This window comes from Enterobacter cloacae complex sp. SYL001, from assembly GCF_049237025.1.
In the GTDB taxonomy this organism is placed as follows: domain Bacteria; phylum Pseudomonadota; class Gammaproteobacteria; order Enterobacterales; family Enterobacteriaceae; genus Enterobacter; species Enterobacter intestinihominis.
This window is the reverse complement of record NZ_JBMKJI010000014.1, coordinates 1-57,671: the sequence shown is the minus strand read 5'-3', so window position 1 is coordinate 57,671 and position 57,671 is coordinate 1. Positions and strand designations below refer to the sequence as shown.

46 protein-coding genes (1 of these 46 running past the window's edge) are annotated in these 57,671 nt (G+C 55.0%); 29 read left to right on the top strand and 17 right to left on the bottom strand.

Annotated features, from left to right (window positions below; translation table 11 throughout):
• The 10 genes from cmk to ACOTZP_RS14095 form a co-directional block, all read left to right on the top strand.
• Window positions 1-464 carry the 3' portion of a (d)CMP kinase gene (cmk, locus tag ACOTZP_RS14140; RefSeq protein WP_015570968.1) on the top strand. It extends 220 nt beyond the left edge of the window, so the window shows 464 of its 684 coding nt (coding positions 221-684); its start codon lies off the left edge, out of view; it ends in the stop codon at window positions 462-464.
• A gap of 111 nt (window positions 465-575) precedes the next feature.
• Window positions 576-2,249, top strand: coding sequence for a 30S ribosomal protein S1 (gene rpsA, locus ACOTZP_RS14135; RefSeq protein ID WP_003858235.1), 1,674 nt, complete (start codon window positions 576-578; stop codon window positions 2,247-2,249).
• A 170-nt stretch (window positions 2,250-2,419) separates the two neighbouring features.
• Entirely contained in the window at window positions 2,420-2,707 is a 288-nt protein-coding gene (gene ihfB, locus ACOTZP_RS14130; RefSeq protein ID WP_003858233.1) for an integration host factor subunit beta, read from the top strand.
• A 211-nt stretch (window positions 2,708-2,918) separates the two neighbouring features.
• Window positions 2,919-5,183, top strand: coding sequence for a ComEC family protein (locus tag ACOTZP_RS14125; RefSeq protein ID WP_271075164.1), 2,265 nt, complete (start codon window positions 2,919-2,921; stop codon window positions 5,181-5,183).
• 36 nt (window positions 5,184-5,219) lie between these two features.
• Entirely contained in the window at window positions 5,220-6,968 is a 1,749-nt protein-coding gene (gene msbA, locus ACOTZP_RS14120) for a lipid A ABC transporter ATP-binding protein/permease MsbA (protein ID WP_003858227.1), read from the top strand.
• Window positions 6,965-7,942, top strand: coding sequence for a tetraacyldisaccharide 4'-kinase (gene lpxK, locus ACOTZP_RS14115; protein ID WP_063841441.1), 978 nt, complete (start codon window positions 6,965-6,967; stop codon window positions 7,940-7,942). The genes msbA and lpxK overlap by 4 nt, the downstream gene beginning before the upstream one ends.
• 43 nt (window positions 7,943-7,985) lie before the next feature.
• Window positions 7,986-9,215 (top strand): winged helix-turn-helix domain-containing protein, encoded by a 1,230-nt coding sequence (locus ACOTZP_RS14110; protein ID WP_032676339.1) that lies wholly within the window; start codon window positions 7,986-7,988, stop codon window positions 9,213-9,215.
• Between the two features lie 45 nt (window positions 9,216-9,260).
• Window positions 9,261-9,443 carry a protein YcaR gene (gene ycaR / locus ACOTZP_RS14105; RefSeq protein WP_003858220.1) on the top strand — a complete coding sequence of 61 codons (183 nt, stop codon included), beginning with the start codon at window positions 9,261-9,263 and terminating at the stop codon, window positions 9,441-9,443.
• Entirely contained in the window at window positions 9,440-10,186 is a 747-nt protein-coding gene (kdsB, locus tag ACOTZP_RS14100) for a 3-deoxy-manno-octulosonate cytidylyltransferase (RefSeq protein WP_023299728.1), read from the top strand. The genes ycaR and kdsB overlap by 4 nt, the downstream gene beginning before the upstream one ends.
• A gap of 130 nt (window positions 10,187-10,316) precedes the next feature.
• On the top strand, window positions 10,317-11,210 hold the full coding sequence (locus ACOTZP_RS14095; RefSeq protein ID WP_023299729.1) for a YcbJ family phosphotransferase: 894 nt from the start codon (window positions 10,317-10,319) through the stop codon (window positions 11,208-11,210).
• On the opposite strand, the gene elyC is transcribed toward ACOTZP_RS14095, so the two are convergent.
• Window positions 11,187-11,966 carry an envelope biogenesis factor ElyC gene (elyC, locus tag ACOTZP_RS14090; protein ID WP_271075165.1) on the bottom strand — a complete coding sequence of 260 codons (780 nt, stop codon included), beginning with the start codon at window positions 11,964-11,966 and terminating at the stop codon, window positions 11,187-11,189. The two genes, ACOTZP_RS14095 and elyC, sit on opposite strands and share 24 nt — an antisense overlap.
• Before the next feature lie 120 nt (window positions 11,967-12,086).
• Between elyC and cmoM the strand changes: the two genes are divergently transcribed.
• The 7 genes from cmoM to ACOTZP_RS14055 all read left to right on the top strand — a co-directional run bounded on the left by cmoM (window position 12,087) and on the right by ACOTZP_RS14055 (window position 22,723).
• A complete protein-coding gene (cmoM, locus tag ACOTZP_RS14085) occupies window positions 12,087-12,866 on the top strand; it encodes a tRNA uridine 5-oxyacetic acid(34) methyltransferase CmoM (RefSeq protein ID WP_006809373.1) in 780 nt (259 codons plus the stop codon).
• A gap of 3 nt (window positions 12,867-12,869) precedes the next feature.
• Window positions 12,870-14,192 (top strand): chromosome partition protein MukF, encoded by a 1,323-nt coding sequence (mukF, locus tag ACOTZP_RS14080; RefSeq protein WP_022647635.1) that lies wholly within the window; start codon window positions 12,870-12,872, stop codon window positions 14,190-14,192.
• Window positions 14,173-14,877 (top strand): chromosome partition protein MukE, encoded by a 705-nt coding sequence (gene mukE / locus ACOTZP_RS14075; protein WP_003858208.1) that lies wholly within the window; start codon window positions 14,173-14,175, stop codon window positions 14,875-14,877. Before mukF ends, mukE begins: the two co-directional genes overlap by 20 nt.
• The gene (gene mukB, locus ACOTZP_RS14070) at window positions 14,877-19,325 is read left to right on the top strand and encodes a chromosome partition protein MukB (protein ID WP_421633741.1); all 4,449 of its coding nucleotides are present in this window, start codon (window positions 14,877-14,879) and stop codon (window positions 19,323-19,325) included. The genes mukE and mukB overlap by 1 nt, the downstream gene beginning before the upstream one ends.
• Before the next feature lie 179 nt (window positions 19,326-19,504).
• Entirely contained in the window at window positions 19,505-21,328 is a 1,824-nt protein-coding gene (gene ldtD, locus ACOTZP_RS14065; protein WP_032624528.1) for a L,D-transpeptidase, read from the top strand.
• Window positions 21,329-21,503: 175 nt separating this feature from the next.
• Entirely contained in the window at window positions 21,504-22,055 is a 552-nt protein-coding gene (locus tag ACOTZP_RS14060; protein WP_003858202.1) for a YcbK family protein, read from the top strand.
• A gap of 20 nt (window positions 22,056-22,075) precedes the next feature.
• Window positions 22,076-22,723 carry an MBL fold metallo-hydrolase gene (locus ACOTZP_RS14055; RefSeq protein WP_421633739.1) on the top strand — a complete coding sequence of 216 codons (648 nt, stop codon included), beginning with the start codon at window positions 22,076-22,078 and terminating at the stop codon, window positions 22,721-22,723.
• A 52-nt stretch (window positions 22,724-22,775) separates the two neighbouring features.
• Here the strand turns inward: ACOTZP_RS14055 and ACOTZP_RS14050 are convergent, their stop codons facing one another.
• From ACOTZP_RS14050 to pncB, 4 genes are all read right to left on the bottom strand, one after another.
• On the bottom strand, window positions 22,776-23,966 hold the full coding sequence (locus ACOTZP_RS14050) for an amino acid aminotransferase (protein ID WP_023299734.1): 1,191 nt from the start codon (window positions 23,964-23,966) through the stop codon (window positions 22,776-22,778).
• A gap of 184 nt (window positions 23,967-24,150) precedes the next feature.
• A complete protein-coding gene (gene ompF / locus ACOTZP_RS14045; protein ID WP_022647640.1) occupies window positions 24,151-25,209 on the bottom strand; it encodes a porin OmpF in 1,059 nt (352 codons plus the stop codon).
• A gap of 607 nt (window positions 25,210-25,816) precedes the next feature.
• Window positions 25,817-27,217: an asparagine--tRNA ligase gene (asnS, locus tag ACOTZP_RS14040; protein WP_271075167.1), complete on the bottom strand. Its 1,401-nt coding sequence runs from the start codon at window positions 27,215-27,217 to the stop codon at window positions 25,817-25,819.
• A 168-nt stretch (window positions 27,218-27,385) separates the two neighbouring features.
• Window positions 27,386-28,588 carry a nicotinate phosphoribosyltransferase gene (gene pncB, locus ACOTZP_RS14035; protein WP_421633738.1) on the bottom strand — a complete coding sequence of 401 codons (1,203 nt, stop codon included), beginning with the start codon at window positions 28,586-28,588 and terminating at the stop codon, window positions 27,386-27,388.
• A 253-nt stretch (window positions 28,589-28,841) separates the two neighbouring features.
• Here pncB and pepN point away from each other — a divergent pair, with 253 nt between their 5' ends.
• Window positions 28,842-31,454 (top strand): aminopeptidase N, encoded by a 2,613-nt coding sequence (pepN, locus tag ACOTZP_RS14030; protein ID WP_271075168.1) that lies wholly within the window; start codon window positions 28,842-28,844, stop codon window positions 31,452-31,454.
• Between the two features lie 89 nt (window positions 31,455-31,543).
• Here the strand turns inward: pepN and ssuB are convergent, their stop codons facing one another.
• The 5 genes from ssuB to ssuE are packed head-to-tail and all read right to left on the bottom strand — an operon-like array spanning window position 31,544 to window position 35,784.
• Complete coding sequence (gene ssuB, locus ACOTZP_RS14025; protein ID WP_022647644.1) at window positions 31,544-32,314, bottom strand: aliphatic sulfonates ABC transporter ATP-binding protein; 771 nt, start codon at window positions 32,312-32,314, stop codon at window positions 31,544-31,546.
• The gene (ssuC, locus tag ACOTZP_RS14020; RefSeq protein ID WP_023299738.1) at window positions 32,311-33,102 is read right to left on the bottom strand and encodes an aliphatic sulfonate ABC transporter permease SsuC; all 792 of its coding nucleotides are present in this window, start codon (window positions 33,100-33,102) and stop codon (window positions 32,311-32,313) included. Before ssuC ends, ssuB begins: the two co-directional genes overlap by 4 nt.
• Window positions 33,103-33,111: 9 nt before the next feature.
• Window positions 33,112-34,257 carry an FMNH2-dependent alkanesulfonate monooxygenase gene (ssuD, locus tag ACOTZP_RS14015; protein ID WP_038415787.1) on the bottom strand — a complete coding sequence of 382 codons (1,146 nt, stop codon included), beginning with the start codon at window positions 34,255-34,257 and terminating at the stop codon, window positions 33,112-33,114.
• Window positions 34,254-35,216, bottom strand: a complete 963-nt coding sequence (locus ACOTZP_RS14010) for a sulfonate ABC transporter substrate-binding protein (protein ID WP_022647646.1) — start codon at window positions 35,214-35,216, stop codon at window positions 34,254-34,256. Before ACOTZP_RS14010 ends, ssuD begins: the two co-directional genes overlap by 4 nt.
• On the bottom strand, window positions 35,209-35,784 hold the full coding sequence (gene ssuE, locus ACOTZP_RS14005; protein WP_022647647.1) for an NADPH-dependent FMN reductase: 576 nt from the start codon (window positions 35,782-35,784) through the stop codon (window positions 35,209-35,211). Before ssuE ends, ACOTZP_RS14010 begins: the two co-directional genes overlap by 8 nt.
• Window positions 35,785-36,032: 248 nt before the next feature.
• Here ssuE and pyrD point away from each other — a divergent pair, with 248 nt between their 5' ends.
• Window positions 36,033-37,043, top strand: coding sequence for a quinone-dependent dihydroorotate dehydrogenase (gene pyrD, locus ACOTZP_RS14000; RefSeq protein ID WP_023299739.1), 1,011 nt, complete (start codon window positions 36,033-36,035; stop codon window positions 37,041-37,043).
• A 166-nt stretch (window positions 37,044-37,209) separates the two neighbouring features.
• Complete coding sequence (gene zapC, locus ACOTZP_RS13995; RefSeq protein WP_271075169.1) at window positions 37,210-37,752, top strand: cell division protein ZapC; 543 nt, start codon at window positions 37,210-37,212, stop codon at window positions 37,750-37,752.
• Here the strand turns inward: zapC and ACOTZP_RS13990 are convergent.
• Window positions 37,749-38,858 carry a YcbX family protein gene (locus tag ACOTZP_RS13990; protein ID WP_032624523.1) on the bottom strand — a complete coding sequence of 370 codons (1,110 nt, stop codon included), beginning with the start codon at window positions 38,856-38,858 and terminating at the stop codon, window positions 37,749-37,751. The two genes, zapC and ACOTZP_RS13990, sit on opposite strands and share 4 nt — an antisense overlap.
• A 98-nt stretch (window positions 38,859-38,956) precedes the next feature.
• Here ACOTZP_RS13990 and rlmKL point away from each other — a divergent pair, with 98 nt between their 5' ends.
• The 6 genes from rlmKL (at window position 38,957) to rmf (ending at window position 46,882) form a co-directional block, all read left to right on the top strand.
• Complete coding sequence (gene rlmKL, locus ACOTZP_RS13985; RefSeq protein ID WP_032622253.1) at window positions 38,957-41,065, top strand: bifunctional 23S rRNA (guanine(2069)-N(7))-methyltransferase RlmK/23S rRNA (guanine(2445)-N(2))-methyltransferase RlmL; 2,109 nt, start codon at window positions 38,957-38,959, stop codon at window positions 41,063-41,065.
• Between the two features lie 12 nt (window positions 41,066-41,077).
• The gene (locus ACOTZP_RS13980) at window positions 41,078-42,985 is read left to right on the top strand and encodes an ABC transporter ATP-binding protein (RefSeq protein ID WP_045308863.1); all 1,908 of its coding nucleotides are present in this window, start codon (window positions 41,078-41,080) and stop codon (window positions 42,983-42,985) included.
• Window positions 42,986-42,998: 13 nt separating this feature from the next.
• Window positions 42,999-44,252: a membrane integrity-associated transporter subunit PqiA gene (pqiA, locus tag ACOTZP_RS13975; RefSeq protein ID WP_022647652.1), complete on the top strand. Its 1,254-nt coding sequence runs from the start codon at window positions 42,999-43,001 to the stop codon at window positions 44,250-44,252.
• Window positions 44,253-44,256: 4 nt separating this feature from the next.
• Window positions 44,257-45,897 carry an intermembrane transport protein PqiB gene (pqiB, locus tag ACOTZP_RS13970; RefSeq protein WP_271086672.1) on the top strand — a complete coding sequence of 547 codons (1,641 nt, stop codon included), beginning with the start codon at window positions 44,257-44,259 and terminating at the stop codon, window positions 45,895-45,897.
• On the top strand, window positions 45,894-46,460 hold the full coding sequence (gene pqiC, locus ACOTZP_RS13965) for a membrane integrity-associated transporter subunit PqiC (protein WP_022647654.1): 567 nt from the start codon (window positions 45,894-45,896) through the stop codon (window positions 46,458-46,460). Before pqiB ends, pqiC begins: the two co-directional genes overlap by 4 nt.
• A 254-nt stretch (window positions 46,461-46,714) precedes the next feature.
• Window positions 46,715-46,882: a ribosome modulation factor gene (rmf, locus tag ACOTZP_RS13960; RefSeq protein ID WP_003858162.1), complete on the top strand. Its 168-nt coding sequence runs from the start codon at window positions 46,715-46,717 to the stop codon at window positions 46,880-46,882.
• A 71-nt stretch (window positions 46,883-46,953) separates the two neighbouring features.
• On the opposite strand, the gene fabA is transcribed toward rmf, so the two are convergent.
• Window positions 46,954-47,472, bottom strand: a complete 519-nt coding sequence (gene fabA / locus ACOTZP_RS13955) for a bifunctional 3-hydroxydecanoyl-ACP dehydratase/trans-2-decenoyl-ACP isomerase (RefSeq protein ID WP_000227926.1) — start codon at window positions 47,470-47,472, stop codon at window positions 46,954-46,956.
• 68 nt (window positions 47,473-47,540) lie between these two features.
• Entirely contained in the window at window positions 47,541-49,301 is a 1,761-nt protein-coding gene (locus tag ACOTZP_RS13950) for a Lon protease family protein (RefSeq protein WP_271075172.1), read from the bottom strand.
• A gap of 186 nt (window positions 49,302-49,487) precedes the next feature.
• Here ACOTZP_RS13950 and matP point away from each other — a divergent pair, with 186 nt between their 5' ends.
• Window positions 49,488-49,940 (top strand): macrodomain Ter protein MatP, encoded by a 453-nt coding sequence (gene matP, locus ACOTZP_RS13945; RefSeq protein WP_006809347.1) that lies wholly within the window; start codon window positions 49,488-49,490, stop codon window positions 49,938-49,940.
• A gap of 65 nt (window positions 49,941-50,005) precedes the next feature.
• Here the strand turns inward: matP and ompA are convergent, their stop codons facing one another.
• Entirely contained in the window at window positions 50,006-51,058 is a 1,053-nt protein-coding gene (ompA, locus tag ACOTZP_RS13940) for a porin OmpA (RefSeq protein WP_017384806.1), read from the bottom strand.
• Between the two features lie 356 nt (window positions 51,059-51,414).
• On the bottom strand, window positions 51,415-51,924 hold the full coding sequence (gene sulA / locus ACOTZP_RS13935) for an SOS-induced cell division inhibitor SulA (RefSeq protein ID WP_032610196.1): 510 nt from the start codon (window positions 51,922-51,924) through the stop codon (window positions 51,415-51,417).
• Window positions 51,925-52,141: 217 nt separating this feature from the next.
• Between sulA and ACOTZP_RS13930 the strand changes: the two genes are divergently transcribed.
• The gene (locus ACOTZP_RS13930) at window positions 52,142-52,768 is read left to right on the top strand and encodes a TfoX/Sxy family DNA transformation protein (protein ID WP_023299743.1); all 627 of its coding nucleotides are present in this window, start codon (window positions 52,142-52,144) and stop codon (window positions 52,766-52,768) included.
• Here ACOTZP_RS13930 and yccS read toward each other — a convergent pair.
• Together yccS and ACOTZP_RS13920 are read right to left on the bottom strand one after the other, a co-directional pair.
• A complete protein-coding gene (yccS, locus tag ACOTZP_RS13925; RefSeq protein ID WP_023299744.1) occupies window positions 52,725-54,887 on the bottom strand; it encodes a YccS family putative transporter in 2,163 nt (720 codons plus the stop codon). The genes ACOTZP_RS13930 and yccS overlap by 44 nt on opposite strands.
• An 18-nt stretch (window positions 54,888-54,905) precedes the next feature.
• Window positions 54,906-55,352 carry a YccF domain-containing protein gene (locus tag ACOTZP_RS13920; RefSeq protein WP_022647660.1) on the bottom strand — a complete coding sequence of 149 codons (447 nt, stop codon included), beginning with the start codon at window positions 55,350-55,352 and terminating at the stop codon, window positions 54,906-54,908.
• Between the two features lie 122 nt (window positions 55,353-55,474).
• On the opposite strand from ACOTZP_RS13920, the gene helD reads away from it, so the two are divergent.
• Entirely contained in the window at window positions 55,475-57,529 is a 2,055-nt protein-coding gene (gene helD / locus ACOTZP_RS13915; protein ID WP_126502944.1) for a DNA helicase IV, read from the top strand.
• Window positions 57,530-57,671 lie beyond the last annotated feature (142 nt).

Below are 57,671 nucleotides of genomic sequence, written 5' to 3'. Positions count from 1 at the left end.
CTGATGGCAACCTTGAAGTGATCCTGGAAGGGGAAGATGTCAGCGGTGAAATCCGTACGCAGGAAGTGGCCAATGCGGCCTCTCAGGTGGCGGCTTTCCCACGCGTTCGTGAAGCGCTGTTACGTCGCCAGCGCGGTTTCCGCGAAGCGCCGGGGCTGATCGCCGACGGCCGCGACATGGGAACCGTGGTATTCCCTGATGCGCCAGTGAAAATTTTCCTTGACGCCTCTTCGGAAGAACGTGCTCAACGCCGCATGCTTCAGTTGCAGGAAAAGGGGTTTAGTGTTAACTTTGATCGCCTTTTATCCGAGATAAAAGAGCGCGATGACCGCGATCGTAACCGCGCCGTCGCACCACTTGTTCCCGCGCAAGACGCATTAGTGCTGGATTCAACCAGTTTAACTATTGAGCAAGTGATTGAAAAAGCGCTACAATATGCGCGCCAAAAACTGGCACTCGCGTAATCGCGACCGATTTAGCAGTACCCCCGCTGCAATGGATTGACGGCGGGTATGTGAAACAACCCCATCCGGCACGGAGCCAGGTGGACGTTAATATTAACCTGAAGATTAAACATGACTGAATCTTTTGCTCAACTGTTTGAAGAATCCTTAAAAGAAATCGAAACCCGTCCGGGTTCCATCGTTCGCGGTGTTGTTGTTGCTATCGACAAAGACGTAGTACTGGTTGACGCCGGTCTGAAATCTGAGTCCGCCATCCCGGCTGAGCAGTTCAAAAACGCCCAGGGCGAGCTGGAAATCCAGGTAGGTGACGAAGTTGACGTTGCTCTGGACGCAGTAGAAGACGGCTTCGGCGAAACCCTGCTGTCTCGTGAGAAAGCTAAACGTCACGAAGCATGGATCACGCTGGAAAAAGCTTACGAAGAAGCTGAAACTGTGGTCGGTGTTATCAACGGCAAAGTTAAAGGTGGCTTCACTGTTGAGCTGAATGGTATTCGTGCGTTCCTGCCAGGTTCTCTGGTAGACGTTCGTCCAGTCCGTGACACCCTGCACCTCGAAGGCAAAGAGCTTGAGTTCAAAGTAATCAAGCTGGACCAGAAGCGTAACAACGTTGTTGTTTCCCGTCGTGCCGTTATCGAATCCGAAAACAGCGCAGAACGCGATCAGCTGCTGGAAAACCTGCAGGAAGGCATGGAAGTCAAAGGTATCGTTAAGAACCTCACTGACTACGGCGCATTCGTTGACCTGGGCGGCGTTGATGGCCTGCTGCACATCACCGACATGGCGTGGAAACGCGTTAAGCACCCAAGCGAAATCGTGAACGTGGGCGACGAAATCACTGTTAAAGTGCTGAAGTTCGACCGCGAGCGTACTCGTGTATCCCTCGGCCTGAAACAGCTGGGCGAAGATCCATGGGTAGCTATCGCTAAGCGTTACCCAGAAGGTACTAAACTGACTGGTCGCGTTACCAACCTGACCGACTACGGCTGCTTCGTTGAAATCGAAGAAGGCGTTGAAGGCCTGGTGCACGTTTCCGAAATGGACTGGACCAACAAAAACATCCACCCATCCAAAGTTGTTAACGTTGGTGATGTAGTGGAAGTGATGGTTCTGGATATCGACGAAGAACGTCGTCGTATCTCCCTGGGCCTGAAGCAGTGCAAAAACAACCCATGGCAGCAGTTCGCGGAAACCCACAACAAGGGCGACCGTGTTGAAGGTAAAATCAAGTCTATCACTGACTTCGGTATCTTCATCGGCCTGGACGGCGGCATCGATGGCCTGGTTCACCTGTCTGACATCTCCTGGAACGTTGCAGGCGAAGAAGCAGTTCGTGAATACAAAAAAGGCGACGAAATCGCAGCAGTTGTTCTGCAGGTTGACGCAGAGCGTGAACGTATCTCCCTGGGCGTTAAACAGCTCGCAGAAGATCCGTTCAACAACTGGGTTGCACTGAACAAGAAAGGCGCAATCGTAAACGGTAAAGTGACTGCTGTTGACGCTAAAGGCGCAACCGTAGAACTGGCTGACGGCGTTGAAGGTTACCTGCGCGCTTCCGAAGCTTCACGTGACCGCGTTGAAGATGCAACTCTGGTTCTGAGCGTTGGTGACGACGTTGAAGCTAAGTTCACCGGTGTTGACCGTAAGAACCGTGCAATCAGCCTGTCTGTTCGTGCTAAAGACGAAGCTGATGAGAAAGATGCAATCGCAACTGTGAACAAACAGGAAGATGCAAACTTCTCTAACAACGCAATGGCTGAAGCTTTCAAAGCAGCTAAAGGCGAGTAAGTTCAGGTTCGCACCATCATTTGAGCTGTAACGCATTTACAGCGCGAAGGATGGAGAGCAGACTTGACAGATTGCAGGATTCGTCCTGTAATCAATAACAAAGGGCGGCTACGGCCGCCCTTGTTTAATAAGCTGTTCAGCTAATGGGTTTGAAAGGAACCGGAGGAATCATGACCAAGTCAGAATTGATTGAAAGACTTGCCAGTCAGCAACCGCATATCCCTGCCAAGGCTGTGGAAGATGCCGTTAAAGAGATGCTGGAGCATATGGCTACCACTCTTGCCCAGGGCGAGCGCATTGAAATCCGCGGTTTCGGTAGTTTTTCCCTGCACTATCGTGCACCACGTACCGGGCGTAACCCGAAGACTGGCGATAAAGTGGAGCTGGAAGGAAAGTATGTTCCGCACTTTAAGCCGGGTAAAGAACTGCGCGATCGCGCCAATATTTACGGTAACTGAGTTTAATCATCAGGGTTAAACTGAGTTTAAAGAAAGCACCTTAGGGTGCTTTTTTTGTATCCCGCCCTGCATTTCTGAATACGCGCCGCATTTAAATTTTCTCTTTGCTGTAAACGCTTAAAAACGTTGCAGCGCCCGCTGTAAATCACGCCTTTTCTGTCTGACGACGCATCAGTCCCGCCGCATAATCGCCTGAAACATGGAGGTGAAGATGGGGATCCACGTTATCAGTATGTGCGCCATTCTGGCCATAATCCCGCTCTATTGGTTACCCGTTTTGCCAGATTTGCATATTGTCTGGTTGCTGATTGCCGCAGGAGTTGCGTTATCCGTACAGAAGAGAAAATGGCTCAGGTTTTCAGGCCTCGCATTGCTTTTTATGTGCTGGGGGATCCTGGCCGCTCAGGAAAGCGTGTGGCCGATGAACCATTTAACGAAAGCACCGCAGCAGGCCGAGGTGGTCATTACCGCAACTGACGGCGCAACGATGCATCAGGGAAGGATTATCAGCCTCAATGGAGAACGCGTGTGGGCTGCCATGGGCGTGTCACTCTACGGCAACTACCTGCCTCAAAATGTCTGCGTGGGTCAACGCTGGGCGATGACCCTGCGGCTCAGGGCGGTACACGGAGAACTCAACGATGGCGGCTATGATTCGCAGAAAAACGCCTTTGCCCGACACCAGACGCTGAGCGGACGGTTTACCCATGCGGAGATTGTCGACGCACGCTGTAGCCTGCGTTCGCAATACCTGACATCACTACAGAATACGCTTTCAGCATATCAGTGGGGGCCCGTGATCCTGGGGCTGGGGATGGGGGAGCGGTTGTCGGTCTCGCGGGAGATAAAAAACCTGATGCGTGAGACCGGAACGATGCATCTGATGGCAATCTCGGGATTGCATATTGCGCTGGCCGCTTCTGTCATCTGGTTTCTGGCGCGGGGGATCCAATTTTTCCTGCCGGGCCGCTGGATTATCTGGCAAATCCCATTGCTGACAGGGCTGATTTTTGCCGCGTTTTACGCATGGCTAACGGGCTTGCAGCCGCCTGCGCTACGTACGGTTATGGCGCTTGTGGTGCTGGCCGCATTAAAAATGGGCGGTCGTCAGTGGTCGCCCTGGCAGGTATGGCTTACCTGCGTGGCGGCGATCCTGTTTTTCGATCCGCTGGCGGTACTGTCACAAAGCCTGGCGTTATCCGCGTTTGCGGTCGCCGCGCTTATTTTTTGGTATCAGTGGTTGCCTCTCCCGCACTGGCAACGTGGCCGGTGCCTGCGGCCGCTGGTTACGCTGTTGTATTTGCAGGTTGGAATGCTGCTGCTTCTGTTGCCGCTTCAGGTACTGATTTTCCATGGTTTCAGTCTCTCCTCGCTGGTGGCGAATCTGTTTGCTGTTCCTCTGGTAACGTTTATCTCAGTTCCACTGATCCTGCTCGGCATGTTTCTGCATCTGTTTCCGGTGGCGACGCTGGAAAGTATCGTCTGGCTGGCTGCCGATAAGTCTCTGGCAGGACTTTTCTGGCTATTGATGCGTTTACCGAATGGCTGGCAGGACGTGGATGAACGCTGGCAATACCTGACGTTACTGCCGTGGCTGCTGATCATTGGCTGGCGATTCAGGGCCTTCAGCGCAGTACCCGCAGTCTGTCTGGCAGGCAGCGTGGTGATGGCATTTCCCCTCTGGCACAGGATTAAAACTGACAGCTGGTCCCTGCATATGCTGGATGTAGGGCAAGGGCTGGCGATGGTCATTGAGCGTCACGGGAAGGCCATTCTGTATGACACCGGGCTGGCATGGCCCGGTGGGGACAGCGCGCAGCAGCTGATTATCCCCTGGCTACGCTGGCATCATCTGAGGCCGGAAGGGGTGATCCTGAGCCATGAACATCTCGACCACGCGGGGGGACTGGCATCGCTAAAAGCTGCCTGGCCTGCAATGTGGATCAGAAGCCCCTTAGCCTGGGCCGGACATCTTCCATGCTTTCGTGGACAGCGATGGCAGTGGCATGGGTTAACGTTCTCCGTGCATTGGCCACCCGAAAACACCCCGGCGAAAGGTAACAACCGCTCCTGCGTGGTAAAAATCGATGACGGCGAACAGAGCGTTTTACTGACCGGAGATATTGAAGCGCAGGCAGAACTGGCAATGTTGAGCCACCGCTGGCGTCAACTTGCGGCTACACTGATTCAGGTGCCGCATCATGGGAGTAACACGTCATCTTCAACACCGCTGCTACAGCGCGTGGAGGGGCAGGTTTCGCTGGCCTCGATGGCCCGCTATAACGCGTGGCGTTTCCCTTCCATCAAAGTAGTCAGGCGCTATCGAACTGAGGGATATCTCTGGCTTGATACCCCGCAGTCCGGACAGATAACTGTGACGTTTTCGCACCAAAGTCGGCAAATTCGCCGCTTACGTGAACACTATTTACCGCGTTGGTATCATCAGTGGTTTGGCGCGCCCGTAGATAACGGGTAGAATATGCGGCTATTTCAACAAATGCTGGTTTTTTGAATGCATAACGACAAAGATCTCTCCACGTGGCAAACGTTCCGCCGGCTCTGGCCGATGATTGCACCTTTCAAAGCAGGCTTGATCGTGGCGGGCGTAGCGTTAATCCTCAACGCAGCCAGCGATACGTTTATGTTATCGCTTCTCAAACCGTTACTGGATGACGGTTTTGGTAAAACGGATCGTTCAGTGCTGCTATGGATGCCGCTGGTGGTTATTGGGCTGATGATCTTACGCGGAATCTCCAGCTATGTATCCAGCTACTGCATCTCCTGGGTATCCGGTAAAGTGGTGATGACCATGCGCCGTCGGTTATTCAGCCATATGATGGGGATGCCAGTCTCATTCTTTGACAAACAGTCAACCGGTACCCTGCTGTCGCGTATTACCTACGATTCAGAGCAGGTGGCGTCGTCCTCTTCCAGCGCACTGATTACCGTTGTGCGTGAAGGCGCATCCATCATCGGTCTTTTTGCGATGATGTTCTATTACAGCTGGCAACTGTCGCTGATCCTTATTGTGCTGGCGCCGATTGTCTCCATCGCGATCCGCGTGGTATCAAAGCGTTTTCGCAACATCAGTAAAAATATGCAGAATACGATGGGGCAGGTGACTACCAGCGCCGAGCAGATGCTGAAAGGCCATAAGGAAGTGTTGATCTTCGGCGGTCAGGAAGTCGAAACCAAACGCTTTGACAAGGTCAGCAACAGAATGCGCCTACAAGGGATGAAAATGGTATCGGCCTCGTCGATTTCCGATCCGATCATTCAGCTGATTGCCTCTTTGGCCCTGGCCTTCGTCCTGTATGCAGCAAGCTTCCCGAGCGTCATGGAAACCCTGACTGCGGGTACCATTACCGTGGTGTTCTCATCCATGATTGCGCTGATGCGTCCGCTGAAATCGCTCACAAACGTCAACGCCCAGTTCCAGCGCGGGATGGCAGCCTGTCAGACGCTGTTCAGCATCCTCGATTCCGAACAGGAAAAAGATGAAGGTACACGCGTGATCGAGCGCGCTAAAGGTGACCTGGAATTCCGCAACGTGACCTTTACCTATCCAGGCCGTGAAGTGCCGGCGCTGCGTGATATCAGCCTGTCCATTCCGGCGGGTAAAACCGTTGCACTGGTCGGTCGTTCCGGTTCGGGCAAGTCGACTATTGCCAGCCTGATTACCCGTTTCTACGATATCGACCAGGGCGAAATCCTGCTTGATGGTCACGACCTGCGGGAATATACCCTACAGTCGTTGCGTAACCAGGTCGCGCTGGTTTCGCAGAACGTGCATCTGTTCAACGATACGGTGGCAAACAACATTGCGTATGCCCGTACCGAAGAGTACAGCCGTGAAGAGATCGAGAATGCGGCGCGTATGGCCTATGCGATGGACTTCATTAACAAAATGGATAACGGTCTGGATACGATCATTGGCGAAAACGGGGTGCTGCTCTCCGGTGGTCAGCGTCAACGTATCGCGATTGCCCGAGCGCTGCTGCGCAACAGCCCGATTCTGATCCTCGATGAAGCAACGTCCGCACTGGATACGGAATCTGAACGCGCTATCCAGTCGGCTCTGGATGAATTACAGAAAAACCGTACCTCGCTGGTTATCGCGCACCGTCTGTCGACCATCGAACAGGCTGACGAAATCGTGGTGGTGGAAGACGGCGTTATCGTTGAACGCGGCAGCCATGCGGACCTGCTGGAACAACGTGGTGTTTACGCGCAGCTTCATAAAATGCAGTTCGGTCAATGATTGCACGCATCTGGTCGGGTGAATCCCCTCTGTGGGTGCTGCTTCTCCCGCTCTCCTGGCTGTATGGCCTGGTGAGCGGTGCTATTCGTCTGCTTTATCGCATCGGGATCAAGCGCGCCTGGCGCGCACCGGTACCGGTCGTGGTGGTCGGCAACCTGACGGCGGGTGGAAACGGCAAAACGCCGGTGGTGATCTGGCTGGTAGAACAGCTCCAGAAGCGCGGTATCCGCCCGGGAGTTGTCTCACGCGGTTACGGTGGTAAAGCGGCGCAGTATCCACTGGTGCTGAGCCCAGCTACGACAACCGCTGAAGCCGGTGATGAGCCGGTACTGATTTACCAACGTACTGGCGCGCCGGTTGCGGTATCGCCGGTGCGCAGTGATGCCGTAAAGGCACTGCTTGCAGAGCATGACGTACAAATCATAATTACCGATGATGGTTTGCAGCATTACGCGCTGGCGCGTGACAAAGAGATCGTGGTTATTGACGGCGTGCGGCGTTTTGGCAACGGCTGGTGGCTTCCAGCCGGTCCAATGCGTGAGCGTGCGTCGCGCCTGAAGAGCGTCGATGCCGTGATTGTGAACGGTGGTGAAGCCAGAGCGAGTGAGATCCCGATGCATCTTCGTCCCGGAAAGGCAGTGAATATGCTGACCGGCGAGCGTAAAGACGTCGCGTTACTGGATCATCTGATTGCGATGGCCGGGATTGGTCATCCGCCGCGTTTCTTCGCGACGCTGGAGCAGTGCGGCGCGCGGCTGGAGAAACGGGTACCGCTGGCCGATCACCAGGCGCTGGTTGCCGAAGAGATTGAGAGGCTGGCCGCACCGGGCCAGACGCTGATCATGACGGAAAAAGACGCGGTAAAATGCCGGGCCTTTGCGAAAGAAAACTGGTGGTATCTGCCGGTTGATGCTGAACTCAGCGGCGAACAGCCGGAACATTTGCTCAAGGAACTGCTCGCGTTAGTGCAGTAACTTCTACGCGGTTCCGGTGGCGCTTTGACTGACAGGAAAACGCATGTCTCTACCGCAACTCTCACTTGCAGCCGCACGAAACCTGCATCTTGCCGCCCAGGGGCTTCTGAAAAAGCCCCGCCGCCGCGCACAGCCAGCGGATATCCTCTCTACCGTGCAACGCATGTCGTTGCTGCAAATCGACACCATTAACATCGTGGCGCGTAGCCCGTATCTGGTCCTGTTTAGCCGCCTGGGAAACTATCCTCCGCAGTGGCTGGATAATGCGCTAAGTCAGGGCGAACTGATGGAATACTGGGCGCATGAAGCCTGTTTTCTCCCGCGCAGCGATTTTGCACTGGTGCGTCACCGCATGCTCGCCCCGGACAAAATGGGCTGGAAATACCGCCAGGAGTGGATGGCGGAACACGCGGATGAAATAGAACAACTGATTGCCCATATTCAGGAAAACGGTCCGGTACGCTCTGCGGATTTTGAACACCCGCGAAAAGGCGCAAGCGGATGGTGGGAGTGGAAACCGCACAAACGCCATCTTGAAGGGCTGTTTACGTCGGGCAAAGTGATGGTGGTCGAGCGCCGCAACTTTCAGCGCGTTTATGACCTCACGCACCGCGTTATGCCTCACTGGGACGATACGCGTGACCTGCTGTCTCAGGACGCAGCCGAAGCCATCATGCTCGGGAACAGCGCCCGCAGCCTGGGCATATTCCGCCCACAGTGGCTGGCGGATTATTATCGCCTGCGTCAGCCGCAGCTAAAACCGCTGCTGGAAACGTGGCAGCGTGAACAGCGCGTGATGCCGGTCTCGGTTGAGTCGTTAGGTGAAATGTGGCTGCATGCGGATTTGTTCCCTCTGCTGGCACAGGCGCAAGAGGGCAAACTCCAGGCGACCCACAGTGCCGTGCTCTCGCCATTCGACCCCGTAGTCTGGGACAGAAAGCGGGCCGAACAGCTGTTTGATTTCAGCTACCGTCTGGAATGCTACACCCCGGCGCAAAAGCGTCAGTACGGTTATTTTGTTTTGCCGTTGCTTCATAAAGGGCAGCTTGTCGGGCGCATGGACGCTAAAATGCACCGTAAAACCGGCATGCTTGAAGTTATCGCGCTCTGGCTGGAAGAGGGCATAAAAGTCACGGCTGGCCTGGAAAAAGGGCTAACGTCTGCGCTCAGTGAATTTGCGCGCTGGCAGGGGGCGCATGAAATTGTACTCGGTCGCGTGCCTGCGGGGCTGTTTACGACCTGTCGAGGTGGCTGGGAAACAGGCACTCCCTGAAAAGGGAATGTGATAAGCTTTAGCGATTACCCATACGGAGGAACTATGGATCACCGTTTACTTGAAATTATTGCCTGCCCGGTGTGCAACGGCAAACTGTATTACAGCCAGGATAAACAAGAGCTGATTTGCAAACTGGACAGCCTGGCGTTCCCGCTGCGTGACGGTATTCCGGTCCTGCTGGAAAATGAAGCCCGTTCCCTGGTGGCAGAAGAGATCAAACCATGAGTTTTGTTGTCATTATCCCTGCGCGTTATGCTTCAACGCGCCTGCCAGGTAAACCGCTGGTGGATATCAACGGTAAACCGATGATTGTGCATGTCCTTGAACGGGCACGCGAATCGGGCGCCGGACGCGTCATCGTCGCCACCGATCACCCGGATGTCGCGCGAGCGGTTGAGGCCGCGGGTGGGGAAGTGTGCATGACCCGTGCCGACCACCAGTCAGGCACCGAGCGCCTGGCGGAAGTCGTCGAAAAATGCGGTTTCAGTGACGAGACGGTGATTGTGAACGTGCAGGGCGATGAGCCGATGATCCCGGCGGCTATTATCCGTCAGGTGGCCGACAACCTGGCCCAGCGTAAGGTTGGCATGGCGACCCTCGCGGTGCCGATTCACCACGCTGAAGAGGCGTTCAATCCGAATGCGGTGAAAGTGGTCATGGACGCAGAGGGCTACGCGCTCTATTTCTCCCGCGCCACCATTCCGTGGGATCGCGATCGTTTCGCGCAATCGAAAGAGACGATCGGCGAAACCTTCCTGCGCCACATCGGTATTTACGGCTACCGCGCCGGCTTTATTCGTCGCTATGTCGCCTGGGCACCAAGCCCGCTTGAGCATATCGAAATGCTCGAACAGCTTCGCGTACTGTGGTACGGCGAGAAAATTCACGTTGCGGTTGCCCAGGAAGTCCCTGGCACCGGTGTGGATACGCCTGAAGATCTCGATCGCGTACGCGTCGAATTGCGTTAATTCGCTGCCATCCCCTCGTTCTGGGGGGATGTTCTCTTCCTTTTCTTTTTCATTATTGATCTCGACCGGGTGACATCCGGGGTTCGCGCGCTCATTATAAAAGCAGTAGTCTTAATGGGGGTAATCTCATATGGAACAGCTGCGTGCTGAACTCAGCCATCTCCTTGGCGAACAGCTAAGCCGGGTGGAATGCGTGAATGAAAAGGCCGATACCGCACTCTGGTCGTTGTACGACAGTCAGGGAAACCCCATGCCGCTGATGGCCAGAAGTTTTACCTCGCCGGGCGTCGCCAGACAGCTGGCCTGGAAAATGTCGATGCTGGCGCGGGAAGGGACAGTCCGTATGCCGACGGTCTACGGCGTGATGACCCATGAGGAGCATCCCGGCCCGGATGTTTTGCTTATCGAACGTTTACGCGGGGTTTCTGTTGAAGCCCCGACGCGTACACCGGAGCGCTGGGAACAGCTGAAAGATCAAATTGTCGAGGCTCTGCTTGCCTGGCATCGGCAGGACAGCCGGGGTCTTGTTGGCGCAGTAGACAGCACCCAAGAAAACCTGTGGCCGCTGTGGTATCGCCAGCGTGTTGAAGTGCTGTGGGGCACGCTGAACCAGTTCAACAACACCGGTTTAACGATGCAGGACAAACGTATTTTATTCCGCACCCGGGAGTGTCTGCCGACGCTGTTTGAGGGTTTTAACGACAACTGCGTGCTGGTTCACGGCAACTTCACGCTGCGCAGTATGCTTAAAGACTCGCGCAGCGATCAGCTTCTGGCAATGGTCGGGCCGGGGATCATGCTCTGGGCGCCGCGCGAGTACGAACTGTTCAGGCTGAGCGAGGGCGGGGCGGCGGAAGATTTGCTCTGGCACTATCTTCAGCGCGCCCCCGTTGCGGAGGCCTTTCTCTGGCGACGCTGGCTCTATCTTCTCTGGGATGAGGTGGCGCAACTGGTCAACACCGGGCGCTTTAATCGAGCCAGTTTCGATCTGGCCGCAAAATCACTCCTGCCCTGGCTTGCCTGACGAACCCTTAAGCCACTGCCACAGGCGGCCAAGCGTCTCGTAACCGACGCGGTCGCTGTGCATCAGCCATACCGGGGACGGGATTATCCGTTCCCACGTGTTGAGCGGGGCGTCAATGGCCAGCTGGTTTGCCGGAGCAGGAAGCGGATGCAGGCCCTGATTCTCAAAGAAAATCATTGCGCGCGGCAGGTGTGAAGCAGAGGTCACCAGCAGGAACGGCACATCACCGATGGCTTGTTTCACCGCAGCAGCTTCTTCTTCGGTATCTTTTGGGCTATCCAGCGTGATGATGGCGGAACGTGGTACGCCAAGCGATTCAGCCACTCTTGCCCCTGCTTCAGCGGTACTTACCGGGTTGGTTTTTGCCGCAGCGCCCGTGAAGATCATCTTCGATCCCGGATTGGCAAGCCACAGGCGGATCCCCTCGTTCAGGCGCGGCAGGCTGTTGTTGATCAGGTTTGAGCTGGGGGCCCAGTTCGGATCCCAGGTATACCCGCCGCCCAGCACCACGATATAGCCCACCTTCTGTTTTCCCTGCCATGTAGGGTAGGTGTTTTCAATCGGGCGTAACAAACCGTCAGCGACCGGTTGCAGGCTGAGTAACAGCAGCGCCAGCCAGCCCACGGTGACGAGGGATTTACCGCTTTTCTGAAAGCGGCTAAACCATATCAATGCCAGCCCCAGCGCGATGAGAAGCAACAGCAGGGGAAGGGGAAGCATCATGCCTCCGATATATTTTTTTAGGGTAAAAAGCATCCTTTTTGGTTCCTTTTTTAACCATACAGCAGGCGATTGCCCGTGATATTACACCAGAGTGGTTCATTCTCCGCGCGGGTGTGACAAAATAGCGGTTTTGCAGTGAGTGGAACCCTCCCAATGCGGGATCGCAATTTTGATGACATCGCGGAAAAGTTTTCGCGCAACATTTATGGCACCACCAAAGGTCAGCTTCGTCAGACGATCCTCTGGCAGGATCTGGATAAGCTGCTGGCTGAATTTGGTGACCGACCGTTGCGCGTACTGGATGCCGGCGGTGGGGAAGGGCAGACTGCAATTCTGATGGCGCAGCGGGGACATCACGTCACGCTTTGCGATCTTTCTGCCGAGATGGTTGCGCGCGCCGGGCGAGCGGCAGAAGAGAAAGGTGTGAGCGACAACATGCATTTTATACATTGCGCCGCTCAGGACATTCCGCAGCATTTGGAAACGCAGGTTGATCTGATATTGTTTCATGCTGTGCTCGAATGGGTCGCCGAACCACAAGCGATGTTAAAAACGCTGTGGTCGATGCTGCGCCCGGGCGGTGCGTTATCGCTGATGTTTTACAATGCCAACGGCCTGCTAATGCGAAACGTGCTGGTCGGCAATTTTGGCTATGTACAGCAGGGCATGTATAAAAAGAAACGACGCACGCTTTCACCGGATTTCCCCCGTGAACCGCAGCAGGTCTATGGCTGGCTGGAGGAGATCGGTTGGGAAATTACCGGCAAAACCGGCGTGAGGGTGTTTCATGATTATCTGCGTGATAAACAAAAACAGGATGACTGTTTAGACGCCTTAACAGAAATAGAGACGCGGTACTGCCGCCAGGAGCCTTATCTGAGCCTTGGCCGCTATATCCACGTCACCGCGCGCAAGCCGCAGATGCAAGGATAATCTATGAGTGAATTTTCCCAGACAGTCCCCGAACTGGTTGCCTGGGCCAGGAAAAACGATTTCTCCATCTCGCTGCCGGTAGACAGACTCTCATTCCTGCTGGCGGTTGCGACGCTAAACGGCGAACGCCTGGATGGCGAAATGAGTGAAGGCGAACTGGTGGATGCGTTCCGCCACGTCAGTGATGCGTTTGAGCAAACCAGCGAAACCATTAGCGTGCGTGCCAACAACGCAATCAATGATATGGTGCGTCAACGTCTGCTGAACCGCTTTACCAGCGAGCAGGCGGAAGGAAACGCCATCTATCGTCTTACGCCACTGGGCATTGGCATTACCGACTATTACATCCGCCAGCGCGAATTTTCCACGCTGCGTCTCTCCATGCAGCTTTCCATTGTTGCAGGCGAGCTGAAGCGTGCCGCCGACGCGGCTGATGAAAACGGTGACGAATTCCACTGGCATCGCAACGTTTACGCGCCGCTAAAATACTCGGTCGCCGAGATTTTCGACAGTATCGATCTGACTCAACGTCTGATGGACGAACAGCAGCAGCAGGTCAAAGACGATATCGCTCAACTGCTGAATAAAGACTGGCGTGCGGCCATCTCCAGCTGTGAACTTTTGCTGTCAGAAACGTCCGGTACGCTACGTGAGTTGCAGGATACGCTGGAGGCGGCTGGGGATAAGCTACAGGCCAACCTGCTGCGCATCCAGGACGCGACGATGGCGCACGACGATCTGCATTTTATCGACCGTCTGGTGTTTGATTTGCAGAGTAAGCTTGACCGCATTATCAGCTGGGGCCAGCAGTCGATCGACCTGTGGATCGGTTACGACCGCCACGTGCATAAATTTATCCGTACCGCCATCGATATGGATAAGAACCGCGTCTTTGCTCAGCGTCTGCGCCAGTCGGTACAGACCTACTTTGATGCGCCGTGGGCGCTGACCTACGCCAACGCCGATCGACTTCTGGATATGCGCGACGAAGAGATGGCGCTGCGTGATGAAGAGGTCACCGGTGAACTGCCGCCGGATCTGGAATACGAAGAATTTAACGAAATTCGCGAGCAGCTTGCGGCGATGATCGAAGAACAGCTCGCTGTCTATAAAGCCAGACAAGCACCGCTGGATCTTGGCCTCGTGGTACGCGACTATCTGGCGCAGTATCCGCGAGCGCGCCACTTCGATGTAGCCCGCATTGTTGTAGACCAGGCGGTGCGCTTGGGCATCGCACAAGCCGATTTCACCGGACTGCCGCCGAAGTGGCAGCCGATTAACGATTACGGAGCCAAGGTACAGGCGCATGTCATTGACAAATATTGAACAAGTGATGCCAGTTAAGCTGGCACAGGCGCTGGCGAATCCGTTGTTTCCGGCGCTGGACAGCCAGCTGCGTGCCGGTCGTCACATTGGCCTTGACGAGCTGGATAATCACGCCTTTTTGATGGACTTTCAGGAGTATCTGGAAGAGTTTTACGCTCGCTATAACGTTGAGCTGATCCGCGCGCCGGAAGGGTTTTTCTACCTGCGTCCGCGCTCTACTACGCTTATTCCGCGCTCGGTGCTTTCCGAACTGGATATGATGGTCGGCAAAATTCTCTGCTACCTCTACCTCAGCCCGGAACGTCTGGCGAATGAAGGGATCTTCACCCAGCAGGAGCTTTACGATGAGCTGCTGTCGCTGGCGGATGAAAGCAAGCTGCTCAAGCTGGTAAATAATCGCTCGACGGGGTCCGATCTGGACCGTCAGAAATTACAGGAAAAAGTTCGCTCTTCCCTGAACCGTCTGCGCCGTCTGGGAATGGTCTGGTTCATGGGTCACGACAGCAGCAAGTTCCGCATTACCGAATCGGTCTTCCGCTTTGGTGCCGACGTGCGTGCGGGTGACGATGCGCGTGAAGCACAGCTGCGCATGATCCGTGACGGTGAAGCGATGCCGGTGGAAAACCATTTGCAGCTCAATGACGAGCACGAAGAGAATCAGCCGGATAGCGGGGAGGAAGAGTAATGATTGAACGCGGTAAATTTCGCTCACTAACGCTGATTAACTGGAACGGCTTCTTTGCCCGAACCTTCGATCTGGATGAGCTGGTGACAACGCTCTCCGGCGGTAACGGGGCAGGTAAATCCACCACCATGGCGGCCTTCGTGACGGCGCTGATCCCTGACCTGACCCTGCTGCACTTCCGTAACACCACTGAAGCGGGTGCAACGAGCGGCTCCCGAGATAAAGGGCTGCATGGTAAGCTGAAAGCGGGCGTCTGTTATTCGGTGCTGGACGTGATCAACTCCCGTCATCAGCGCGTGGTTGTAGGCGTGCGCCTGCAGCAGGTTGCCGGCCGCGACCGTAAAGTAGATATCAAACCGTTTGCGATCCAGGGGCTGCCAACCTCCGTGCAGCCGACCGCGCTGCTGACGGAAACCCTGAATGAACGTCAGGCGCGCGTTCTGACGCTCCAGGAGCTGAAAGACAAGCTGGAAGCCATCGAAGGCGTGCAGTTTAAGCAGTTTAACTCCATTACCGACTACCACTCTCTGATGTTCGATCTCGGCGTGGTGGCCCGTCGTCTGCGCAGCGCGTCAGATCGTAGTAAATACTACCGTCTGATTGAAGCCTCCCTGTACGGCGGTATCTCAAGCGCCATTACCCGCTCCCTGCGCGACTACCTGCTGCCGGAAAACAGCGGCGTGCGTAAGGCCTTCCAGGATATGGAAGCCGCGCTGCGTGAAAACCGCATGACGCTGGAAGCGATTCGCGTTACGCAATCTGACCGCGATCTGTTTAAGCACCTGATCAGCGAAGCCACCAACTACGTGGCGGCAGACTATATGCGTCACGCCAACGAGCGCCGTATTCATCTCGATCAGGCGCTGGAATACCGCCGCGAGCTGTTTACCTCCCGCAAACAGCTGGTCGCCGAGCAGTATAAGCATGTCGAAATGGCGCGCGAACTGGGCGAGCACAACGGTGCCGAAGGGGATCTGGAAGCCGATTACCAGGCGGCCAGCGATCATCTGAACCTGGTGCAAACCGCGCTGCGTCAGCAGGAAAAAATCGAGCGCTATGAAGCCGATCTCGATGAGCTGCAAATTCGTCTTGAAGAGCAAAATGAAGTGGTGGCAGAAGCCGCCGATTTGCAGGAAGAGAACGAAGCCCGCGCGGAAGCCGCCGAGCTGGAAGTGGATGAGCTGAAAAGTCAGCTCGCAGACTACCAGCAGGCGCTGGACGTGCAGCAGACCCGCGCGATCCAATACAACCAGGCGCTGCAGGCGTTGCAGCGTGCCAAAGAGCTGTGCCACCTGCCGGACCTGACCCCTGAAAGCGCTGACGAATGGCTGGATACCTTCCAGGCCAAAGAGCAGGAAGCCACTGAGAAACTGCTTTCTCTCGATCAGAAAATGAGCGTGGCGCAAACGGCACACAGCCAGTTTGAGCAGGCGTACCAGCTGGTGGTGGCGATCAACGGTCCGCTGGCGCGTAACGAAGCATGGGACGTTGCCCGTGAGCTACTGCGCGACGGCGTTAATCAGCGCCATCTGGCCGAGCAGGTGCAGCCGCTGCGCATGCGCCTGAACGAGCTGGAACAGCGTCTGCGTGAACAGCAGGAAGCTGAGCGTCTGCTGGCGGAATTTTGCAAACGTCAGGGTAAAAATTACGATTTCGACGAGCTTGAGGCTCTGCATCAGGAGCTGGAAGCGCGTATTGCGGCCCTGTCCGATACCGTATCGAACGCCAGCGAACAGCGCATGACGCTGCGTCAGGAGCTGGAACAGCTTCAGTCCCGTTCGAAGACGCTCTTACAGCGTGCGCCGATCTGGCTGGCCGCACAAAGCAGCCTGAACCAGCTCAGCGAGCAGTGTGGTCAGGAGTTTGCCTCCAGCCAGGACGTCACCGAATACATGCAACAGCTGCTGGAGCGCGAACGCGAAGCGATTGTTGAGCGTGACGAAGTGGGCGCGCGCAAGCGTGACGTCGATGAAGAAATCGAGCGTTTAAGCCAGCCTGGCGGCTCAGAAGATCCGCGCCTGAATGCGTTAGCCGAGCGTTTCGGCGGCGTGCTGCTATCTGAAATTTACGACGACGTCGGCCTGGACGATGCGCCGTACTTCTCCGCGCTGTACGGTCCGTCCCGTAACGCGATTGTAGTGCCGGATCTGTCGCTGATTTCTGACCAGCTTGCAGGGCTGGAAGACTGCCCGGAAGATCTCTACCTCATCGAAGGGGATCCGCAGTCGTTTGATGACAGCGTATTCAGCGTCGACGAGCTGGAAAAAGCGGTGGTGGTGAAAATCGCCGATCGCCAGTGGCGCTATTCGCGCTTCCCGGAACTGCCGCTGTTTGGCCGCGCCGCGCGTGAAAACCGTATTGAAAGCCTGCACGCCGAGCGTGAAACGCTTTCAGAGCGTTTTGCGACCCTGTCGTTTGACGTGCAGAAAACCCAGCGTCTGCATCAGGCGTTCAGCCGCTTTATCGGCAACCATCTGGGCGTTGCCTTCCAGCCCGATCCGGAAGCCGAAATTCGTAAGCTCAACACCCGCCGCGGTGAGCTGGAGCGTGCGCTTGCCAGCCATGAAAATGACAACCAGCAAAGCCGCGTGCAGTTTGAGCAGGCGAAAGAAGGCGTTGCGGCCCTTAACCGCATCCTGCCGCGCCTGAACCTGCTGGCGGACGATACGCTCGCCGACCGCGTGGATGAGATTCAGGAACGTCTGGACGAAGCGCAGGAAGCGGCGCGCTTTGTGCAGCAACACGGCAATCAGCTGGCAAAACTGGAGCCGATGGTTTCCGTTCTCCAGAGCGACCCGGAACAGTTTGAGCAGTTAAAAGAAGATTACGCCTGGTCACAGCAGGTGCAGCGCGAAGCGCGTCAGCAGGCGTTTGCCCTCACGGAAGTGGTGCAACGTCGCGCACACTTCGGCTACTCCGATTCAGCAGAAATGCTGAGCGGGAACAGCGATCTGAATGAAAAGCTGCGCCAGCGTCTTGAGCAGGCCGAAGCGGAACGAACGCGCGCCCGTGAAGCGATGCGTACTCACGCTGCACAGCTGAGCCAGTACAGCCAGGTCATGGCATCGCTGAAAAGCTCCTTCGACACCAAGAAAGAGCTGTTAAATGACCTGCACAAAGAGTTGCAGGACATTGGCGTGCGCGCCGACAGCGGCGCAGAAGAGCGGGCGCGTATTCGCCGTGATGAGCTGCATGCTCAGCTCAGCAACAACCGTGCGCGTCGTAATCAGCTCGAAAAAGCGCTGACCTTCTGTGAAGCGGAGATGGACAACCTGACGCGTCGTCTGCGCAAGCTGGAGCGCGACTATTTTGAGATGCGTGAACAGGTTGTGACCGCGAAGGCGGGCTGGTGCGCGGTGATGCGCATGGTGAAGGACAACAACGTGGAGCGTCGTCTGCACCGTCGCGAGCTGGCGTACCTGTCAGCCGATGAACTGCGCTCTATGTCGGATAAGGCGCTGGGTGCTCTGCGTCTGGCCGTGGCGGACAATGAACACCTGCGCGACGTGCTGCGCATGTCCGAAGATCCGAAGCGTCCTGAGCGCAAAATTCAGTTCTTCGTGGCGGTTTATCAGCACTTACGCGAGCGTATTCGTCAGGACATCATCCGTACCGACGATCCGGTTGAAGCGATCGAACAGATGGAGATCGAGCTGGGCCGTCTGACGGAGGAGCTGACCTCCCGCGAGCAGAAGCTGGCAATCAGCTCCCGCAGCGTGGCGAATATTATTCGTAAAACCATTCAGCGCGAGCAGAACCGTATCCGTCAGCTGAACCAGGGCCTGCAAAGCGTGTCGTTTGGCCAGGTCAACAGCGTGCGGCTGAACGTGAACGTGCGTGAGGCGCACTCCACGCTGCTTGACGTGTTGTCTGAACAGCATGAGCAGCATCAGGATCTGTTCAACAGTAACCGCCTGACCTTCTCCGAAGCGCTGGCGAAGCTGTATCAGCGTCTGAATCCGCAGATTGACATGGGCCAGCGTACGCCGCAAACCATCGGCGAGGAGTTGCTGGACTACCGCAACTATCTGGAAATGGAAGTTGAGGTTAACCGTGGCTCAGACGGCTGGCTGCGCGCGGAATCCGGTGCGCTCTCTACCGGTGAAGCCATCGGTACCGGTATGTCGATTCTGGTGATGGTGGTGCAGAGCTGGGAAGATGAAGCGCGTCGTCTGCGTGGCAAGGACATCTCTCCATGCCGTCTGCTGTTCCTCGATGAAGCCGCGCGTCTCGACGCCCGCTCCATCGCCACGCTGTTTGAGCTTTGCGAGCGACTCGATATGCAGCTCATCATCGCGGCGCCGGAAAACATCAGTCCGGAAAAAGGGACAACCTATAAGCTGGTGCGTAAAGTGTTCCAGAACAGTGAACATGTACACGTCGTAGGTCTGCGTGGCTTCGCCCCGCAGCCACCGGAGTCATTACCGGGCACGGCTGACGCCTCTTAACCCGGGGTATGGTAAAAGGCGGCGCTCAGGCGTCGCTTTTTTTATTCACTTAACTTGTGTTCAGGGCTGCGTTATCTTTAAACTTCTTTACATAAGGCAAGGCAGCAGCGTGTATGCCTTTCTATACTGAAGGAAAGCTCCAGAATACTGGGCATGTCGTGAAAAACAGGGGGCAAGGGATGTTGCTTAAGAAAGATCGTGGTCGTCAGCTGTCTGCGCTGAGTTTGTGCCTGACAGTGATGTTTGCTCCACTGTTTACCGCTCAGGCCGATGAGCCTGAAATTGTACCGACTGACAGCTCCGCGACGATGGGCGCGCAGCCGACGTCGCTGTCACAACCGCTGGATCAGTCTCCGGCGACGGCCATCATGGCCGGCATTAAACCGCTGCCGGAAGGCATCGATACTGAATCATTACGCCAGCAGCTTATGACCGGGCTGCCCTCGGGCTATACCCCCGCTTATATTAACCAGCTCACGCTGCTTTACGCTGCGCGCGATATGAAACCGATGTGGGAAAATCGCGAGGCGGTACGTGCCTTCCAGCAGCAGCTGGCTGAAGTGGCGATTGCAGGTTTTCAGCCACAGTTCACGACCTGGGTTGAACTCCTGACCGACCCTGCCGTTACCGGACAGGCGCGTGATGTGGTGCTGTCTGATGCCATGATGGGCTACTTGCAGTTTGTGGCGGGGATTTCGGTGAACGGCAACCGCTGGTTATACAGCAGTAAACCGTACAAGCTGGCGACGCCCGCGCTGTCCGTCATTAATCAGTGGCAGCTGTCGCTGGACAACGGTGAACTGCCGCGCTTTATCGCAAGCCTTGCGCCCGCCCACCCGCAGTATGCCACGATGCATCAGTCGCTTCTTGAGCTGGTTGCGGATTCCCGCCCGTGGCCTCAGTTGCGTGGAACAGCAACGCTGCGTCCGGGACAATGGAGCAGCGATGTGCCTGCGATTCGCGAAATTATGAAACGGTCTGGCATGCTTGACAGCGGCCCTAAAATTGCGCTGCCCGGCGACGATACGCAAAACGCAGTCGTCAGCCCGTCGGCGCCGGTAAAAGAGAAAACCGCCGTTGCGCTGAGCAATAAGCCCGCCGCTTACGATCGCGAGCTGGTCGCGGCAGTGAAGCAGTTCCAGGCCGCGCAGGGGCTGGGCGCCGACGGCGTGATTGGTCCATCGACTCGCGACTGGCTGAACGTCTCTCCGGCCCAGCGGGCAGGGGTGCTGGCGTTGAATATCCAGCGCTTGCGCTTGCTGCCGGGCACGTTATCCACCGGCATTATGGTCAACATTCCGGCGTACTCTCTGGTCTACTATCAGGATGGTAGCGAAGTGCTGGCGTCCCGCGTGATTGTGGGTCGACCTGACCGCAAAACGCCGATGATGAGCAGCGCGCTGAATAACGTGGTGGTTAACCCGCCGTGGAACGTGCCGCCGACGCTGGCGCGCAAAGATATCCTGCCTAAGGTCTGGAATGACCCGGGATATCTGGAGCGACATAACTATACGGTGATGCGTGGCTGGAACAGCAAAGAAGCGATTGACCCCTGGATGGTCGACTGGTCAACGATTACGCCTTCGAACCTGCCGTTCCGTTTCCAGCAGGCACCGGGTGCGCATAACTCGCTCGGACGTTACAAATTCAATATGCCAAGTTCGGACGCAATCTATCTGCATGATACCCCGAACCATAATCTGTTCCAGAAAGACGCACGCGCGCTCAGTTCTGGCTGCGTTCGCGTGAATAAGGCCTCCGAACTGGCGAATATGCTGTTGCAGGATGCAGGCTGGAACGATACGCGGATATCAGATGCCCTGAAGCAGGGGGATACGCGTTACGTCAATATCCGCCACAATATTCCGGTCAATCTTTACTATCTGACGGCGTTTGTGGGCGCGGACGGACGTACCCAGTATCGTACAGATATTTACAATTATGATCTGACAGCGCGATCCGGCGCACAAATCTTGCCAAAAGCGGAACAATTAATCAGGTAAATGAAGTAGTTCGGTAAAAATGATTGTCGTAAGTTATGGTGAATATGAGGCGATCTGGCTGCAAGCCGCGTATTCACTGGGATTGGGCGCCTTGACGTAGCAGGCTTTGCCAGTTATGGTGCCCTTCGTGCGCTAAGCATATTGACAATTTCTTTTACCTGTAGACCTGATTATCATGGACAAATTTGACGCTAATCGCCGCAAATTGCTGGCGTTAGGTGGCGTTGCGCTGGGCGCAGCAGCCATCCTTCCGACGCCAGCATTTGCCACCCTCTCGACACCTCGTCCGCGTATTTTAACGCTCAACAATCTGCATACTGGTGAGACGCTTAAAGCGGAATTTTTCGATGGCAGAGGCTATATTCAGGATGAATTAGCACGACTCAACCATTTTTTCCGTGATTTCCGCGCGAACAAAATCAAAGCCATCGACCCTGGATTATTCGATCAGCTTTACCGCTTGCAGGGACTGCTGGGGACCAAAAGGCCGGTGCAACTCATTTCTGGCTATCGCTCTCTGGATACCAACAATGAACTGCGCGCCCACAGCCGTGGGGTAGCGAAAAAAAGCTATCACACCAAAGGGCAGGCGATGGATTTCCATATTGAAGGCGTTTCGTTAGCCAATATTCGCAAAGCGGCGTTATCTATGCGCGCAGGTGGTGTAGGATACTACCCACGTAGCAACTTTGTGCATATTGATACCGGGCCGGTTCGGCACTGGTAATAACGAAACACAGGAGCAGTATGAACTATCGTATTATTCCGGTTACCGCGTTCTCACAGAACTGTTCATTGATCTGGTGTGAACAAACTAAACTGGCCGCGCTTGTTGATCCCGGTGGCGACGCTGAGACAATCAAGCAGGAAGTCGCTGCCAGCGGTGTAACGCTGATGCAGATTTTACTGACCCATGGCCATCTTGACCATGTGGGTGCAGCGGCTGAACTGGCTGAACACTACGGTGTGCCGATTATCGGCCCGGAAAAAGAAGATGAGTTCTGGCTTCAGGGGCTGCCTGCCCAAAGCCGCATGTTTGGTCTGGATGACTGTCAGCCACTGACACCGGACCGCTGGCTGAACGAAGGCGATCGCGTTAACGTAGGGAATGTAACTTTACAGGTGTTGCATTGCCCCGGGCATACGCCCGGCCATATTGTCTTCTTTGATGACGCGTCGCGTCTGCTGATTTCCGGTGACGTGATTTTCAAAGGGGGCGTAGGACGCAGCGATTTCCCACGCGGCGATCACGGTCAGCTGATTCAGTCGATTAAGCAGAAGTTATTACCGTTAGGTGATGATGTGACGTTTATCCCTGGACACGGACCAATATCAACGCTGGGCGATGAGCGGTTGCATAACCCGTTCCTTCAGGATGAAATGCCTGTCTGGTAAACCCTTTCAATAAAAAAGCCTGCGCGATGCAGGCTTTTTTTATGGGTGCAGGTTACAGCACCGCGACAATGGCTTCGCACAGTGGCGCCATGTTGTCAGGCGTCATACCTGCAACGTTCACGCGGCCAGAGGCAACGGCATAGACGCCAAACTCTTCACGCAGGCGCAGCACCTGCTCTTTGGTCAGGCCACTGAAGGAGAACATGCCGTTCTGCTTGATGATGAAGCTGAAGTCACGGTCGGCGCCTTTCTCAGCCAGCGTGTTCACAAACAGCAGACGCATGCGTTGAATGCGCTGACGCATATCGTTCAGCTCTTGTTCCCAGATTGCGCGCAGCGCATCGTTGCTCAGGATCGTCGCAACTACAGACGCACCGTGTGCCGGTGGGTTGGAGTAGTTAGCGCGGATCACGGACTTCATCTGGCTGAATGCGCGATCGACAGTTTGATCGTCAGCGGCCACCAGCGTACAGGCGCCGACACGCTCGTTATACAGACCAAAGTTCTTGGAATAGGAGCTTGCGACAATCAGCTCCTGATGGACGGCGGCGAATGCGCGCAGACCTTCAGCATCTTCTTCCAGACCACGGGCAAAGCCCTGGTAAGCGAAGTCGAACAGCGGCAGCCAGCCTTTTTCAACGGACAGCTTAGCCAGCTGTTCCCACTGTTCAAGCGTAGGATCGATACCAGTTGGGTTATGGCAGCAGCCATGGAACAGCACCACATCGCCCGCCTGGGCTTCGCTCAGGCTGGCCAGCAAACCATCGAAGTCCAGCGCATGGTTTGCCGCGTCATAGTAGGCGTATTCACGGACTTCCAGACCCGCAGAATTAAACACGCTCTTGTGGTTCGGCCAGCTTGGATTGCTTACCCAGACACGCTTCACAGAGGTGTTTTTCGCCAGGAAATCTGCCGCCACGCGCAGTGCGCCGGTACCGCCTGGGGTCTGCGCCGTGCGGGCGCGTTTTTCGCTCACAATGGTGCTGCCTTTGCCGAACAGCAGCTCCTGGGTGCAGCGACCAAATTCAGGGATACCATCAATACCGAGGTAGTTTTTGGTGGTTTCGTTTTCCAGCAGATACTGCTCAGCTTTTTTGACGCTGGTCAGTACCGGAGTTTTGCCGGTTTCATCTTTATATACACCAATACCCAGGTTGATTTTGCCAGGGCGGTCGTCGGCACGAAACAGATCGGCCAGGCCCAGAATTGGGTCGGCAGGAGCGGCAGTAATGTTCTCAAACATGACGAAGTTCCATTGTGATTACAGAAGTGAAATCCGCTATCAGGTTAACGGTAGATTTACAAAATGCCAACCGTTTGCGACGAAAAGCGTGCGGCTTTTCAAAAGTCGCTATTATTTTCTCTCGGGAATAAAAAAACAGGGCCGAAGCCCTGTTCATTAAGCATATAGCAACGAGGTGTGCTGATTAGAACTGGTAAACCAGACCCAGAGCCACGATGTCGTCGTTGTTGATGCCCAGCTTGTTGTCGTCTTTCAGCTGGTTGATCTGATAGTCAACATAGGTAGACATGTTTTTGTTGAAGTAGTAGGTCGCACCGATATCAACGTAGTTGATGTAGTCTTCGTCACCGATACCTTCTACGTCTTTCGCTTTAGATTTGTAGTAAGCGATGGATGGACGCAGGCCGAAATCGAACTGGTACTGAGCGACAACAGAGAAGTCCTGAGACTTGTTAGCGAAACCACGGCTGCCCAGGCGCGCTGCGTTACGCATTTCGCCATAAATGGCTGCCAGGTAGATGTTGTTCGCGTCGTATTTCAGGCCGGTTGCCCACTGTTCAGCTTTGTCGCCTTCACCCCATTCCAGAGTCTGCTGGTTGTTGGTACGGTCAGCGGCGCCATAAGCACCGACAATGCCGAAGCCTTCGTAGTCATAGCTCAGAGAGGTCGCCCAGCCGTCGCCGTTGGAACGTACCGCGTCATCACGTTCATTTTTGCCCAGGTACTGAACACCAAAGTTCAGACCGTCAACCAGGCCGAAGAAGTTGCTGTTACGGTAAGTCGCCAGACCACCCGTACGGCCTGCGAAGAAGTTATCGCTCGCGCCGGTGTCGCCGCCGAACTCAGGCAGCATATCGGTGATGCCGATTGCGTCATAGACCAGACCGTAGTTACGACCGTAGTCGAAGGAGCCTGCGTCACCAAATTTCAGACCTGCGAATGCCAGACGGGTTTTGTTGCCGTTCTGCGCATCGCCGCCTTCAGAGTTGTTACCCTGGAAATTGTATTCCCACTGACCGTAGCCAGTCAGCTGATCGTTGATCTGAGTTTCACCTTTGAAGCCCAGACGCGCGTAAGTGTTGTCGCCATCGTTGCCCGCGTAATCAGAGAAGTAATGCAGGCCAACTGCTTTCCCGTAAAGATCTAATTTGTTGCCGTCTTTGTTATAGATTTCAGCAGCGTTTGCTGCACCGGCTACCAGCAGGGCAGGGACTACCACTGCCAGGATATTGCGCTTCATCATTATTTATTACCCTCATTGGTTTTTTTATGACACTCGCCACTGCCGTCAATAAATTCTGTCAATAAATATTTCCGGAACTATTGATGAGAGTTAGGTGTCTTTATGTGTCTGACAGGCATCTTTCCATTCATAGAACCGTTTCGCTACACTGAAAGTGCTACAATCTTCAAGATTCAGTTACCAAAAGAAAATATGTGTAACTAAATATGTATTTTTGGGAACTTTGTGAAGCACCTCAAACTTCAGCGCGTTCTGGTGAATTAAACCTCCACTTTATTCTTATATATATGATTTCCTTATGTTTAATTTAGCTAAAGGCCTTTCGTATAAACAGAAGTTAAACGGCTCATTTTTTCTTATAATCGACAAAAGCCATCCAGATGGCTGTGAAAGTGGTTGTTTTTTGTGCTATTGCGTAAGGATTGTATTAAGCGCAATAAGAATAGGGTTATTTTTTTTGTCTAAGGATATTTCGTGGAAACAAAACGTAACAGGTAGAGGGAATTGCGGGGTTGTGGTTTATAGACGCTTACTTTTGACTGACGAAAACTGACATTGCAGGATAAAATAATGGCCAGCATTTGCTGGCCATTAATGATTTGGTCGGTTAGAAACTTGCGTTACGCGGTGTGCGTGGGAACGGAATCACATCACGTACGTTCTGAACACCTGTTACGTAAGCAATCAGACGTTCGAAGCCCAGGCCAAAGCCAGAGTGCGGAACGGTGCCGTAGCGACGGAGATCGCGATACCAGCTGTAGTCCGCCGGGTTCAGGCCCATCTCCTGCATACGCGCGTCCAGCACATCCAGGCGCTCTTCACGCTGGGAGCCACCGATGATCTCACCGATGCCCGGCGCCAGAACATCCATCGCGGCAACGGTTTTACCATCTTCGTTAAGGCGCATATAGAACGCCTTAATGTCTTTCGGATAGTTTTTCACCACAACCGGTGCTTTGAAGTGCTTCTCTGCCAGATAACGTTCATGCTCGGAGGAGAGATCCACGCCCCAGTAAACCGGGTTTTCGAATTTCTCACCGCATTTTTCCAGGATAGCGACCGCGTCGGTGTAATCCACCTGCGCGAAGTCTGCGGAGACGAAGCGCTCAAGACGGGAGATGGCGTCGTTATCGACACGCTCAGCGAAGAATTTCATGTCGTCTGCGCGTTCTTCGAGAACGGCTTTGAACACGTATTTCAGCATCGCTTCTGCCAGGCCAGCCACGTCATTCAGATCGGCAAAGGCGACTTCCGGCTCCAGCATCCAGAATTCCGCCAGGTGACGGCTGGTGTTAGAGTTTTCCGCACGGAAGGTTGGGCCGAAGGTGTAGATCTTAGACAGCGCACAGGCGTAGGTTTCGCCGTTGAGCTGGCCGGAAACCGTCAGGAAGGCTTCTTTACCAAAGAAGTCTTTGTCGTAATCGACTTTTCCTTCCGGCGTACGTGGCAGGTTTTCCATATCCAGCGTTGAAACGCGGAACATTTCACCTGCGCCTTCGGTATCGGATGCCGTGATCAGCGGAGTAGACACCCAGAAGTAACCCTGCTCGTCAAAGAAGCGATGCAGCGCCTGCGCCAGCGTATGACGCACGCGCGCCACTGCACCAATCAGGTTGGTGCGCGGACGCAGGTGCGCAACTTCACGCAGATATTCGATGCTGTGACGCTTTGCAGCCATCGGATAGGTGTCCGGATCTTCAACCCAGCCGGTCACTTCCACCGAGGTCGCCTGAATTTCGTAGCTCTGACCCTGGCCCGGAGAGGCCACCACAACACCGGTGACGATCACGGAACAGCCGGTTGTCAGGTGCAGAACGTCATCATTGTAATTGGGCAGAGAATTATTAATGACGGCCTGTACAGGATCAAAGCAGGAACCGTCATAGACGGCGAGGAAGGAGATGCCAGCTTTAGAATCTCGGCGAGTACGCACCCATCCGCGCACGGTGACCTCCTGGTCAACGGCGACACGGCCCTGGAGTACGTCGGCTACAGGCACAACGCTCATAATATTCTCTCTGTTAATAGTCGGAAAAAATAAACACTTGTCCGCCCTTATAGGGGGGATATCTATGTTACCTGCCATCCGCTATCAGACAAGTAAATTTCACCGTCTTAAGAGAAGAAATAAGAAATTAATAAGAGAAGGGGAGCCATGAAGGCTCCCCCGAAGCCGTTAACTGGCTTTTTTAACCTGAGGCAGATCGAAGGCTTTACGTAATGCGCGGACAAACGCTTTGTCATGGCAGATGGTTTTGCCCGGGCTGTCGGAGAGCTTCGCGACCGGCTTACCGTTACATTCCACTAGCTTTATGACGATGTTCAGCGGTTTCACCTGGGGGATATCACAGGTTAAGCGCGTACCAATTCCGAAACTCAGGTTCACCCGCGATGAGAAGTGGCGATAAAGGTCGACGGCTTTCGCCAGGTCAAGGTTATCGGAGAAGACCAGCACCTTACTCATGGGATCGATACCCAGTTTTTCGTAATGCGCGATGGCTTTCTCACCCCATTCAACCGGGTCCCCGGAATCATGGCGCAACCCCTGGTAGCGTTCGGCAAACTCAGGGCCAAAGTCGCGCAGGAACGCGTCCATGGTAATGCAGTCGGTAAGGGCAATACCCAGCCGATCCGGGTACTCCTCAAGCCACGCGGCGAGGGCGGCGCGCTGGCTGTTGGCAAGGTCAGGGCTGATCTGCTGGTGCGCCTGGAACCATTCGTGCGCCTGGGTACCCATCGGCGTTAAATCAAGGCGACGCGCCAGATCGTAGTTACTGGTGCCAACGAACCACGGCTCCTGTTGCAGACGTCTGACAATGGCTTCCTGAACCTCGCGAGAGAAGCGGCGGCGCGTGCCAAAGTCCATCAGACGGAAGCGGGACATATCCAGCCCTTCTGTCAGTCTGGAAAACTCAACGAGTTTATTCTCCAGAGCGGCAACCGCCTGCGTTACACCGGTTTCAGGGGAGCGATAACGGTGGGCCAGCTCGCTGATCACGGCCAGAAGCGGCACTTCCCACATGATCACTTCGCGCCACGGGCCGGTCAGACGAATGTCCAGCTTGCCGTTATCATTGGTGACGGTGACCTGTTCCGGCTTATAGCGGAACTCACGCAGCCAGTTCAGATAGTCCGCTTTAAAGAAAGGCAGGCCTGAAAGCCACTGATATTCGTCATCGGTGAGCGCCAGATGCTGCATGGCATCGACCTTTTCACGAATGGAATCTGCGTAGATACCCAGCAAGTCGTCACCCCGGCAGCGAAATTCCGCCGCAACATGAACATCATGATAGTGGTGAAACACGGCTTGCTGCATATGCAGCTTGTACGCGTCGGTATCCAGCAACGTATGCAGAACCGGAGAAGCGAATTGAGTCATAGGTGCGCTGTAGCATCCTCTCACGGGAGCGTTTAGTACAATAAACAACTCCGGAGTATACCCTGTTTAGTGATTTATTGAACCCCGATCACAACATAAGCACACTTTATGGTCGAGCGCATTTCGTGCCCCGTGTTATAAAAATGTAGCAAAAACGGCGTTGTGCCTGAAAAGATGAACATTCTGCATAGCGCGTTTTACACAACCGGAATATATTGAATCGTTACTCGACAAACGATGCATAAGGTTTTCTATGACACAACAGCCACAAGCTAAATACCGCCACGACTACCGTGCGCCGGATTACCTGATAAGCGATATCGATCTGACCTTCGACCTGGATGCCACAAAAACCGTCGTGACGGCGGTAAGCCAGGTGACGCGCCAGAGCGCGACAGCCGTGCCGCTGCGTCTGGATGGTGAAGACCTGACGCTGGTTTCCCTGCATATTAATGATGAAGCCTGGTCAGACTATAAAGAAGAAGGCAACCAGCTGGTCATCGACAACCTGCCGGAACGCTTTACCCTGCGCATCGTGAATGAAATCAGCCCTGCCGCCAATACCGCGCTGGAAGGGCTTTACCAGTCAGGCGTAGCCCTGTGCACCCAATGTGAAGCCGAAGGGTTCCGCCACATTACCTGGTATCTGGATCGCCCGGACGTCCTGGCGCGCTTTACCACCAAAATTATTGCCGACAAAACGCTGTACCCGTACCTGCTTTCCAACGGCAACCGGATTGGTGAAGGGGAACTGGAGAATGGCCGTCACTGGGTACAGTGGCAGGATCCGTTCCCTAAACCATGCTATCTGTTTGCGCTGGTGGCGGGCGATTTCGATGTTCTGCGCGACACCTTTAAAACGCGCTCTGGCCGTGAAGTCGCGCTGGAGCTGTTCGTGGACCGTGGCAACCTTGACCGCGCCCCGTGGGCCATGACTTCCCTCATCAACTCCATGAAGTGGGATGAAACGCGCTTTGGCCTCGAATATGACCTCGACATCTATATGATCGTTGCTGTCGATTTCTTCAATATGGGCGCGATGGAGAATAAAGGTCTTAACATCTTCAACTCCAAATACGTGCTGGCGCGTACCGATACCGCAACGGATAAAGATTACCTCGATATCGAACGCGTTATCGGCCACGAATATTTCCATAACTGGACCGGGAACCGCGTCACCTGCCGCGACTGGTTCCAGCTGAGCCTGAAAGAGGGCTTAACCGTCTTCCGCGATCAGGAGTTCAGCTCCGATCTGGGATCGCGGGCGGTAAACCGCATCAACAACGTGCGCACCATGCGTGGTCTGCAATTTGCAGAAGATGCCAGCCCAATGGCCCATCCGATCCGCCCGGATAAAGTCATTGAGATGAATAACTTCTACACCCTGACGGTGTACGAAAAAGGCGCTGAAATTATCCGCATGATCCACACCCTGCTGGGCGAAGCGAATTTCCAGAAAGGGATGCAGCTTTACTTCGAGCGTCATGACGGCAGTGCGGCCACCTGCGACGATTTCGTCCAGGCGATGGAAGATGCCTCTAACGTGGATCTGTCTCATTTCCGCCGCTGGTACAGCCAGGCCGGTACGCCGATTGTGACGGTCAAAGACGACTACAACCCGGAAACTGAGCAGTACACGCTGACCATCAGCCAGCGCACACCGCCAACGGCGGAGCAGGAAGAGAAACATCCGCTGCACATTCCGTTCAGCGTTGAGCTGTACGACAACGAAGGCAACGTGATCCCGTTACAGAAGGGCGGTCACCTGGTGCATAACGTGCTGAACGTGACCCAGGCAGAGCAGACCTTTATTTTCGATAACGTCTATTTCCAGCCTGTTCCTGCCCTGCTGTGCGAGTTCTCCGCGCCGGTGAAACTCGAATACAAGTGGAGCGATCAGCAGCTGACGTTCCTGATGCGTCACGCGCGCAACGATTTCTCGCGCTGGGATGCGGCACAAAGCCTGCTGGCGACCTACATCAAGCTGAACGTCAACCGTTACCAGCAGGGCCAGCCGCTGACGCTGCCGGTTCATGTGGCAGACGCGTTCCGTGCCATCCTGCTGGATGAGAATATTGACCCGGCGCTGGCGGCTGAAATTTTGACGCTGCCGTCTGCGACTGAAATCGCCGAGCTGTTTGACATCATCGACCCCATTGCGATCGTCGCCGTGCGTGAAGCGCTGGCCCGCACGCTGGCGACCGAACTGGCAGATGAATTCCTCGCAATTTACAACGCCAACAAGCTGGACGCGTATCGGGTGGAACATGCGGATATCGGTAAACGTTCCCTGCGCAATACCTGCCTGCGCTATCTGGCGTTTGGTGAGGCAGAGCTGGCGAACACGCTGGTCAGCAAGCAGTACCATGAGGCCGATAACATGACGGATGCGCTGGCTGCGCTGGCCGCAAGCGTTGCCGCCGAGCTGCCGTGCCGCGATGCGCTGATGCAGGAGTACGACGACAGGTGGCATCAGGATGGTCTGGTAATGGACAAGTGGTTCATTCTTCAGGCCACCAGCCCGGCAGCCGATGCGCTCAGCAACGTACGCAGCCTGCTGAAGCACCGTTCGTTCACCATGAGCAACCCGAACCGCGTCCGCTCGCTGATTGGCGCGTTTGCCAGCAGCAACCCGGCCGCGTTCCACGCCGAAGACGGCAGCGGATATCAGTTCATGGTTGAAATGCTGACCGAGCTGAACAGCCGTAACCCGCAGGTGGCGTCTCGTCTGATTGAGCCGCTGATCCGCCTGAAACGCTACGATGCGCAGCGTCAGGCGAAAATGCGTGCCGCACTTGAGCAGCTGAAAGGGCTGGAAAATTTGTCTGGCGATCTGTACGAGAAGATTACAAAGGCGCTGGCCTGATGTAAAAAAGCCCGGTGGCGCTTCGCTTACCGGGCCTACGATTTGCCCTTGCGCCGTGCTCCCTGTTGAAGAGGGCCGGGGTGAGGGCATCAGGCATTAGCCTTTATCCGCTGAATCTCCGCTTCTCCACGTTTCATCACTCTATCCAGCACTTCCGCCTCCAGCTCCGCCAGTCTGGCCGATCCCACCCGGCGAGGACGTGGAATATCCACCGTCAGATCCAGACCAATTTTACCCTCTTCTATTAACAGCACCCTGTCTGCCATTGCCACAGCTTCGCTTACGTCATGCGTCACCAGCAGCACCGTAAAGCCGTGCGTCTGCCAGAGGGTTTCAATCAGATCCTGCATCTCGATCCGCGTCAGGGCATCAAGCGCGCCGAGCGGTTCATCCAGCAGCAGCAGACCGGGACGATGAATCAGCGCGCGTGCCAGGGCCACGCGCTGCTTTTGTCCACCCGACAGGGCCGCAGGCCACTCTCCCGCACGATTCTCCAGCCCGACGGCGGCGAGTGCCTGCCGGGCGTCCTCCCGCCAGCTGCCCTTCAGGCCCAGCCCGACGTTATCCATCACCGTTTTCCACGGCAGCAGACGCGCGTCCTGAAACATCATGCGCGTATCATCCTGAATCGTGGACAGCGGCGTGGTGCCTGCCAGAATGTCACCACTGTTTGGCGCCTCCAGCCCGGCTAAAAGACGCAGCAGGGTACTCTTGCCGCCACCGCTGCGGCCAACAACGGCCACAAACTGTCCGGCAGGAATATGCAGATCCAGTGCATTCAGAATGGTGTTGTCGCCGTAGCGTTTGGTCACGCCGTTCAGCAGTAACGGTGTTCCCTGGTTCAGTCGTGCAGTATTCATGCTTTCGCCTCCTGAGCGGTGTAGGCCGGGTTCCAGCGCAGCCAGCTACGTTCCAGCCACTGGGCGCTGACGTCCGCAAGTTTGCCGAGCAGGGCATAAAGGATAATGGCAACCACCACCACGTCCGTTTGCAGGAACTCGCGGGCGTTCATCGCCAGATAACCAATGCCGGAGTTGGCCGAAATGGTTTCCGCCACAATCAGGGTTAGCCACATCAGGCCGAGCGCAAAACGCACCCCAACCATAATGGAGGGCAGGGCGCCCGGCAGGATCACATGGGTAAACAGGGCAAAACCTGACAGGCCATAGCTGCGGGCCATCTCAACCAGACCGCGATCGATATTGCGGATCCCATGCCAGGTATTGATATAAATCGGGAATAATGTTCCCAGCGCCACGAGGAAAATTTTGGCGCTCTCATCAATGCCAAACCACAGGATAACCAGCGGAATAAGCGCCAGATGCGGCACGTTACGCAGCATTTGAACGGAGGTATCCAGCAGCCGCTCACCCCAGCGGGACAGGCCGCTGATCAGCCCCAGCGTCAGGCCGATGCTCCCGCCAATCGAAAAGCCGATTACCGCGCGCCAGGAGCTGATGGCAAGATGTTGCCACAGCTCACCGCTGGCGCTTAGCGACCAGAACGCTTCCACAACGCCCTCCGGAGAGGGCAAAATACGGCTCGACAGCCAGCCAGTTGAAGACGCCAGTTGCCAGACGAGGACAATTCCGACGGGCAGAAACCACGGTGCGGCGCGCAGCAGCCATTTTTGTGCGGTTGAAGACATGGTGGCTCCTTAACTTTGCGCGACTTTTCTCGGGATAAACGCATTCGCCACGGCTTCGCCCTGCAACTGAAGCTGACGTGGCTGCGGAATCTCCGGGATAGCGACATCCAGGTGCGGGAAGAGCAGTTCACCCACCTTGTAGGCCTCCTCCAGATGCGGGTAGCCAGACAGGATAAAGCTGTCGATCCCCAGCGCCGCGTATTCATTAATGCGTGCCGCTACGGTTGGACCATCGCCGACCAGCGCCGTACCGGCGCCGCCGCGCACCAGACCCACCCCGGCCCACAGGTTCGGGCTGATCTCAAGATTTTCACGCTTGCCGTTGTGCAGGGAGGCCATTCGGTGTTGGCCCACGGAGTCGGTTTTGGCAAACGCCGCCTGTGCTTTGGCGATAGTGTCGTCGTCCAGATGAGCGATCAGACGGTCGGCGGCTTGCCAGGCCTCGTCGTTGGTTTCGCGTACGATCACGTGCAGGCGAATGCCGAAGCGCACCGTACGGCCATGTTCTGCGGCTTTGGCGCGTACCTGAGCAACTTTCTCTTTAACCAGCTCCGGTGGCTCGCCCCAGGTCAGATAGAGATCGACCTGCTCAGCCGCCAGCTCCTGCGCCACGTCCGACGATCCGCCGAAATAAAGGGGAGGGCGCGGCTGCTGTACCGGCGGGAAGTAGAGTTGCGCATCGCGAACGTGGATATGTTTTCCTTCGAAGGTGACGGTTTCCCCTTCCAGCAGACGTCGCCAGACGCGGGTGAACTCTGCGGAGGCTTCATAGCGCTCGGTATGATCGAGAAAAACGCCATCGCCCGCCAGCTCCTGCGGATCGCTGCCCGTCACCAGATTGAACAGCGCGCGGCCGTTGGAGAGCCTGTCCAGCGTTGCCGCCTGGCGTGCCGCGACGGTGGGCGACACCACGCTTGGGCGCAAGGCTACCAGGAATTTCAGGCGCTGGGTGACGGGGATCATCGACGCGGCAACCAGCCACGCGTCCTCACATGAACGGCCCGTCGGGATCAGCACCCCGGTAAAACCGATGCGGTCTGCCGCCTGGGCGATCTGCTGTAGATAGCCGTGATCGACCGGGCGGGCGCCTTCTTCTGTGCCAAGATAGTGTCCATCACCGTGGGTGGGTAAAAACCAGAAAAGATTCAGACTCATGATTTTTTTCCTTCAATGCCAGCGGGTTGCCAGATGCGTTCGCGAATATTCACCTGCTTTGGAACCAGGCGGTTTTGATAAAAGAGGTCTGCCGTTTGCTGCTGGAGGGCGGCAACGTGGGCGTCAACCGGCGCTATGGTGGTGGGAGGACGGTGGTCAAGATAGGTGGCGATCACCGGTTCAGGCAGGCCCATGGTTTTTGCCAGTAGCGTGATGCTCTGCTGACGCTGGCTTTGGGTCAGCGCATCGGCCTGAGAGAAGGTATCCAGCACCTGCTGAATAAATGCGCCATTTTTTTCAGCGTAAGGACGTGCCGCCAGGTAGAACGAACCGGTTTGTTTCAGGGTGGTGCCGTCTTTCAGCACCCGCACACCGCCCTGCAACAGTGCGGCGGAGTAGTACGGATCCCAGATAGCCCAGGCATCAACATTTTTTTGCTGAAACGCCGCGCGCGCATCGGCAGGCGTCAGGTAAACGGGCTGGATATCGGTGAATTTAAGGCCGGCCTCCTGCAACGCGCGCAGCAGCAGGTTGTGCGAGCTGGAACCTTTCTGGAAAGCAACCTTATGGCCTTTGAGATCGGCGACGCTTTTGATCTCGCTGTTTTCCGGCACCAAAATAACCTCTGCCTTCGGCTTGGCGGGTTCAACGCCAACGTAAACCAGATCCGCCCCGGCCGCCTGGGCAAAGATCGGCGGGATATCGCCGGTGCTGCCTAAATCAATACTCCCGACGTTCAGCGCCTCCAGCATCTGCGGTCCGGCAGGGAACTCGACCCATGAGAATTTGGTCTGCGGGAAACGTTTCTCCAGCAACGCATGGCTTTTCGCCAGCACCATGCTGACGCTGCCTTTCTGATAACCGATACGCAGGCTCTCCGGCGTTTTCTCCGCCGCCTGAGCCAGCGATGCCACTGCCAGCAGACCTGCCAGCCCGATACGGGTAACTGTTTTAAACATGCGCCACTCCTTGTGATTGATGAAATGCCGCCGCGTGGCGATCCCGACGATTAAGGGCGTGCCAGAATGTTTCAAGCGCGCTGTCGAGGCGGGTTTGCAGATTCGGCGTGAAATGCGGTTTATGCTGGTAGTCGATTACCTGTGAGTCGTCAGCGAAGACGCCATGCAGGATCTCCTGCGCTTTCAGCGCGTTCAGAACCGGCTTGAGGGCATAATCCACCGCCAGTAAATGGGCTACCGTACCGCCTGTGGCCAGCGGCAGGACGACCTTACCGTCCAGCGCGCGTTCGGGCAGCAGATCGAGCAGCGTTTTCAGTGCGCCGGAAAAAGAGGCTTTATAAATTGGTGTCGCGACGACCAACCCGTCAGCACGCTTAAGTTGTTCGATCAGGGTTTTCAGCGCCGGGCTGTCGAAACGGGCGTAGAGCAGATCTTCAGGCGCGAAATTGTGCAAATTCCAGTGACACACTTCGACATCCAGAGCATTAAGCTTTTCGCGAGCGTATTCCAGCAGTGCGCTGGATCGAGAGGGGAAGCGGGGGCTTCCGGCTAGGGTAATGACGCGCATGGTTGCTCCTTATAACTAATTGTTTGCTTTTATCTAACATTCATAACAATTTTCAGGAGTGTGACATTGCGTGGTTATTCCACTAAATGATTTATCCTCAGGATGAATGCAGAAAAAAGCATAAGAAGCGAACCGATAAGTAAACGATTGCGTTTTACATGGCTTTTTTGCCACAGGTCAATTCCCTTTCCGGGCGGGATCGCACATAATCCCCTCCCGGTTTGCACACCGGGAATCCAGGAGAGTTCATGTACTACCCCTTCGTTCGTAAAGCCCTTTTCCAGCTCGATCCTGAGCGCGCTCATGAATTTACATTTCAGCAGTTACGTCGTATTACAGGAACGCCTCTGGCCGCGCTGGTGCGTCAAAACGTGCCGGAAAAACCTGTCCAATGCATGGGCCTGACGTTCAAAAATCCACTGGGCCTTGCGGCCGGTCTGGACAAAAATGGCGAATGCATTGATGCACTCGGCGCGATGGGCTTTGGCTCGATCGAAATCGGGACGGTGACGCCGCGTCCGCAGCCGGGAAATGACAAGCCACGTCTGTTCCGCCTGGTTGAAGCCGAGGGGCTGATCAACCGCATGGGCTTTAATAACCTTGGCGTCGATCATCTGGTTGAGAACGTTAAGAAAGCCCATTTTGATGGTGTGCTGGGTATTAATATTGGCAAAAATAAAGACACGCCAGTCGAGCAGGGTAAAGATGACTATCTGATTTGTATGGAAAAAGTCTATGCCTATGCCGGTTATATCGCGGTGAATATATCCTCGCCTAACACCCCAGGGCTGCGTTCATTACAATATGGCGAAGCGCTCGACGATCTTCTTGGCGCCATTAAAAATAAACAAACGGCACTACAGGCGATCCACCATAAATATGTTCCGGTCGCGGTTAAGATCGCCCCGGATCTTTCGGCAGAGGAATTGATCCAGGTTGCCGACAGTTTAGTTCGCCATAATATTGATGGTGTGATTGCGACCAATACAACGCTCGATCGCTCCCTCGTCCAGGGAATGAAAAACTGTGACGAAGCGGGTGGATTAAGTGGCCGTCCGGTACAATTAAAAAGCACCGAAATTATTCGCGCACTCTCCGCGGAATTAAAAGGCCAGCTGCCGATTATTGGCGTGGGTGGCATTGACTCCGTCATCGCTGCACGTGAGAAGATGGCGGCAGGGGCTTCACTGGTGCAAATTTATTCCGGCTTTATTTTTAAAGGGCCGCCATTGATTAAAGAAATTGTCACGCATATCTAATCTTTTCTCTTAATCAGACAACCAGGGCTTTATTTCCAGCCCTGGTTGTTTTATATTCCGTCATTGTTGCTTATTTAGACATTATAGTCTTTTATTACTAGTGTTATAAGCGAAGCGGCAAACAGGACATTTTTAGTACAGGACGTTTTGGGGACGGGAGAGAAACATGCTAATTAAACCTGACGATAACTGGCGCTGGTATTTTTGTGACGAGCATGACCGTATGATGCTTGACTTAGCCAATGGCATGTTGTTTCGCTCTCGTTTTGCGCGCCGAATGTTAACGCCAGACGCGTTTGCTCCCTCAGGCTTTTGCGTTGACGACGCTGCACTCTATTTCTCTTTTGAAGAAAAATGCCGCGACTTCAATCTCTCCAAAGAACAGCGCGCTGAACTGGTACTAAATGCGCTGGTGGCGATCCGTTTCCTGAAACCACAAATGCCGAAAAGCTGGCATTTCCTCGCGCACGGTATGAGCTGGACCCCGGCTATCGGCGATGCGGCCAGCGTCAATCTGAGCGATACCGAAGAAGAGGTGAATTTGCTGGTGGTTGAACCCGGTGAAAACGCTGCGCTCTGTTTGCTGGCCCAACCCGGCGTGACCATTGCCGGGCGAGTCATGCAGTTAGGTGATGCCATCAAAGTGATGAATGACAGGCTGAAGCCTCAGCTGCGCGTCGATTCCTTCAGCCTCGAACAGGCGGTTTAAGCTTCCAGCTGTACGGATGTTTTCGGTACACAGCTACAGCACAGGATCGTGCCGTCACTGCCAATCGCAGATTTCTTCAGGGCACTCACTTCACCATCGACCAGTTTAATGCGACAGCATCCGCAAATCCCCGCGCGACAGGAATAAGGTACGCGGATACCCGCCTGCTCCAGCTGTTCCAGTAGCACCTGCTGATTGTTACCACGAATAACTTTGCCTTCCCAGTGAATATCCACCGCGGAAGCGACGTTGGTGACAACGTCAACCATTTCTTCTTCCTGGCCTGCGCCGTACACTCTTGCAGGCCCGCGGGTAAGAATTTCGACCTCGTCGCCCACGCGGATTACGCCGCTGGAGCGGGGGATCAGGTTCTGGCCGAAGTCGACATCACCGTTATCCTGCGCGGTACGAAATGACTGCAAGGTTTTCAGCGGTTCGCCGGAAGGGTGTTTCTGGCCTTTCTCCGGGCTTACGGTGGTAAAAATACAGCGGCTGCACGGCTTCACGACATCAAAGATAACGCTGCCGATGCGGATCACTTTCCACGTATCTTCATCCCAGGCATCCGCTCCGGTCACCACCAGATTCGGGCGAAACTGCTCCATCTGCACGCTGGCTTTGCAACGGGTTTGTAAATCACGCAGCGAGGCCTCGCTGGTCAGCAGGAAGGGAAAACCATCCGCAAAGGAGAGGGGAACCGCGTCGTGGCGTTTCACGCGACGAGTCAGCGCAGGCCCAACCCAGCGCAGCTGAACGTCACGTGAGAAAAAGCCGCTCAGCCACTGGTTAATGTTATCCGGCGCGATACGCGCGGTAAAATGATTGCCCCACACTTCCGTTGGCGCATCAACCGGCGCAAAATCAGCAAAGCGGATCACGACGCTTGAACCGTCTGGCGCGGTCAAATGCAATCCGTCATGAAGCGGGGAAGGCGTAAAGCGAACCATCTGCGGGAACTGACGTGCGGTGATGAACGTACCGTCAGGCTCGGTGATCATAAAAATACGATCGAAGGCGAATCCGCTCATATCGGCCAGCGCGTGCGTCACGCCGATACCGCGCATGGATTTCACCGGATGAATAAAAAGCCTGGATAACGTCGCCACTGCACACTCCCGCTAAATAAAATAAGCCTTCAACTTTATGACATACACGCCATATTAGCTATAATGCGCGACAATTTTCTATGAGTAAAAGTGACGATATGAATTCTCTGTTTGCCAGTACGGCCCGTGGGCTGGAAGAGCTGTTAAAAACTGAACTGGAAACCCTGGGCGCGAAAGAGTGCCAGGTGGTTCAGGGTGGTGTCCATTTTGAGGGCGACACGCGGCTTATTTACCAGAGCCTGATGTGGAGCCGTCTGGCGTCGCGCATCATGCTGCCGATGAAAGAGTGCAAGGTCTACAGCGATCTTGATCTCTACACCGGTGTACAGATGATCGACTGGACAGAGATCTTCACCCCGGACGCCACCTTTGCGGTGCATTTCAACGGCGTCAACGATGAGATCCGCAACAGCCAGTACGGTGCCCTGCGCGTCAAAGACGCCATTGTGGACTGCTTCACGCGTCGTAATAGAGAACGTCCGAACGTTGATCGTGAAAACCCGGATCTGCGTATCAACGTCTGGCTGAACGGCGATACTGCCAGTATTTCCCTGGATCTGAGCGGCGCAGGCCTGCATCTGCGCGGCTATCGCGATCGCACCGGCATGGCCCCAATCAAAGAGACACTGGCCGCCGCTATCGTGATGCGCTCCGGCTGGCAGCCGGGTACGCCGCTGCTCGATCCAATGTGCGGTTCCGGTACGCTGCTGATTGAAGCCGCGATGTTGGCCACCGACCGCGCGCCAGGGCTGCATCGTGGACAGTGGGGCTTCAAAGGCTGGGCGCAGCACGATGAAGCCCTCTGGAAAGAGGTCAAAGACGACGCGCAGACCCGTGCCCGTAAAGGGCTGGCGGAGTACACCTCTCACTTTTACGGTTCGGACAACGACCCACGGGTGATTGAACGCGCGCGCAGCAACGCCCGTCGTGCCGGTATCGGTGAGCTGGTGACCTTCGACGTCAAAGATGTGGCGAACCTGACCAATCCGCTGCCAAAAGGCCCGTACGGTACGGTGATCAGCAACCCGCCGTATGGTGAGCGTCTTGGCAGCGAGCCAGCGCTGATTGCGCTACACAGCCTGCTGGGCCGCAACATGAAAGCGCATTTCGGCGGCTGGAACCTCTCCCTGTTTAGCGCCTCGCCGGAGCTGCTGAGCTGCCTGCAATTACGTGCCGATCGCCAGTTCAAGGCGAAAAACGGCCCGCTGGACTGCGTGCAGAAAAACTACCATCTGGCAGAGATAGCAGCGGACAGCAAACCGTCTGGCGTGGCGGAAGATTATGCCAACCGTCTGCGCAAAAACCTGAAGAAATTTGAGAAGTGGGCGAAGCAGGAAGGCATCGAATGTTATCGCCTTTACGACGCTGACCTGCCGGAATACAACGTGGCGGTTGACCGCTATGCAGACTGGGTGGTGGTTCAGGAATACGCCCCGCCGAAAACCATTGATGCGCAAAAAGCGCGTCAGCGTATGCTGGATGTGATTGCGGCCACCATCGCCGTACTCGGCATTTCGCCAAACAAGCTGGTGCTGAAAACCCGTGAGCGTCAGAAAGGCAAAAACCAGTATCAGAAGATGGGCGAGAAGGGCGACTTCATCGAAGTGGGCGAATATAACGCGCGCCTGTGGGTTAACCTGACCGATTACCTTGATACCGGTCTGTTCCTCGATCACCGCATCGCCCGCCGCATGCTGGGACAGATGAGTAAGGGCAAAGACTTCCTGAACCTGTTCTCCTATACCGGCAGCGCCAGCGTTCATGCAGGGCTTGGCGGGGCGCGTAGCACCACCACGGTCGATATGTCCCGTACTTATCTGGAGTGGGCAGAGCGCAACCTGCGTCTTAACGGCTTAACCGGTCGTCAGCATCGCCTGTTACAGGCCGACGTGCTGGGCTGGCTGCGCGATACCGACGAGCAGTTTGACCTGATCTTTATCGATCCGCCGACCTTCTCTAACTCCAAGCGTATGGAGGATAGCTTTGACGTTCAACGCGATCACCTGCGCCTGATGACCGACCTGAAGCGTCTGCTGCGTAAAGGCGGCACCATTATGTTCTCGAATAACAAGCGCGGATTCCGCATGGATCACGACGGCCTGGCCGAACTGGGACTGAAAGCACAAGAAATCAGCCAAAAAACGCTGTCTCAGGACTTTGCCCGTAACCGTCAAATCCACAACTGCTGGCTGATCTCCGCGGTCTGAAAGGAAAAATAAATGTCTTTAATTAGTATGCACGGCGCGTGGCTCTCTTTCAGCGACTCACCGCTTCTCGATAATGCAGAGCTGCATATCGAAGATAACGAGCGCGTCTGTCTGGTCGGCCGTAACGGCGCAGGTAAATCGACGCTGATGAAAATCCTCAACCGTGAGCAGGGGCTGGACGACGGCCGTATTGTTTACGAGCAGGATCTGGTCGTCTCTCGTCTGCAACAGGATCCGCCGCGTAACGTTACCGGCAGCGTGTACGATTTTGTGGCCGAAGGGATTTCAGAGCAGGCGGAATACCTCAAGCGCTACCACGAGATTTCGCATCTGGTCATGACCGACCCGAGCGACAAAAATCTCAACGAACTGGCAAAAGTGCAGGAGATGCTCGATCACCACGGCCTGTGGCAGCTGGAAAACCGCATTAACGAAGTGCTGGCTCAGCTTGGCCTGGAAGCGGATATGGAGCTGTCGGCGCTCTCCGGCGGCTGGCTGCGTAAAGCCGCGCTGGGCCGTGCCCTGGTGAGCGGGCCCAGGGTACTGCTGCTGGACGAACCAACGAACCACCTGGATATCGAAGCGATTGACTGGCTGGAAGGGTTCCTGAAAACTTTCAATGGCACCATTATCTTCATCTCCCACGACCGTTCGTTCATCCGCAACATGGCCACGCGCATTGTCGACCTCGACCGCGGCAAGCTGGTGACCTATCCGGGCGATTACGATACCTATCTGCTGGAGAAAGAAGAGAACCTGCGCGTGGAAGAGCTGCAAAACGCCGAGTTCGACCGCAAGCTGGCGCAGGAAGAGGTATGGATCCGTCAGGGCATCAAGGCGCGTCGTACCCGTAATGAAGGCCGCGTTCGCGCCCTGAAGGCGATGCGCCGCGAACGTAGCGAACGCCGTGAAGTCATGGGTAGCGCCAAAATGCAGGTGGAAGAGGCGTCCCGCTCGGGCAAGATTGTCTTCGAAATGGAGAACGTGAGTTATTCGGTTGACGGCAAAGTGCTGGTGAACGATTTCTCCGCACAGGTTCAGCGCGGCGACAAAATTGCGCTTATTGGTCCAAACGGCTGCGGCAAAACCACGCTGTTGAAACTGATGCTGGGCCAGTTGCAGGCCGACAGCGGTCGTATTCACTGTGGTACCAAGCTGGAAGTAGCGTACTTTGACCAGCATCGCGCAGAGCTGGATCCGGACCGTACGGTGATGGACAACCTCGCTGAGGGCAAACAGGAGGTAATGGTTAACGGCAAGCCGCGTCACGTGCTGGGCTACCTTCAGGACTTCCTGTTCCACCCAAAACGCGCCCTGACGCCTGTGCGCGCGCTGTCCGGCGGTGAGCGTAACCGTCTTTTACTGGCGCGCCTGTTCCTGAAACCCAGTAACTTACTGATTCTCGATGAACCGACGAACGATCTGGATGTCGAAACGCTGGAACTGCTGGAAGAGTTGATTGATGGCTATCAGGGAACCGTGATGCTGGTCAGCCACGATCGTCAATTTGTCGATAATACCGTGACCGAGTGCTGGATCTTCGAAGGCGAAGGACGCATCGGTCAATATGTGGGCGGCTATCATGACGCGCGTGGACAGCAATCGCAGTCGCTGGCGCAAAAACAGGCGAAGACCAAAAATGTCGCTGAACCTGTTGTTGTGAAAGCAGAAACTGTCAAAAAGTCTCCTGCTAAAATGAGCTATAACTTGCAGCGCGAGCTGGAAGGGCTGCCGCAGCGTCTGGAAGAGCTGGAAGCGGCACTGGAAGCACTGCAAATTCAGGTCGCTGATGCGTCATTCTTTACGCAGCCTCACGACTATACTCAGAAAGTATTGGCTGAACTCTCCCAGGCCGAGCAGGCGCTGGAAGAGGCATTTGAGCGCTGGGAGTACCTTGAGTCTCTGAAAAACGGCGCATAAACAGGGATAATCTATGTGTGACCAGCACCATGCCGATCGGCATATTTTATGCTCGCAATGCGATATGCTCGTGGCGTTGCCAGAGCTTGGTCACGGACATAAGGCTGCCTGCCCGCGCTGCGGAGCTACGCTGACGACCGAGTGGGACGCGCCAAGGCAGCGTCCTACGGCTTACGCGCTGGCAGCCCTGTTCATGTTACTGCTCTCCAATCTCTTCCCTTTCATCTCTATGAAAGTGGGTGGGATGGTAAGCCAGGTGGAGTTACTTGAAATTCCAGGCGTGATGTTCTCGGAAGATTACGCCAGCCTTGGCACCTTCTTTCTTCTGTTCGTGCAGATAGTCCCGGCTTTTTGCCTGGTCGTCATTCTGCTATTGGTCAATCGCGTCAGGATGCCCACCGCCCTTAAAATCAAACTCGCGCGGATCCTGTTCCAGCTGAAAAGCTGGGGGATGGCGGAAATTTTTCTGGCGGGTATCCTGGTCAGCTTCGTGAAGCTGATGGCCTACGGCGATGTGGGGATTGGCAGTAGCTTTATTCCGTGGTGTCTGTATTGCGTGCTGCAACTGCGCGCTTTCCAGTGCGTGGACCGACGCTGGACCTGGGACGATATTGCCCCGGCACCGACGCTCTCGCAGACGGTAAAGGTGGGCGTACCGGGTATCCGTCAGGGGCTGCGCTCCTGCTCCTGCTGCACCGCCGTGCTGCCCGCGGATGTCGAGGTGTGTCCCCGCTGTGAAACAAAAGGTCACGTCCGACGCAAAAATAGCCTGCAATGGACCATGGCGCTGCTGGTGACCTCTGTCATGCTTTATCTGCCCGCCAATATTTTGCCGATCATGATCACCGATCTGCTCGGCGACAGAATGCCCTCGACCATCCTTGCCGGGGTGATTTTGCTGTGGAGCGAAGGGTCATACCCTGTTGCAGGCGTCATATTTCTCGCCAGCATTATGGTTCCGACCTTAAAGATGATTGCCATTGCCTGGCTTTGCTGGGATGCAAAAGGGCACGGTAAGCGTGACAGTGAGCGCATGCATCTGATTTATGAGGTCGTGGAATTTGTTGGCCGTTGGTCGATGATTGACGTGTTCGTGATTGCGGTTCTCTCAGCGCTGGTGCGTATGGGTGGGCTGATGAGTATTTATCCCGCTATGGGAGCGCTGATGTTTGCTTTGGTCGTCATTATGACCATGTTTGCGGCCATGACCTTCGACCCTCGTTTATCGTGGGATCGTGAGCCCGATTCAAGCCATGAGGAAGAGTAAGAGCATGGAAAATAAGAGTGGAGAGGCTAAAGTGCAGAAGGTCAGAAACTGGTCGCCGGTGTGGATTTTCCCCATCGTGACCGCGCTGATCGGTGCATGGATCCTGTTTTATCATTACAGCCATCAGGGACCGGAAGTCACGCTAATTACCACCAATGCAGAGGGAATTGAGGGCGGAAAAACCACCATCAAGAGCCGCAGCGTGGATGTGGGTGTCGTGGAAAGCGCGACCCTGACGGATGATTTAACCCATGTTGAAATTAAGGCCCGCCTGAATGCTGGCATGGAAAAACTGCTCCATGAAGATTCCGTTTTTTGGGTGGTGAAACCGCAGGTCGGAAGAGAAGGGATCAGCGGCTTAGGGACGCTATTGTCAGGGGCTTACATTGAACTCCAGCCCGGCAATAAAGGCGCCCAGCCAGCAAACTATCAGTTGCTGGATTCACCGCCGCTTGCGCCACCGGATGCAAAAGGGATCCGCGTCCTTCTGGACAGCAAAAAAGCGGGCCAGCTCTCGCCGGGCGATCCGGTGCTGTTCCGTGGGTATCGTGTCGGTTCGGTTGAAACGAGCACCTTCGATCCGCAAAAACGGACCATCAGCTATCAGCTATTTATCAATGCGCCTAATGACCGACTGGTGACCAGTAACGTTCGTTTCTGGAAAGACAGTGGGATCGCTGTGGATCTCACCTCTGCGGGGATGCGCGTTGAGATGGGTTCACTCACCACGCTGTTTGGTGGGGGCGTCAGTTTTGACGTGCCGGAAGGTATAGATCTGGGACAACCGGTGGCGGAAAAAACCGCGTTCAGACTGTTTGACGATCAAAAAAGCATTCAGGATGCGCTCTATACCGATCACATCGATTATCTGATGTTCTTTAAGGACTCTGTACGCGGCTTGCAGCCAGGGGCGCCAGTTGAGTTCCGCGGTATCCGTCTGGGTACAGTGGGGCAAGTGCCTTACTTTGTTCCGGGACTCAAGCAAATGCTTGATGATGATTATCGTATTCCGGTGCTGATACGCATTGAGCCTGAGCGTTTAATTAACCAGATTGGTGAGGATCAGGATATTGGGGAGCATATCAGCGACCTGATGAATCGCGGTCTGCGTGGCTCGCTGAAAACCGGCAACCTGGTGACAGGGGCGTTGTATGTCGATATGGACTTCTATCCAAAAGCGCCACCTATGACGGGAGTCCGTGAATTTGGCGGCTACAAAATCATTCCTACGGTTAGCAGTGGCCTGGCGCAGATCCAACAGCGTCTGATGGAAACGCTGGATAAGATCAACAATCTGCCGCTGAATCCAATGCTTGAGGCTGCGACGGGATCACTGCATCAGAGCCAGGCGACGATGCAACGTCTGCAAACCACCCTGGATAATATCAACAAGATCACGGCCAACCAGTCCATGCAGCAGCTGCCGCAGGATATGCAGAAAACGTTGCGTGAACTGAATCGCAGTATGCAGGGCTTCCAGCCGGGCTCAGCGGCCTACAACAAGATGGTGGCGGATATGCAACGTCTTGATCAGGTTTTACGCGAGCTACAGCCCGTTCTGAAAACGCTCAATGAAAAGAGCAACGCGCTGGTGTTTGAAGCGAAAGATAAAAAGGATCCTGAGCCTAAGAGGGCGAAACAATGAAAAAATGGCTAATCATCGCAGGCGCACTGGTATTAACGGCCTGTAGCTCTGGAAGCGATAACAAAAGCTACTACCAGCTGCCGTTAAGCGCGCAGTCGGGGGCGCAGAGCAGCGCCTCGCAGGGCAGCCGTCTGCTGTGGGTTGAGCAGGTTGCCGTGCCAGATTACCTGGCGGGCAACGGGGTGGTCTACCAGACCAGCGATGTGCAGTATGTAATCGCCAACAATAACCTGTGGGCCAGCCCGCTGGATCAGCAGCTACGCAATACGCTGGTGGCGAATCTGAGCAGCCAGCTCCCCGGTTGGGTCGTTGCCTCGCAGCCTCTGGGAAGCGATCAGGACACTCTGAATGTTAACGTGACGGGATTCCATGGCCGCTATGATGGTGCCGTTGTTATCAGCGGGGAGTGGCTGCTGAATCACCAGGGTCAGCTGATTAAGCGTCCTTTCCATCTTGAACTCAAGCAGCAGAAAGATGGCTATGACGAAATGGTGAAAGTACTTGCGCAGGGATGGGCACAGGAGTCGGCTACTATAGCAAGAGAGATTTCCCGCCTGCCATAAGTAAAATTCATCGACGAAAGCCGCACTCAGCTTCTTGCTGATTGCGGCTTTTTTTTCGTTTTACGTTCAGGTTGTTACTTGTCCCGCATCACACTTTTTGTACAAACGATCTTCCATGTAGCTCACAAATATGACACCCGTATGAATTTTGAACGTTGACGCTGACGCAGATTCGGGGTATTCGTTAACTGTGCTTGCACATATTGCAACCACTGTTTTCTTTCCACCAGACAAAAGAATGAGGGAAACGAGGCATGAAGAGACAGAAACGAGATCGCCTGGAAAGGGCTCATCAACGTGGTTATCAGGCTGGCATCGCCGGACGTTCTAAAGAAATGTGTCCCTATCAGGCCCTGAATCAAAGGTCCCAATGGCTAGGGGGCTGGCGAGAAGCCATCGGAGACAGGGCAGTACTTGCTTGATACCGTCTCTTTAAAAAGAAACCTCCGCAATGCGGAGGTTTCGCCTTTCTGGAAGGGGCTAAAAGCCGTTATCAGAAAGCGGAGGTATCCTGGAACAGACCCACTTTCAGGTCGTTCGCGGTATAGATCAGACGACCATCAACCAGCACTTCACCGTCCGCCAGGCCCATAATCAGACGGCGGTTAACGATGCGTTTGAAATGGATACGGTAGGTGACTTTCTTCGCGGTAGGCAGAACCTGACCGGTGAATTTCACTTCGCCTACGCCCAGCGCACGGCCTTTGCCTTCACCGCCAAGCCAGCCCAGATAGAAGCCAACCAGCTGCCACATGGCATCAAGGCCCAGGCAGCCAGGCATTACCGGATCGCCAATAAAGTGGCAACCGAAGAACCACAGGTCCGGGTTGATATCGAGTTCTGCTTCTACGTAACCCTTATCAAAGTTGCCGCCGGTTTCGGTCATTTTCACGACACGGTCCATCATCAGCATATTTGGGGCTGGTAACTGCGGGCCTTTCGCGCCAAACAGTTCACCGCGACCAGAGGCAAGAAGGTCTTCTTTAGTATAGGATTCGCGTTTATCTACCATGTTCTCAGTAAGCCTTATTTTAGTGAAGGACGCAGGATAGCTAACACGTGTACGCTGAACAAGTCCGATCAGTTCGCACTAAACCAACTTAACCAGCGTAACGGCCACGGATAACGATGACGAGCATCCTGCTGTGTCGCCTGAGCTATACGTTCCTGAATGGTCTGCATCAGGGTTGTCTGGCCTTCGCCGTCCCAGACCAGTTTTGTCAGTAAGGGTAGTGCATCCTCAACCCCTTCGATGGCCCAGACGGTGAATTGTTCCTGCTCTACCGCATCCAGAATCGCCTGGCTCAGGCTCAAATGGCGAGCGTTAGGTGCCGGAATAATCACGCCCTGTTTGCCGTTTAAACCGCGCTGCTGGCAGATTGCGAAGAAGCCTTCGATTTTCTCATTCAGTCCGCCCACCGGTTGGGCACGGCCAAACTGATCCACGGACCCGGTAATCGCAATATTCTGGTTAATCGGCACGTCTGCAAGCGCGCTGATCACGGCGCACAGCTCTGCCATTGAGGCGCTGTCGCCGTCGACTTCACTGTAGGACTGCTCAAAGGTCAACGAGGCAGAGAAGGGGATCTGCTGCTCGAGCTGAAGTTCAGACATCAGGAATGCCTGCATGATCATCATGCCTTTAGCATGAATGTTTCCGCCCAGTTCGGCCTTGCGTTCGATATCGGTAAATTCGCCGTCACCAATGTGTACGACACAGCTGATACGGGAAGGCTCACCAAAGGCGCGCGGGTGCCCGGGGAACTCGATGACGGACAAGGCATTGATTTGCCCGATACGTTCGCCTTCGGTCTCCACCAGAATCTGTTCAAGCAGAATTTCATCCTGCATACGGTCAGCAAGATAGCCTTCGCGCCATTCACGCTGGGCCAGCATCTGGCACAGTTGCTCACCGTTGAACGTACCGTTGCCGCTGATAGCGCCCACTTCACGCAGTTGTTTACCGATCCAGAGCGGACAGAGCGGCAGGGTTTCCTGATCGCCGGTGTAGCGTACGGCCTCGCGGATTAAGCCCGGCCACGCATCCTCGGCAGGTGAGGGCAGCGCGAAACGTTCCGCCACGGCCATAACCCACTGACACCACTGCGCCATGTCATCGGCATCTGCAATCTGAATATTGTCTTCAAATTCGCTGTAAACCGCCTGCTCCGCGAGTTCTGGCTCCATTTCCTGGAAGTCAGCCAGTGATTCACGGTCACCCGTCAGCACGACGGTCAGCGACAGCGGCATAGACGGAATGGAAACAGGCAGAGGACGTGAATCGTCGAAGCCTACCCAGTCAAAACGTTGCTGCGTCACCACCGTTTTCAGGCGCATCCACAGCAGCGGCTGCGCAAGCAGTGTGCGAAGGGAGATGAGCAATACGCCGCCATTCGCGCGGTGTACCAGCCCGGGTTGCAGTGAAACATCGCCATTGAACTGACGAAGGCAGCCGAACAACTGTTCTGCTTCCACCCAGTTGGCGGTGATCACCTCGCTTTTTGCAGCGAACAATCCATCTGCCTGCGTGGCAGGTTCGAATGTCACGTCGCGACCGGCAATATGATACTGACCACCAAAAACGGCATTCGTTTTTGGCTGCAACTGGCGCATGGCATCACCGAGAAGCGTCAGATACTCGGCTTCTTCCGGGGCTTTGAGCAGCATGAAAGGAGATGTAGCCCATGGGGATGACATCTGCTCCAGCGCGTAATGCAAACGCGGTTGTGTCTCGCTAAGTATGAATTTGTGTTCTTTTGTGAGGTCTGGCTGTGCAAACAGCTCCTGATAGCTCTCGGTATCCGGAACCAGGTCACGCCATGCAAGTTTCGTAATGGTCAAAGTTGATGTTTTTTAGTCAGAAGTAAAACCGTGGAGTATACCGTAAGCGGCGCACTCTGCCCAATCAGGATTCGGGTTTTCGTCATGCGGATCGCCTGCGACGTTTCACAGGATATGATTTCTTTTCAGCAGATTGCCAAAAAACTGATATTCTGAACAGAGTTACACGGTAACACTGAGATCGCAATGAAATATCAACAACTGGAAAACCTCGAAAGCGGCTGGAAATGGAAGTACCTGGTCAAAAAGCACCGTGAAGGGGAGCTGATCACCTGCTACATCGAAGCCAGCGCGGCACAAGAAGCTGTGGATATGTTGCTGACCCTCGAAAACGAACCGGTACAGGTCAACGGCTGGATCGAGAAACACATTAATCCGGCCTTGTTAAACCGGATGAAGCAAACTATCCGAGCTCGTCGTAAACGGCATTTCAATGCCGAGCATCAGCACACCCGTAAGAAATCCATCGACCTGGAGTTCATGGTCTGGCAGCGTCTGGCCGGGCTTGCGCAACGGCGCGGGAAAACCCTGTCGGAAACGGTGGTGCAGCTGATTGAAGATGCCGAGCACAAAGAGAAGTATGCCAGCCAGATGTCGACGTTGAAAAACGATCTACAGGCACTGTTAGGTAAAAAATAAGCTTTTTACTTTTCTTCAGATAATAAAAAACCCCGCATGGCGGGGTTTTTTTATAAGACGATAACTTATGCCGCAGGCTGAGTTACAACGTCTTTGATACCTTTAACTTCGATCTCTACGCGACGATCTGGTGCCAGGCAGTCGATCAGTGCAGCGCGTGGTTTCACGTTGTCACAGGTAGAACCGGTAACTGGGTTAGATTCGCCCATACCACGTGGGGAGATCTTGTTAGCTGGGATACCTTTAGATACCAGGTAATCAACTACAGACTGAGCACGTTTCTCAGACAGACCCTGGTTGTAAGCGTCAGAACCGATACGGTCGGTGAAGCCCAGAACCACTACAGAACCGTCTTTAGGATCCAGGTTGCTCAGCTGGGTGTACAGCTGATCCAGTGCCTGCTGACCTTCTGGTTTCAGGGTAGCTTTGTTGAAGTTGAACAGAACGTCAGACTTCAGAGTGAAGTGCTTGGTCTGTACTTCTGGCGCTGGAGCCGGAGCTGGAGCTACGACTGGCGCATCTTCCTGCTGACCGAAACGGTAAGAAACACCAACGCTCAGCATGCCGTTGTCTGGACGAACACCAACGGTAGCACCGTCACCGATGTTGTTAACCCACTGGTATTCCAGACGGGTAGCGATGTCACGGGTCATTGCCCACTCAACGCCACCAGCGAATACTGGGGAAACACCAGTGTCGTGGTCGTCACCAGCGATGCTGTTGCTGGAGTCTGCACGCCATACCATGCCGCCCAGACGGGTGTACACGTCCAGATCGTCAGTTACTGGGTAACCCAGTTTAGCGGTCAGCTGTACGCCTTGAGCTTTGAAAGCGCCATTTACTTTGTCGCCTTTGTAAGGCATACGACCTAACCAGTCGTAACCCATTTCAAAGCCAACATACGGGTTAACCTGATAGCCACCGAACGCACCTGCACCCAGCTGGCTCTCGTGAGTAGGGCCATCGTTGTTCAGGCTGCTGTTGTACCAACCGGTGTCATGGAACTGAGACCAGCCCAGTTTACCACCTGCATACCAGGTATTATCTTTCGGAGCGGCCTGCGCTACGGTAGCGAAGCCAGCCAGTGCCACTGCAATCGCGATAGCTGTCTTTTTCATTTTTTGCGCCTCGTTATCATCCAAAATTTGCCATGAATATCTCCATCGGAGGAATCACGGTTAAATCCTTCACCGGGGGGCGTGGTCAAATATAAACCTACCGATATCTTCGGCTTAGGCCGAGCACCCCTGGCGATGTAAAGTCTACAACGTAGCTGAAAACTTACAAGTGTGAAGTCCGTCAGGCATATGAAAAAAAAAGTTCCGTATACCTAATATTTAACAATTTTTGAACGAATTTTGTGCAGTAAAATTAACGAGAACCGCGTCAGACAAGCCTTGCCGCAGTTTTGGCGCGTTGAACTTTTTTTGCATACTGCGGTCGAAAAAAATTCCAGGAAAACTCTTAAAATGACTCAATGGTACACATTTGAGTGAATTTTTAGCCCGGGATGTTGTCCTCTGCGATAGGAATCTCCACGAACTGGCCGCATGATGAAACCCATCGCGTTACCTTCTTCAGCCGCTTCAGTCAGACGCAAATGTTCCTCTTGCGACAGATCCTCAGGCAACCACCCAATCACGACGCTATAGTTCCCGGTACGTAATGCCCGGACCATCGACTCGACCGTATCGCAAGGGGAGAGTTGATTAATCTGCATCACCTTCGCTAACGGCAGCCCAGCCGACTGAACCCATTCGCGACTTAATTTTTGCTGTGGCGTCAGCCAGAGCTGCCAGCGAGACTGTTGCCCGAGCTGCTGCAAAAGCGGCAGGAGTAAGAGTTGTGTCAACAGCGGCTGGTCTTCACGGTAAACCACTTCACTGATAAGCCCTGTCGATTCACGCCCGATAGAATTCTGCGCAGCATTGCCTGCGGCAGAAGTAGAAGGTGTTAAGTGATTTGCATAGCCTGAAGTGTACATATTCATTCCAGCCCTGTAGTTACTGTATGGATATACAGTAACCCCTGTATGCATAAAGATCAACCTCATTTTCGGAAAGCGACTCGCAAATTTCATCCATTCCTGGTGAACCTGAAAAAATCATCTTGCCCAACGGCAATAAGTTGCCTATTTTCCTGCTAACGGATCCGTTAGTAAGAAATATCGTGGTTACTGTATGATTTTTAATGGAATTATCATGAAAAAGATATCTTATGATCGGATTTATCAATCTCAAGAATACCTCTCTCCGCTGGGCGAAATTCATCATCGCGCCCTGTTTGGCGGTTATACCCTGGCCGTGGATGAAGCGGTGTTCGCGATGGTGTCTGACGGTGAGCTTTACCTTCGCGCCTGTGAGCAAAGTGCAAAATACTGTGTAAAAAACGCCTCTTCTTTTCTGACCCTGATGAAACGAGGACGTCCTGTGCTGCTTAATTACTACCGTGTGGATGAAGGTCTGTGGCAAAACAGGGAAAAACTGCTTCAGCTCTCCTCGTTTGCGCTCGATGCCGCCAGGAAAGAGCGCTACCAGCGCCATCAGCGTAACCGGCTTAAAGATCTGCCGAACCTGACCTTTCAGATTGAGGTCCTGCTTATGGAGGCGGGCATTACCAATGAAGAGACGCTACGACAGTTGGGGGCGAAGACGAGCTGGCTGAAAATGCGCTCTAAGAATAAAGCGCTGAGTATCCGGGTATTGTTCGCGCTTGAAGGCGCGATTGAAGGGTTACATGAAGCGGCACTCCCGGCGGATATTCGCCGGGAGCTTACGGAGTGGTTTAATGCGCTGCCTGAGTCGCAGGGCCATCATTCCGCCAGGTAGCGATCTGCTGTCGCAGCCGACAAATTTCCGGCAGCAAAGCGATAAGCAGGCCAATTTGCTGAAGGACCAGCGGAGCTTTGTTGTCGGTGCCTGGATCAAGGTGTGCGATACGTTGCACCAGTTCATCCAGTGCCTGGTGAACCCGTGGCTCATCCGCAGGTTGATGATGAAGCGCATCATCAACGTAGCAAACGGCATCGTCCAGTAGTGCCAGGATGCCCGGATTCGTCAGTTTCTCTCGGTGGGCGCCAAGGGTAGAGATATAGCTGGTGAACGTGTGGTTCAGACACAGCAGGCGGAAGGCTGTCTCCCGGATTTCTGCCGTGGCGCGCGGCTCAGTTGACATATTCGAGACAACGGAAGCCAGCTCTGCGTCAGTGTTATGCGCATCGCGACGGGCAATCCGATAGGCCAGACGGTTATCGCGACCTTGATGGTACTGCTCAAGAATAGCGTCCAGATAGCGGCAGTTGGCGTTCATTGCTCTGTCGGACACGCGCGGTAAATTTCGGAAACGCCAGTCCGGCCAGATAAAGCTCACCGCCGCCCAGGCGATGGCGCAGCCGATCAGCGTGTCGATCACACGGGGGAGGGCCACTTCAAAGCCTTCACCCAGCAGATTGAAGCAGAGCAGCACAAGCAGCGTGATGAACATCGTGGCGTGGGCATACTGCACATTGCGGAAGGCGAAGAACAGTACCCCGGTAATCACAATCAGGATCAGTTGCCCTTCTACTGAGGGCACAAAATAGAGCACCGGCAGCCCGATGGCGACCCCGACTAACGTCCCGACAATACGCAGCGCGAGTCGATGGCGGGTAGCGTTATAGTTCGGCTGGCAGACGAACAGGCTGGTCAGCAGGATCCAGTAGCCGTGGTGCAATCCTGTTATCTGGATAAACGCGTAGCCAACGCACAGTACCAACGACATCCTTACCGCATGGCGAAAGAGGGCGGATTCCGGCGTAAAATGCCGGCTCAGGCGCAGCCATATATCGCTGAAACCGTTGAGACTGTCGTCGGCAAGCTGGTTGTCAGCGTCATTGCCCGGCATCGCCATCGCCTGTTCAGACTCAATGGTGGCGAGCTGAGCATCGATTGCTCTCAGGTTGTTGAGCAGGAATCCCAGGGCTTTGAACTGTTCCGGCGAAGTTCCACTGGCCTGAACGCGATCGAGCGCCGCATCCAGGTGGCTGAATGCACGTTCAAAGCGAGGATCGTGCTGATAGGGCGTGCGCAGCAGTATTGAGCGCGCAAGTTGCTGGCAGGCCTGAGACTGCATCGACAGCAGACGCTGGAAACGGAACATCACGTCGCTGTAGCGGAATTTCTCGCGCAGGTCAGCGTATTGCACATGCGAGGAGCTGGCGCGCTCGTGAATATCCTGGGCAACAAAGTAGTAGTGCAGGGTGCGCCGGGTACCGCGCTGACCGCGATCGCCGCGCAGACGGGTGAGCAGAGACGCTTTGGTCTGATTCAGCGTGGCGACCAGTTGGCCATTTGCCAGCGCCAGATCGTACAGGGGCGCCTGGCTGTCCTCTTCGATATCCGGATCAAACAGCCGGGATTTCAGCTCCAGATAGTGGGCCAGCTGTTCGTAACTGCGGGCAATGTTGTCCTGTAAGGCACGAACCGGAAAAATAAGATGCCCGGTTAAGGTCAGCAGGTTATACCAGATAGCGCCCAATAGCAGCAGGACCGGTTGCTGATACCACTGATCGTAAAGAGAGACGCCCAGCATGGTGTAAATGGCAATCAGCAGGGCGCCAAACGCGATAGTGGCGTAGCGTTGCCCGAGGCCGCCGAGCAAAATGAAGCCGCTGGTGGACACCGTCAGCCCTAAGGCAAACAGCCAGGGCCACGGGAAAAGCAGCTCAACGGAGGCGGAAGCAATAAAGAAGCAGACCAGCGTGATGACCAGATTACGCAAACGACCGGCCAGGCGGTCGTCGAGATCCGCCAGCGCGCCGGCCACCACCCCAAGCGTGAGGGGGATGGTGAGCTTCACATCATTCAGCCACCACGGCAGAGCGACGGTGCCGCAGAGGGCGATAAATATCCTGACGTTATACAGCCAGTTACTGTTCCATGTATAGCGACGAAGCAGGGGGCTTAGCATGAGAGCGGCCAGTCCTTATTACTGAAAACGACGACGGGCATTGGCTTCACGCGCGGCTTGCGCCACTTCGACCGGAACAACTCGGCGTCCTACCGGCCACAGGGCGATGGTGGCAATTTTGAAATTAGCGAGGCCAACCGGAATGCCAATAATCGTAATGCACTGGGCGATACCGGCGAATATATGCATCAGACACAGCCACCAGCCAAAGAAGATTAGCCATAAAATATTCAGCAGCGTGCCGCCGGTATTCATCAGGGCATTTTTTCTTTCCGGCTCCAGTTCATCCACGTGCACGGCTTCATTTCCATAAGGAACGAGGGACAGTTTGGTGATTTCCCAGCAGGAGCGCGTCAGCGGAAGGGTGAAGATAAGCACGATGCTCACCAGGGTGGCAAAAAGCCAGGAAAGGGTGGTGGCAAAACCGCCAAGGACAAAATTCAACACATTCAGAACGGTACGCATAAACCCTCATTTCCTTCGATATGATTAACGCCCGGTGATTGTAACGTTTTTTTGGGCTGGAGCACCTTAAAACTGGCAGTTAAACTGTCTGACAAATTATGACCTCGTGGATCCGGCAGGATATGGAACTGAAAGCAACTTCAATGGGCAAACGCCTGGCGCAGCACCCTTACGACAAGGTTGTGCTTCTTAATGCGGGAGTGAAAGTCTCCGGTGAACGCCACGAATACCTTATTCCGTTTAATCAGCTACTGGCCATTCACTGTAAACGAGGGCTGGTATGGGGGGAGCTGGAGTTCGTTCTGCCGGCAGAGAAAGTGGTGCGACTCCACGGGACCGAGTGGGCGGAAACCCAACGCTTCCACCATCATCTGAACATGCGCTGGCACCAGTGGAGCCAGGAGATGAGCGTGATTGCCGCACAGGTGCTGCATCAGGTGCTGGACGATATCGCGCTAAGCAATACGCAGCAGAAGTGGCTGACGCGCCAGCAAACCGCCGGGCTTCAGCAAAAAATCACCCAGGCGCTGACGGCATTGCCTTTACCGGTGGCGCGGCTTGAGGAATTTGATAACTGTCGCGATGCGTGGCGGAAGTGTCAGGCCTGGCTTAGCGATATCGAGAAAAGCCGTCTGGCGCATAACCAGGCCTGGACTGAGGTGATGCTTACGCAATATGCCGATTTCTTCAGTACGGTGGAATCATCGCCCCTCAATCCTGCCCAGGCGCGCGCAGTGGTGAATGGCGAGCACTCTTTACTGGTGCTGGCAGGCGCAGGGAGCGGCAAAACGTCGGTGCTGGTGGCGCGCGCGGGCTGGCTTCTGACAACGGGCGAGGCAGTTGCCGACCAGATTTTGCTGCTGGCTTTTGGTCGCAAGGCGGCGCAGGAGATGGATGAGCGCATTCAGGCGCGTTTGCATACCCAGGATATCTCGGCGCGCACGTTCCACTCCCTCGCTTTACACATTATTCAACAGGGCAGCAAAAAAGTCCCTGTTGTCAGCAAGCTGGAGAATGATGCTCAGGCTCGCCAGGCGCTGTTTATTAAGGCATGGCGTCAGCAGTGCAGTGAAAAAAAGGCGCAGGCGAAAGGTTGGCGTCAGTGGCTTGAAGAGGAACTCAACTGGGAGGTGCCGGAGGGCAGCTTCTGGCAGGATGAAAAGCTGGCGCGCCGGCTGGGCTCTCGTCTCGACCGGTGGGTAAGCCTGATGCGCATGCACGGCGGCTCTCAGGCGGAGATGATAGAAAGCGCACCGGAGTCGATCCGCGCCGTGTTTTCTAAGCGGGTTAAACTGATGGCGCCGATGCTGAAAGCGTGGAAAACCGCGCTGAAAGATGAAAACGCGGTCGATTTTTCCGGGCTGATCCATCAGGCCATTATCATTCTGGAGAAAGGGCGCTTCGTCAGCCCGTGGAAACACATTCTGGTAGATGAGTTTCAGGATATCTCGCCGCAGCGCGCTGCGCTGCTTTCGGCGCTGCGGGCGCAGAATAAACACACGTCGCTGTTTGCTGTGGGCGATGACTGGCAGGCTATCTACCGCTTCAGCGGGGCGCAACTTTCCCTCACGACGGCCTTCCATCACTATTTTGGGGAAGGCGATCGCAGCGATCTGGACACCACCTACCGCTTCAACTCGCGGATTGGTGAAATTGCCAACCGTTTTATTCAGCAGAACCCGCATCAGCTGTCGAAGCCGCTTAACAGCCTGACGTCGGGGGATAAAAAGGCCGTCACGCTGCTGGCGGACGATCAGCTGGAACCGCTGCTGGATAAACTGAGCGGCTATGCGAAACCGGATGAACGGATTCTGGTCCTGGCGCGTTATCACCACCTCAAGCCGACGGCGCTGGAAAAAGCGGCAACGCGCTGGCCAAAACTACAGCTCGATTTTATGACCATTCACGCCAGTAAAGGGCAGCAGGCCGACTACGTAATTGTGGTGGGGCTGAAAGAGGGGAGCGACGGTTTCCCGGCACCGGCGCGGGAATCCGTGATGGAAGAGGCGTTATTGCCTGTTCCGGAAGATTTCCCGGATGCAGAGGAGCGGCGTTTACTGTACGTGGCGATAACCCGCGCGCGGCATCGCGTGTGGCTCTTGTTCAACAAAGAGGAGCCGTCAGTGTTTGTCGATATTTTGAAAAGTATTGACGTGCCGGTGGCGAGAAAGCCGTAACGCGCCGGGCAAATTCTGTAGGCCCGGTAAGCGCTGGGTATGAACCGGAAACATGGGTAACACTTTAGACCGGATACATGGGTAACAGTTATAACTGGCATAGAAGAGGAGACTCGCTATGCCCTGGACTGAGACCCGACCT

Bases quoted from the DNA above. Each gene is read 5' to 3' on its own strand.
- rpsA (WP_003858235.1), top strand. From the start codon at position 576: ATGACTGAATCTTTTGCTCAACTGTTTGAAGAATCCTTAAAAGAAATC.
- ihfB (WP_003858233.1), top strand. From the start codon at position 2,420: ATGACCAAGTCAGAATTGATTGAAAGACTTGCCAGTCAGCAACCGCAT.
- ACOTZP_RS14125 (WP_271075164.1), top strand. From the start codon at position 2,919: ATGGGGATCCACGTTATCAGTATGTGCGCCATTCTGGCCATAATCCCG.
- msbA (WP_003858227.1), top strand. From the start codon at position 5,220: ATGCATAACGACAAAGATCTCTCCACGTGGCAAACGTTCCGCCGGCTC.
- lpxK (WP_063841441.1), top strand. From the start codon at position 6,965: ATGATTGCACGCATCTGGTCGGGTGAATCCCCTCTGTGGGTGCTGCTT.
- ACOTZP_RS14110 (WP_032676339.1), top strand. From the start codon at position 7,986: ATGTCTCTACCGCAACTCTCACTTGCAGCCGCACGAAACCTGCATCTT.
- ycaR (WP_003858220.1), top strand. From the start codon at position 9,261: ATGGATCACCGTTTACTTGAAATTATTGCCTGCCCGGTGTGCAACGGC.
- kdsB (WP_023299728.1), top strand. From the start codon at position 9,440: ATGAGTTTTGTTGTCATTATCCCTGCGCGTTATGCTTCAACGCGCCTG.
- ACOTZP_RS14095 (WP_023299729.1), top strand. From the start codon at position 10,317: ATGGAACAGCTGCGTGCTGAACTCAGCCATCTCCTTGGCGAACAGCTA.
- elyC (WP_271075165.1), bottom strand. From the start codon at position 11,966: ATGCTTTTTACCCTAAAAAAATATATCGGAGGCATGATGCTTCCCCTT.
- cmoM (WP_006809373.1), top strand. From the start codon at position 12,087: ATGCGGGATCGCAATTTTGATGACATCGCGGAAAAGTTTTCGCGCAAC.
- mukF (WP_022647635.1), top strand. From the start codon at position 12,870: ATGAGTGAATTTTCCCAGACAGTCCCCGAACTGGTTGCCTGGGCCAGG.
- mukE (WP_003858208.1), top strand. From the start codon at position 14,173: ATGTCATTGACAAATATTGAACAAGTGATGCCAGTTAAGCTGGCACAG.
- mukB (WP_421633741.1), top strand. From the start codon at position 14,877: ATGATTGAACGCGGTAAATTTCGCTCACTAACGCTGATTAACTGGAAC.
- ldtD (WP_032624528.1), top strand. From the start codon at position 19,505: ATGTTGCTTAAGAAAGATCGTGGTCGTCAGCTGTCTGCGCTGAGTTTG.
- ACOTZP_RS14060 (WP_003858202.1), top strand. From the start codon at position 21,504: ATGGACAAATTTGACGCTAATCGCCGCAAATTGCTGGCGTTAGGTGGC.
- ACOTZP_RS14055 (WP_421633739.1), top strand. From the start codon at position 22,076: ATGAACTATCGTATTATTCCGGTTACCGCGTTCTCACAGAACTGTTCA.
- ACOTZP_RS14050 (WP_023299734.1), bottom strand. From the start codon at position 23,966: ATGTTTGAGAACATTACTGCCGCTCCTGCCGACCCAATTCTGGGCCTG.
- ompF (WP_022647640.1), bottom strand. From the start codon at position 25,209: ATGATGAAGCGCAATATCCTGGCAGTGGTAGTCCCTGCCCTGCTGGTA.
- asnS (WP_271075167.1), bottom strand. From the start codon at position 27,217: ATGAGCGTTGTGCCTGTAGCCGACGTACTCCAGGGCCGTGTCGCCGTT.
- pncB (WP_421633738.1), bottom strand. From the start codon at position 28,588: ATGACTCAATTCGCTTCTCCGGTTCTGCATACGTTGCTGGATACCGAC.
- pepN (WP_271075168.1), top strand. From the start codon at position 28,842: ATGACACAACAGCCACAAGCTAAATACCGCCACGACTACCGTGCGCCG.
- ssuB (WP_022647644.1), bottom strand. From the start codon at position 32,314: ATGAATACTGCACGACTGAACCAGGGAACACCGTTACTGCTGAACGGC.
- ssuC (WP_023299738.1), bottom strand. From the start codon at position 33,102: ATGTCTTCAACCGCACAAAAATGGCTGCTGCGCGCCGCACCGTGGTTT.
- ssuD (WP_038415787.1), bottom strand. From the start codon at position 34,257: ATGAGTCTGAATCTTTTCTGGTTTTTACCCACCCACGGTGATGGACAC.
- ACOTZP_RS14010 (WP_022647646.1), bottom strand. From the start codon at position 35,216: ATGTTTAAAACAGTTACCCGTATCGGGCTGGCAGGTCTGCTGGCAGTG.
- ssuE (WP_022647647.1), bottom strand. From the start codon at position 35,784: ATGCGCGTCATTACCCTAGCCGGAAGCCCCCGCTTCCCCTCTCGATCC.
- pyrD (WP_023299739.1), top strand. From the start codon at position 36,033: ATGTACTACCCCTTCGTTCGTAAAGCCCTTTTCCAGCTCGATCCTGAG.
- zapC (WP_271075169.1), top strand. From the start codon at position 37,210: ATGCTAATTAAACCTGACGATAACTGGCGCTGGTATTTTTGTGACGAG.
- rlmKL (WP_032622253.1), top strand. From the start codon at position 38,957: ATGAATTCTCTGTTTGCCAGTACGGCCCGTGGGCTGGAAGAGCTGTTA.
- ACOTZP_RS13980 (WP_045308863.1), top strand. From the start codon at position 41,078: ATGTCTTTAATTAGTATGCACGGCGCGTGGCTCTCTTTCAGCGACTCA.
- pqiA (WP_022647652.1), top strand. From the start codon at position 42,999: ATGTGTGACCAGCACCATGCCGATCGGCATATTTTATGCTCGCAATGC.
- pqiB (WP_271086672.1), top strand. From the start codon at position 44,257: ATGGAAAATAAGAGTGGAGAGGCTAAAGTGCAGAAGGTCAGAAACTGG.
- pqiC (WP_022647654.1), top strand. From the start codon at position 45,894: ATGAAAAAATGGCTAATCATCGCAGGCGCACTGGTATTAACGGCCTGT.
- rmf (WP_003858162.1), top strand. From the start codon at position 46,715: ATGAAGAGACAGAAACGAGATCGCCTGGAAAGGGCTCATCAACGTGGT.
- fabA (WP_000227926.1), bottom strand. From the start codon at position 47,472: ATGGTAGATAAACGCGAATCCTATACTAAAGAAGACCTTCTTGCCTCT.
- matP (WP_006809347.1), top strand. From the start codon at position 49,488: ATGAAATATCAACAACTGGAAAACCTCGAAAGCGGCTGGAAATGGAAG.
- ompA (WP_017384806.1), bottom strand. From the start codon at position 51,058: ATGAAAAAGACAGCTATCGCGATTGCAGTGGCACTGGCTGGCTTCGCT.
- sulA (WP_032610196.1), bottom strand. From the start codon at position 51,924: ATGTACACTTCAGGCTATGCAAATCACTTAACACCTTCTACTTCTGCC.
- ACOTZP_RS13930 (WP_023299743.1), top strand. From the start codon at position 52,142: ATGAAAAAGATATCTTATGATCGGATTTATCAATCTCAAGAATACCTC.
- yccS (WP_023299744.1), bottom strand. From the start codon at position 54,887: ATGCTAAGCCCCCTGCTTCGTCGCTATACATGGAACAGTAACTGGCTG.
- ACOTZP_RS13920 (WP_022647660.1), bottom strand. From the start codon at position 55,352: ATGCGTACCGTTCTGAATGTGTTGAATTTTGTCCTTGGCGGTTTTGCC.
- helD (WP_126502944.1), top strand. From the start codon at position 55,475: ATGGAACTGAAAGCAACTTCAATGGGCAAACGCCTGGCGCAGCACCCT.